Source organism: Halobacillus sp. HZG1 (genome assembly GCF_035818575.1).
Lineage (GTDB): Bacteria > Bacillota > Bacilli > Bacillales > Halobacillaceae > Halobacillus > Halobacillus litoralis.
This window is the reverse complement of record NZ_JAYLVQ010000026.1, coordinates 1-45,420: the sequence shown is the minus strand read 5'-3', so window position 1 is coordinate 45,420 and position 45,420 is coordinate 1. Positions and strand designations below refer to the sequence as shown.

43 protein-coding genes and 2 other annotated features are annotated in these 45,420 nt (G+C 42.7%); of the genes, 39 read left to right on the top strand and 4 right to left on the bottom strand.

From position 1 onward, the window contains the following. Window positions 1–494: 494 nt before the first annotated feature. The 19 genes from hflK to VKA52_RS03785 all read left to right on the top strand — a co-directional run bounded on the left by hflK (window position 495) and on the right by VKA52_RS03785 (window position 19,105). On the top strand, window positions 495–1,451 hold the full coding sequence (gene hflK / locus VKA52_RS03875) for an FtsH protease activity modulator HflK (RefSeq protein WP_160915594.1): 957 nt from the start codon (window positions 495–497) through the stop codon (window positions 1,449–1,451). Continuing rightward, window positions 1,448–2,374 carry a protease modulator HflC gene (gene hflC / locus VKA52_RS03870; RefSeq protein ID WP_326314255.1) on the top strand — a complete coding sequence of 309 codons (927 nt, stop codon included), beginning with the start codon at window positions 1,448–1,450 and terminating at the stop codon, window positions 2,372–2,374. Before hflK ends, hflC begins: the two co-directional genes overlap by 4 nt. A gap of 190 nt (window positions 2,375–2,564) precedes the next feature. Beyond that, a complete protein-coding gene (gene polA / locus VKA52_RS03865; RefSeq protein ID WP_326314254.1) occupies window positions 2,565–5,204 on the top strand; it encodes a DNA polymerase I in 2,640 nt (879 codons plus the stop codon). 15 nt (window positions 5,205–5,219) lie between these two features. Next, window positions 5,220–6,059 (top strand): DNA-formamidopyrimidine glycosylase, encoded by an 840-nt coding sequence (gene mutM / locus VKA52_RS03860; RefSeq protein WP_326314253.1) that lies wholly within the window; start codon window positions 5,220–5,222, stop codon window positions 6,057–6,059. A 47-nt stretch (window positions 6,060–6,106) separates the two neighbouring features. Continuing rightward, a complete protein-coding gene (gene ytaF / locus VKA52_RS03855; protein ID WP_326314252.1) occupies window positions 6,107–6,709 on the top strand; it encodes a sporulation membrane protein YtaF in 603 nt (200 codons plus the stop codon). A gap of 12 nt (window positions 6,710–6,721) precedes the next feature. Beyond that, window positions 6,722–7,321, top strand: a complete 600-nt coding sequence (gene coaE, locus VKA52_RS03850; RefSeq protein ID WP_326314251.1) for a dephospho-CoA kinase — start codon at window positions 6,722–6,724, stop codon at window positions 7,319–7,321. A 133-nt stretch (window positions 7,322–7,454) separates the two neighbouring features. After that, window positions 7,455–8,489, top strand: a complete 1,035-nt coding sequence (locus VKA52_RS03845) for a glyceraldehyde-3-phosphate dehydrogenase (RefSeq protein WP_160915583.1) — start codon at window positions 7,455–7,457, stop codon at window positions 8,487–8,489. Window positions 8,490–8,734: 245 nt separating this feature from the next. Then, window positions 8,735–9,112 carry an adenosylmethionine decarboxylase gene (speD, locus tag VKA52_RS03840; protein ID WP_115824217.1) on the top strand — a complete coding sequence of 126 codons (378 nt, stop codon included), beginning with the start codon at window positions 8,735–8,737 and terminating at the stop codon, window positions 9,110–9,112. Between the two features lie 246 nt (window positions 9,113–9,358). Next, window positions 9,359–9,733, top strand: a complete 375-nt coding sequence (locus VKA52_RS03835; RefSeq protein WP_160915581.1) for a cytosolic protein — start codon at window positions 9,359–9,361, stop codon at window positions 9,731–9,733. A 38-nt stretch (window positions 9,734–9,771) separates the two neighbouring features. Further along, the gene (gene nrdR, locus VKA52_RS03830) at window positions 9,772–10,236 is read left to right on the top strand and encodes a transcriptional regulator NrdR (RefSeq protein WP_160915579.1); all 465 of its coding nucleotides are present in this window, start codon (window positions 9,772–9,774) and stop codon (window positions 10,234–10,236) included. Window positions 10,237–10,369: 133 nt separating this feature from the next. Next, entirely contained in the window at window positions 10,370–11,728 is a 1,359-nt protein-coding gene (locus VKA52_RS03825) for a replication initiation and membrane attachment family protein (RefSeq protein WP_160915577.1), read from the top strand. 16 nt (window positions 11,729–11,744) lie between these two features. Then, window positions 11,745–12,677 (top strand): primosomal protein DnaI, encoded by a 933-nt coding sequence (dnaI, locus tag VKA52_RS03820; RefSeq protein ID WP_206947566.1) that lies wholly within the window; start codon window positions 11,745–11,747, stop codon window positions 12,675–12,677. 178 nt (window positions 12,678–12,855) lie between these two features. Continuing rightward, window positions 12,856–13,674, top strand: a complete 819-nt coding sequence (ytxC, locus tag VKA52_RS03815) for a sporulation protein YtxC (RefSeq protein WP_160915573.1) — start codon at window positions 12,856–12,858, stop codon at window positions 13,672–13,674. A gap of 328 nt (window positions 13,675–14,002) precedes the next feature. After that, a complete protein-coding gene (gene thrS / locus VKA52_RS03810; RefSeq protein WP_326314250.1) occupies window positions 14,003–15,949 on the top strand; it encodes a threonine--tRNA ligase in 1,947 nt (648 codons plus the stop codon). A 796-nt stretch (window positions 15,950–16,745) separates the two neighbouring features. Further along, window positions 16,746–16,869, top strand: a sequence feature (ribosomal protein L20 leader region). Between the two features lie 82 nt (window positions 16,870–16,951). After that, the gene (gene infC / locus VKA52_RS03805) at window positions 16,952–17,455 is read left to right on the top strand and encodes a translation initiation factor IF-3 (protein WP_160915569.1); all 504 of its coding nucleotides are present in this window, start codon (window positions 16,952–16,954) and stop codon (window positions 17,453–17,455) included. 32 nt (window positions 17,456–17,487) lie between these two features. After that, window positions 17,488–17,685, top strand: a complete 198-nt coding sequence (rpmI, locus tag VKA52_RS03800) for a 50S ribosomal protein L35 (RefSeq protein WP_035509568.1) — start codon at window positions 17,488–17,490, stop codon at window positions 17,683–17,685. Between the two features lie 30 nt (window positions 17,686–17,715). Beyond that, the gene (gene rplT / locus VKA52_RS03795; protein WP_089650567.1) at window positions 17,716–18,072 is read left to right on the top strand and encodes a 50S ribosomal protein L20; all 357 of its coding nucleotides are present in this window, start codon (window positions 17,716–17,718) and stop codon (window positions 18,070–18,072) included. A gap of 140 nt (window positions 18,073–18,212) precedes the next feature. Continuing rightward, window positions 18,213–18,494: a DUF1294 domain-containing protein gene (locus VKA52_RS03790; protein ID WP_160915567.1), complete on the top strand. Its 282-nt coding sequence runs from the start codon at window positions 18,213–18,215 to the stop codon at window positions 18,492–18,494. A gap of 38 nt (window positions 18,495–18,532) precedes the next feature. Continuing rightward, on the top strand, window positions 18,533–19,105 hold the full coding sequence (locus VKA52_RS03785; protein ID WP_160915565.1) for a TVP38/TMEM64 family protein: 573 nt from the start codon (window positions 18,533–18,535) through the stop codon (window positions 19,103–19,105). A gap of 9 nt (window positions 19,106–19,114) precedes the next feature. Here the strand turns inward: VKA52_RS03785 and VKA52_RS03780 are convergent, their stop codons facing one another. Then, entirely contained in the window at window positions 19,115–19,540 is a 426-nt protein-coding gene (locus VKA52_RS03780; protein ID WP_160915563.1) for a sigma-w pathway protein ysdB, read from the bottom strand. A gap of 159 nt (window positions 19,541–19,699) precedes the next feature. Here VKA52_RS03780 and VKA52_RS03775 point away from each other — a divergent pair, with 159 nt between their 5' ends. Together VKA52_RS03775 and VKA52_RS03770 are read left to right on the top strand one after the other, a co-directional pair. Next, on the top strand, window positions 19,700–20,182 hold the full coding sequence (locus VKA52_RS03775; RefSeq protein ID WP_326314247.1) for a dUTP diphosphatase: 483 nt from the start codon (window positions 19,700–19,702) through the stop codon (window positions 20,180–20,182). Between the two features lie 84 nt (window positions 20,183–20,266). Beyond that, window positions 20,267–21,352, top strand: a complete 1,086-nt coding sequence (locus VKA52_RS03770) for a M42 family metallopeptidase (protein WP_326314246.1) — start codon at window positions 20,267–20,269, stop codon at window positions 21,350–21,352. A gap of 45 nt (window positions 21,353–21,397) precedes the next feature. Here VKA52_RS03770 and sspI read toward each other — a convergent pair whose 3' ends face one another. After that, window positions 21,398–21,613, bottom strand: a complete 216-nt coding sequence (gene sspI / locus VKA52_RS03765) for a small acid-soluble spore protein SspI (protein ID WP_035509556.1) — start codon at window positions 21,611–21,613, stop codon at window positions 21,398–21,400. 115 nt (window positions 21,614–21,728) lie between these two features. Between sspI and VKA52_RS03760 the strand changes: the two genes are divergently transcribed. The 3 genes from VKA52_RS03760 to pheT all read left to right on the top strand — a co-directional run bounded on the left by VKA52_RS03760 (window position 21,729) and on the right by pheT (window position 26,316). Continuing rightward, window positions 21,729–22,463: a TrmH family RNA methyltransferase gene (locus tag VKA52_RS03760; protein WP_326314245.1), complete on the top strand. Its 735-nt coding sequence runs from the start codon at window positions 21,729–21,731 to the stop codon at window positions 22,461–22,463. 57 nt (window positions 22,464–22,520) lie between these two features. Beyond that, window positions 22,521–22,738: a binding site (T-box leader), on the top strand. A gap of 101 nt (window positions 22,739–22,839) precedes the next feature. After that, on the top strand, window positions 22,840–23,874 hold the full coding sequence (gene pheS / locus VKA52_RS03755) for a phenylalanine--tRNA ligase subunit alpha (protein ID WP_326314244.1): 1,035 nt from the start codon (window positions 22,840–22,842) through the stop codon (window positions 23,872–23,874). Window positions 23,875–23,889: 15 nt separating this feature from the next. Then, entirely contained in the window at window positions 23,890–26,316 is a 2,427-nt protein-coding gene (gene pheT / locus VKA52_RS03750; protein WP_326314243.1) for a phenylalanine--tRNA ligase subunit beta, read from the top strand. 63 nt (window positions 26,317–26,379) lie between these two features. Here pheT and rnhC read toward each other — a convergent pair whose 3' ends face one another. Beyond that, window positions 26,380–27,315, bottom strand: a complete 936-nt coding sequence (gene rnhC, locus VKA52_RS03745) for a ribonuclease HIII (RefSeq protein WP_326314242.1) — start codon at window positions 27,313–27,315, stop codon at window positions 26,380–26,382. A 147-nt stretch (window positions 27,316–27,462) separates the two neighbouring features. Between rnhC and zapA the strand changes: the two genes are divergently transcribed. From zapA to uvrC, 12 genes are all read left to right on the top strand, one after another. Then, window positions 27,463–27,747, top strand: coding sequence for a cell division protein ZapA (gene zapA / locus VKA52_RS03740; protein ID WP_089650576.1), 285 nt, complete (start codon window positions 27,463–27,465; stop codon window positions 27,745–27,747). A gap of 1 nt (window position 27,748) precedes the next feature. Next, window positions 27,749–28,291: a CvpA family protein gene (locus VKA52_RS03735; protein ID WP_146812625.1), complete on the top strand. Its 543-nt coding sequence runs from the start codon at window positions 27,749–27,751 to the stop codon at window positions 28,289–28,291. Between the two features lie 103 nt (window positions 28,292–28,394). Continuing rightward, window positions 28,395–30,116: a DNA polymerase/3'-5' exonuclease PolX gene (gene polX / locus VKA52_RS03730; RefSeq protein ID WP_326314241.1), complete on the top strand. Its 1,722-nt coding sequence runs from the start codon at window positions 28,395–28,397 to the stop codon at window positions 30,114–30,116. Between the two features lie 18 nt (window positions 30,117–30,134). Further along, window positions 30,135–32,480, top strand: a complete 2,346-nt coding sequence (locus tag VKA52_RS03725) for an endonuclease MutS2 (RefSeq protein WP_326314240.1) — start codon at window positions 30,135–30,137, stop codon at window positions 32,478–32,480. Window positions 32,481–32,503: 23 nt separating this feature from the next. Then, entirely contained in the window at window positions 32,504–32,911 is a 408-nt protein-coding gene (locus VKA52_RS03720) for a DUF350 domain-containing protein (RefSeq protein WP_160915545.1), read from the top strand. 620 nt (window positions 32,912–33,531) lie between these two features. Further along, window positions 33,532–35,235, top strand: a complete 1,704-nt coding sequence (locus tag VKA52_RS03715) for a long-chain-fatty-acid--CoA ligase (RefSeq protein ID WP_326314239.1) — start codon at window positions 33,532–33,534, stop codon at window positions 35,233–35,235. Between the two features lie 102 nt (window positions 35,236–35,337). Beyond that, on the top strand, window positions 35,338–35,928 hold the full coding sequence (locus VKA52_RS03710; protein WP_160915542.1) for a TetR/AcrR family transcriptional regulator: 591 nt from the start codon (window positions 35,338–35,340) through the stop codon (window positions 35,926–35,928). A gap of 16 nt (window positions 35,929–35,944) precedes the next feature. Further along, window positions 35,945–36,718 carry an enoyl-CoA hydratase gene (locus VKA52_RS03705; RefSeq protein ID WP_206947553.1) on the top strand — a complete coding sequence of 258 codons (774 nt, stop codon included), beginning with the start codon at window positions 35,945–35,947 and terminating at the stop codon, window positions 36,716–36,718. Window positions 36,719–36,736: 18 nt separating this feature from the next. After that, window positions 36,737–37,510 carry an electron transfer flavoprotein subunit beta/FixA family protein gene (locus VKA52_RS03700; protein ID WP_326314238.1) on the top strand — a complete coding sequence of 258 codons (774 nt, stop codon included), beginning with the start codon at window positions 36,737–36,739 and terminating at the stop codon, window positions 37,508–37,510. Between the two features lie 25 nt (window positions 37,511–37,535). Further along, window positions 37,536–38,516, top strand: coding sequence for an electron transfer flavoprotein subunit alpha/FixB family protein (locus VKA52_RS03695; RefSeq protein WP_160915538.1), 981 nt, complete (start codon window positions 37,536–37,538; stop codon window positions 38,514–38,516). Window positions 38,517–38,625: 109 nt separating this feature from the next. Further along, window positions 38,626–38,964, top strand: coding sequence for a thioredoxin (gene trxA, locus VKA52_RS03690; RefSeq protein ID WP_326314256.1), 339 nt, complete (start codon window positions 38,626–38,628; stop codon window positions 38,962–38,964). A 217-nt stretch (window positions 38,965–39,181) separates the two neighbouring features. After that, a complete protein-coding gene (gene uvrC / locus VKA52_RS03685) occupies window positions 39,182–40,981 on the top strand; it encodes an excinuclease ABC subunit UvrC (protein ID WP_326314237.1) in 1,800 nt (599 codons plus the stop codon). Window positions 40,982–41,006: 25 nt separating this feature from the next. Here the strand turns inward: uvrC and VKA52_RS03680 are convergent, their stop codons facing one another. Beyond that, entirely contained in the window at window positions 41,007–41,441 is a 435-nt protein-coding gene (locus VKA52_RS03680; protein WP_237417539.1) for a YslB family protein, read from the bottom strand. Between the two features lie 291 nt (window positions 41,442–41,732). On the opposite strand from VKA52_RS03680, the gene VKA52_RS03675 reads away from it, so the two are divergent. From VKA52_RS03675 to sdhB, 3 genes are all read left to right on the top strand, one after another. Continuing rightward, entirely contained in the window at window positions 41,733–42,353 is a 621-nt protein-coding gene (locus tag VKA52_RS03675; RefSeq protein WP_160915532.1) for a succinate dehydrogenase cytochrome b558 subunit, read from the top strand. Window positions 42,354–42,415: 62 nt separating this feature from the next. Continuing rightward, the gene (gene sdhA / locus VKA52_RS03670) at window positions 42,416–44,167 is read left to right on the top strand and encodes a succinate dehydrogenase flavoprotein subunit (protein WP_326314236.1); all 1,752 of its coding nucleotides are present in this window, start codon (window positions 42,416–42,418) and stop codon (window positions 44,165–44,167) included. A gap of 14 nt (window positions 44,168–44,181) precedes the next feature. Beyond that, complete coding sequence (sdhB, locus tag VKA52_RS03665) at window positions 44,182–44,946, top strand: succinate dehydrogenase iron-sulfur subunit (protein WP_160915528.1); 765 nt, start codon at window positions 44,182–44,184, stop codon at window positions 44,944–44,946. Window positions 44,947–45,420 lie beyond the last annotated feature (474 nt).

Below are 45,420 nucleotides of genomic sequence, written 5' to 3'. Positions count from 1 at the left end.
CTCGAAACCACTACTGGAAAAATCAGCTTGTGTGGTTATGAGAAGTGAATGATGTAAACTCTATCCCATTGACGTTTAGCAAACGCAAATGCTTGATACAACACACTATACGCCTGCCTAGGGGGGAAGAATTGGAACCTTATTTATGAATAAAGGTGTTCGAATTATCCACTTCCCTCAACCATTCAAACTGACCCTTTCAGAAGTGGTTTCGAGACACTTATAAGGTCAAGGGGCGGAGGGAAACGGTGAGACTCCTATGGGACGTGTGGGACAGGTGAGACCCCGGAAGGCGGAGCCTGAGGAGGCTTACCGCCCGCCCCATGGAAAGCGAATCGTTTCCCGGAGCCCCTAGAACCACACAATTGTCTCGAAACTGAGTCTTCCACTAAAGGGAGCTTTAGGTGAAGAATGAAGCGTAGTTTACTTTTTTGAAACCTTTTTGTTACATAATCGTAATTATATTATCCAGAAAAGGTAAAGGGGAAGTCGATATGAGTCTTAAACAAATTTATAAATGGACGGGCCTGGTGGTAGTGGCTGTGTTGTTGATTATTGCGCTTATCACGACATGGTACACCGTGGATGAATCAGAGCAGGCTGTGGTCCTTACGTTCGGAAAGGCTGAAGATGGCATAACAGAACCGGGGTTGCACTTCAAAATGCCGTGGCCGATTCAAGAAGTAGAAAAAATGTCGAAAGAAACCTTCAGTTTGGATTTTGGTTTCGATGACAGCGGAGAAGAAACGGATAAGGTAACGATGATTACAGGGGATGATATGATTTTACAGGCCGATCTCGTGGTTCAGTGGAAAATCACGGACCCAGCAGCCTACTTGTTTGCCTCTGAGAATCCAGAACAAGTGTTGTTCAATGCCACATCTTCTTCACTTAGAGGTGTTATAGGAAGTAGTGAGATTGATGAGGCTCTAACTTCCGGTAAAGCAGAAATCGAAAATGAGGTACGGGAAGGTCTGGTCAGTCTGGTTGAAGGCTATGAAATTGGTGTTTCTATTATAGATGTGCGCCTTCAGGAGGTCGATCTTCCTAATAAGGATGTGCGATCTGCGTTTACAAAGGTGACAGATGCCAGAGAACAAAAGCAAAGTAAAGTGAATGAAGCTGAAAAATATGCTAACCAGAAACGCGAGGAAGCCCTCGGGGAAAAGGATGCGATCATACAACGATCAGAAGGTGCGAAAGTAGAGAGAATCCAACAGGCTACCGGAGCTGTTGCGAGTTTCAATGCATTGCTTGAAGAATACCAGGGCAACGAAGCGATTACACGTGAGCGTCTGGTCATGGAGACACTTGAGGAAGTGCTTCCAGAGGCTAATGTGTACATTATGAATGATGATGGAAACACGATGAAATACCTGCCTTTAAACCAAGGAACGGTTCAAAATGTAGTACCTGGTTCGACGGAGGACGAGGAGAGTGAGGAATCATGAATGAAGAAATATTCAATGAAAATGAAAAACAAAAGAAAGACCTTAAAAAGTATGTAAAAGCCGGGATCACATTACTTGTCATTATCGGAATTCTTCTTGTAGGTATAAATTCAATCGTCATTGCTAAAGAAGGCGAGTATAAGGTGGTTCGTCAATTTGGAGATGTTGTTAAAATTCACGAAAAACCCGGACTTAAATTCAAAATTCCATTAGTACAAGAAGTTACCACACTCTCTAAAAAGAAAATGGTCTACGATGTAGATGAAAAAGAGATCACCACATTAGATAAAAAGCGGATGATTATCGATAATTATGCGATATGGAGCATCACTGACCCAGAAAACATGATAGCTAACGCCCGTACTGAAATGAATGCAGAAGCGCGAATGGGAGAGTTTATTTTCTCTATTGTGCGTTCGGAGTTAGGAAAGATGAATTTCTCTGAGATCATTAATGAAGAAGAGAGCTCCAGAGGAGTATTGAATGAAGAAATCACGGCCAAAGTTAACGAATATCTGCAAAGAGATAATTACGGTATCGTTGTAGATGACGTGCGGATTAAGCGTTCTGATCTGCCGGAAGCGAATGAAGAAGCAGTCTTTAATCAAATGATTACCGACCGCGAAAAAATTGCTCAACAGTACTTGTCAGAAGGGGAAGCGGATAAGAGTAGAATTCGGGCGGAAGTGGATCGAGAAGTGCAGGAAATGCTGTCCACAGCTCGAGCAAATGCTGAAAAAATCCGGGCAGAAGGTGAACAGGAAGCTGCCCAGATTTATAACAATGCGTTTGCTCAAGATCCAGAATTCTATCAACTTTATCGCACCTTAGAATCCTATAAAAAGACAATCGATGGGGAGACAACTATTATCCTCCCGCAGGATTCCCCTTATGCTGAATTGCTTTTAGGGTATTTTGAATAACAGAAAAGGCGCGCCTTTTTCCTCTCTACTGTAAACATGGTAGAATGGTGAAAAAGGCGTTTTTTATCGAGCATTGGAACTCTAGATTCCATTGAAGAAGCATACATTGATTCATTAAATGAACGAAGACTAAGTGGAAGAAACAGATGAAGATCTCCTTTGAGCATCTTCTAAAATGAGGAGTGAGCCAATGGCAGAGAAAGTTGTATTAATTGATGGAAACAGTATTGCATACCGGGCATTTTTTGCACTGCCCCTGTTGAATAATGATAAAGGGGTTTACACGAACGCCGTTTATGGTTTTACCACCATGTTGTTAAAAATTCTTGAAGAGGATCAACCGGATCATCTGCTTGTTGCATTTGATGCTGGTAAAACCACATTCCGCCATAAAACATACAAGGATTATAAGGGTGGTCGGCAGAAAACTCCTTCTGAACTATCCGAACAGTTTCCCGTCCTCAAGGAGCTTCTGGATGCGTTTGAAGTCAATTATTATCAGCTTAAGAATTATGAAGCGGACGATATCATCGGTACCCTTGCTACGCAAGCGGGAGATAAGGGCTTGGAAGTGAAAGTGATTTCCGGAGACAAGGACCTTCTCCAACTAGTGAATGAGCAGATCACTGTGAGCCTCACAAAGAAAGGGATTACCAATGTTGATACATACACCCCCTCTTTCCTTATGGAAAAGATGGAAGTCCGTCCCGATCAGATCATTGATTTGAAAGCGCTCATGGGAGATAGTTCCGATAATATCCCTGGTGTACCTGGTGTCGGGGAGAAAACAGCGGTAAAACTCTTGAAACAATTTGATACGCTTGAAAACCTCTATGAGCATTTAAATGATGTGAGCGGTAAGAAATTGAAAGAAAAGCTGGAGACGAATAAAGAAGAAGCATTCATGAGTCAACAGCTTGTTACTATCGAGCGCGCAGCTCCGATTGAAATAAGCATTTCTGATATCGGCTATGCCGGTTACCAATCCCAAAAAGTGAGTGAGTTTTTTAAAGATCTCGGCTTCCAATCGTTGCTCTCCCGTGTTCAGGAAGGCGGTGCATCATCTGAGGAAGCTCAAGAACTCCCTGAAATTGATATAGAAGTTGTGGAGGATATTCAATCAGACCTTTTCACTGGAAGAGAGTCGGTCGTTGTTGAAATGCTTTATGATAATTACCATACGGCTCCGGTCGAAGGGATTGCTATTGTAAACGATCAAAGGAAGTTCGTGCTCTCTATGGAGGATGCTAAAAAATCGGACGCTTTCCAAGCATGGGCGGAGAGTGCAGAAAATGAAAAATGGGTGTTCGATGCCAAAAGGACGTGTGTCGCTCTTTTACGTCATGGCATTGAAATGAAAGGAATCACGTTTGATCTATTACTGGCTTCTTATTTAATCAACCCCGCTGAAAATAATCATGATATTCCTGCGATTGGCCACCGATTGGGTGAAACAGCCGTCAAATATGATGAAGAAGTGTATGGAAAAGGCGCAAAAATGAAACGCCCAGATGATGATGATGTGTTCTATGAGCACATCGGCAGAAAAGCAGATCTTCTTTATCACTTGAAAGATGATATGGAAATGAAATTGAAAGAAAACGAACAATATCATTTGTTCAGGGAACTCGAAATGCCTTTAGCGCTTATTCTTGGGCGGATGGAGCACCGCGGAGTTAGTGTGGACGTCCAGAGGTTAAAGAATATGGGAGAAGAACTGGAAGAACGGTTGAATAAGGTCGAGCAGGAAATCTACGACCTTGCAGGAGAAAGTTTTAACTTGAATTCTCCTAAGCAGCTAGGTCCGATATTATTTGAAAAACTAGAGCTTCCGGTGATCAAAAAGACCAAGACGGGTTATTCCACTTCTGCAGACGTTTTAGAGCAGTTGGAGGATCAACATGAGATCATTCCTAAAATTCTTCTTAACCGGCAGCTCAGGAAGCTGAAGTCGACTTATATTGAAGGCCTTCTTAAAGTGGTTCATGAAGAAACAGGGAAGATTCATACACGCTTTAATCAAGCCCTGACACAAACCGGTCGGTTAAGTTCCACAGATCCTAACTTGCAAAATATCCCGATTCGTCTTGAAGAAGGACGTAAAATAAGGCAGGCTTTTATCCCCTCCCAAAAAGAGTGGGTCATGTTTGCCAGTGACTATTCTCAAATTGAACTTCGTGTCCTTGCACATATTGCTCAGGATGAAAAGCTTATGCAGGCATTTAAAGAAGGGGAAGATATCCATACTCAGACTGCAAGTGAAGTTTTTGGTGTATCAAGCAGCGAAGTAACGAGTGAAATGAGAAGACAGGCGAAGGCAGTAAACTTCGGGATCGTTTACGGAATCAGTGATTATGGCCTGTCCCAGAGCCTTGGCATTACGAGAAAAGAAGCACAAGCTTTCATTGATAAATATTTTGAAAGCTATCCTGGAGTCAAGTCTTATATGGACGACACTGTTAGGGAAGCCAAAGAGACAGGGTATGTCTCAACCTTCATGAACCGCAGACGATATCTCCCTGATATCACGAGCCGGAATTTTAATAAGCGAAGCTTTGCCGAGCGAACGGCGATGAATACACCAATTCAAGGAAGCGCCGCAGATATTATCAAAAAAGCGATGATCGACCTCGAAGAAAGACTGGAGGAAGAGAAAATGCAGGCCAAGGTTTTGCTGCAAGTGCATGATGAATTGATCATCGAAGCACCAAAAGAAGAAGTGGAGCAATTAGAAGAAATTGTATCATCTGTCATGGAAAGTACCGTGGATTTAGATGTCCCATTAAAGGTCGATTCTTCCTATGGGGACACATGGTATGATGCAAAGTAAGAGGAGAATGCAACGATGCCAGAGTTACCGGAAGTAGAAACAGTCAGAAAAACATTGAAACACCTCGCCCTAGGAAAAGAGATTGAAAAGGTCTCCATTTTTTGGGGGAACATCATTAAACAACCTCAAGACCCTAAAGAGTTTGAACAGCTACTGGTGGGTCAGACCATTCAGGACATTGATCGGAAAGGGAAGTTTCTGATCTTTCATATGGATGACATTGCCCTTGTTTCACACTTGCGAATGGAAGGGAAATTCGGTGTGTATGAGGGGACGCTCGAAAGGCCGAAGCACACACATGTGATTTTTCATTTTACGGATGGAACAGAACTGCGCTATAACGATGTACGTAAATTCGGTACCATGCATGCTTTTCCTAAAGGCATGGAGCTTGAAAATAAACCGCTTATTCAATTAGGACCTGATCCATTCAATGAAGCATTCACCACGGATTATTTCTATGAGAGACTTAAAAAGACGACTAGAAATATGAAAGCGGTCCTGCTTGACCAATCGATTGTAGCAGGCTTAGGAAATATCTATGTAGACGAAGCCCTCTACAGGGCAGGAATTCACCCTGAAAGAATTGCAAATACACTGACGAACGCGGAAGTTGAAAAGGTTCGAGAAGCCAGTATTTCTGTCATCCTCGAAGCGATTGAACAGGGAGGAACGACGATTCGCTCTTACTTGAACAGTCAGGGAGAGATTGGAATGTTTCAACAGAAGCTTCGTGTGTACGGGAAGCAGGATACGGAATGTATTCAATGTGGTACTCCGATTACAAAGTTGAAAGTGAGCGGCAGGGGAACTCATATTTGTCCTCATTGTCAGCCTTTACACACTACTAGGTAAACCCCCATATACTATCCCACAGCTTAAGTTATGAAGGTGTGGGATAGATGGGAATTGGCATGTTTATTTTTTTGTTCGTTACGGCAGTCAGCATCGATAGTTTTGGAATCGGCTGCGTTTTAGGTTTGAAAAAGGTCGGCCTTACTTTAAGGGGCGTTTTTCTAATTTCGGGTGTCTCTGGAATTGTATTTCTGTTGTCTTCCTATTTTGGACATTTACTGGCAGCAGTAGTGGCTGCAGAAGACGCCGAACGTGTAGGAGCACTTGCGTTAATCGCCATTGGTATCTATTTTTTATGGCAGTTTTTTAGGAAAGAGAAAGATCGTGAAGAAAAGAAAGAACCATGGCTTAATCCAGCGAAAGTATTGAACGATCCTTTAGCTGCAGATGTTGACCACTCTGGTGGCATCCGCGGAAAAGAAGTATGGCTGCTTGGAGCGGCACTATCTCTTGATACTATAGGAGCCGGAATCAGTGGAGCCCTTATTGGAATTCCTGTTTTATTTACAGCAGTTATGATAACCGTAGCCACTTTTTGCATGCTCGGGTGTGGGATTTTAAGCGGATCAAAGCTGAGTGATAAAGCAGAAAGTTTATCCATTCTACCTGGAGTGTTACTTATTATCATTGGACTGATCAAGTTGTCATAAGGAGGTGTCGGGATGACTGTAGTCATCGGATTAACAGGAAGTATTGCAAGTGGAAAAAGTACCGTAGCGAAGATGTTTAAGGATATGGATATTCCTGTTATTGATGCAGATCAAATTTCAAGGGATGTCGTCGAACCTGGAGAACCTGCCTATCAGGAAATTGTATCCACTTTTGGAGAACAGGTGCTTTCAGAAGAGGGCGGCCTGGATCGGAAAAAGCTCGGTAAGATCATTTTTGCCGACGAGACAAAGCGTAAGCAATTGAACGGCATTGTCCACCCTAAAGTAAGGGAGGAGATGATCAGACGGCGCGAACAGTATAAAAATCAACAATATCGAGCGGTCGTCCTTGATATTCCGTTACTGTTTGAAAGCAACTTAACCGATTATGTAGAAAAGATTCTCGTCGTGTACGTGGATGAAGAGACACAGCGAGAGCGTTTGATGGAAAGAGACCAGGCAGGGAGGGAAGATGCTGAAGAGCGGATCCGTGCGCAGATCCCTGTGAAAAAGAAAGCAGAAATGGCGGATGCGGTCATTGATAATACCGGCACAGTTGAAGGAAGTTTACAACAATTAAAAGACATACTTCACGGTTGGGACATCGTATAATATAACACGTCTAAGCAGGCGTGTTATTTTTTGTAGAAAGTTTTCGTTCTTTATGTAAAAGCGCTTGCAATATGTTATACTAATCTAGGAATTACAGAGTAAAAGTATATCATATATAGGGGGCTGGAACAGCATGGGGAAAACAAAGATTGCTATTAATGGTTTGGGAAGAATTGGTCGCATGGTTTTTAGAAAGGCTGTGGCGGATGAATCTATGGAATTGGTTGCCGTTAATGCAAGTTATCCAGCTGAAACAATTGCTCACATGATTAAATACGATAGTGTGCATGGTCGTTTTCAAGGAGAGGTCAATGTCGTTGACGGAGACTTAGTCGTCAATCGAAAAAAAGTGAAGCTGTGTTCAACAAGGAACCCATTGGAACTGCCATGGGATGAACTGGATATTGATATTGTTATTGAGGCAACAGGTAAGTTTAAAACGAAAGAAGAAGCAGGTCTTCACTTGGATTCTGGAGCAAAAAAAGTCATCATTACAGCACCAGGAAAACAAGTGGATGCAACGATTGTAATGGGTGTGAATGAAGAGACTTATATGCCGGGCAGTCACGATGTCATCTCAAATGCTTCCTGCACAACCAACTGTCTTGCCCCTGTAGTAAAAGTGTTGGAGGATGAATTTGGCATTGAAAATGGTTTGATGACAACGGTGCATGCATTCACTAATGACCAGAAGAATTTAGATAATCCACATAAAGATTTACGGAGGGCCCGAGGATGTACGCAGTCGATCATCCCAACATCCACAGGCGCAGCAAAAGCATTAGGAGAAGTAATCCCTTCCCTTCAAGGAAAGTTAAATGGTATGGCTTTGCGTGTACCGACTCCAAATGTATCTCTTGTTGATCTAGTCGTCGATTTAAAAAGGGAAGTTACAGCAGACGAAGTGAATGAAACCTTTGAAAGAATGGCTAAGGGAGAAATGAAAGGCATCTTGGAATACAGTGAAGAGCCACTGGTTTCCGTTGATTATACGACTTCTTCATCTTCGGCAATTATCGATGGGTTATCCACACAAGTCATCGATGACCGTAAAGTTAAAGTACTAGCCTGGTATGATAATGAGTGGGGATATTCCTGCCGCGTGGTGGATCTTGCTAAGTTTGTGGGCAATATGATGAAACAAGAAAAGGAAGCCCGAGTTTCATAATTAACCCGAATCCTTTTGAATCTAAGTCCCCCTGGAAGCAGCAAGAAGAGTTGTACAATATCCAGTAAAATATTTCTTGCAAATTAAGGGTAAACCATATATACTTTCTCTTGAACTTCTGAATTTCATATAAATTCATGTCTACTCAAAGGGTTAGGACCTCTCAGGACTAACTTTCCCCCGTGGTAGTTCATGGCTGTTATTTCAGAGGTATTGAAGTGAATGTACAAAGGGGGATCCTTGATATGGATACAATGGGAAGACACGTAATTGCTGAACTATGGAATTGTAATGAAGAAAAATTGAACGATATGTCGTATATAGAACAAGTTTTTGTAGATGCAGCCCTTAAAGCTGGAGCAGAAGTGCGTGAGGTTGCTTTTCACAAATTCGCGCCTCATGGAGTTAGCGGAGTGGTTATCATTTCCGAATCACACTTGACGATTCATAGCTTTCCAGAGCATGGGTATGCAAGTATTGATGTTTATACTTGCGGAGATCGTATTGATCCTAATGTCGCTGCTCAGTACATCGTCGATGCACTGGAAGCAGGTAAAAATGAAACAGTAGAAGTACCAAGAGGAATGGGGCCTGTAGAAGTACAGCAGTCTCGCGCGCTATAATAGAAAAGGAAGCCACGCAGGATCAACATGCGTGGCTTCCTTTTCTATTTATAGAGCGATATAAATGAGGATGGTGGTTGGAAAATCCTTTTTTAAAAGGGCTCTCAGAAAGAGTGCATCTAGTACCATCATGAGCCCTCTTGAATTTATCAAAGAACCTTAGGTTTCAATAATCGTTTCTTATTTTCATAAGTCATGTTAAAATAAAGGGAGATTATGTCGAATGGAATTGAAGGGGTTAGGTAAGTGAAAGCATTTATTTCCAGGTATTTCAGCAACCATTCCGAAACGAGTGAAGAGCATAAGGATTCTGCGCTTGTCACACACTATTATAAAGCTAAGCATGATGATCTTTTCCGTGCTGTTGAAGGATTGTTTTCAGCGCCTTCAGAAATTGTAGCAAGTTCTAAAGAACGTGGCGAATTGACCGTCAAATATAAAGGGAATAGACGCGCGTTTATAGTGGCGACGGTCATCATGGTCCGCCCTTTTCGAACAGCCGTTGACTTTTCTGTCACTACGGACTCAGGAGGTCCCGTTGATTTTGGACACAGCCGGAATCTAATCGTTCAGCTTTATAAAAAATTGGACAGTCAGTTCACAGCGGTGGATCCTTCCTGAGTACTGCCGAAAAGATGATGATGTGGAGTTGATCATACGTGAAGTGCCCGAATTGCCACTATAAAAGTACAAAAGTCCTTGATTCCAGGCCCATCGAAGAAGGACAGGCGATCAGACGACGCAGAGAGTGTGAACAATGCCAATTCAGGTTCACAACTTTTGAACGGATTGAAGAAGTTCCTCTGATTGTCGTGAAAAAAGAAGGCACAAGAGAAGAGTTCAGTCGTGAAAAACTGATGCGTGGACTGATTCGAGCTTGTGAAAAGAGACCTGTGGCCGCAGAGGAACTGGAACGAGTGACTATGGATATCGAAAAGGAATTAAGGAACCGTGGCGTTTCTGAAGTCATGAGTGAGGATATCGGTGAAATGGTGATGGAGCGTCTGTCTGGCATTGATGAAGTTGCTTATGTTCGTTTTGCTTCCGTATATCGACAGTTCAAGGACATCAATGTTTTCATCGACGAATTAAAAGAATTAATTAAACATGAAGACAATGAATGAGCCTGTTCCGGCTCATTTTCTTTTTCTAGGACCCTACATTTTGAAGGCCTTTTGGTTTCAGTTTTGAAATGAATGGTCTTTTTCTGATTGAAATAGAATGAATAAGCTTTAATGATTGAAGGAGGTGGAGGCGGTGAGTTACTCTATTGGCAAACTTCTCCCAGTGGACGGTTTTAAAATCATACGAAATGGAGAGCTGCCTCGAAGTTTTCATCGTTCCTTGTCACATTTATACCAGCCGATTGTTGGGAGGTTGGCGGTTTCTCTTTATCATGTTCTTATATCGGAATCGGATATGATTGAAGGGGAACAGGTACAGTCTCACCATACATTGATGTCTTACCTTTCTGCTCCCTTGGATAAAATATATGAGGCGAGGGGGAAATTGGAGGCCATCGGATTACTACGGACGTTCCGTTCGATTGATGAAGATCAGCAAGCTGTATACCTTTACTCTGTGCACCCTCCTTTTTCTCCGGAAGAGTTCTTCCTTGATGATATGCTTTCCTTGCTTCTTCATCATGAGTTGGGAAAGGAAAAGTATGAGCGCTTAAAAAGCCGGTTATTGAATACTGGGCAAACACTTGAGGGATTTACTGAAGTAACTGCGACTTTTGATGAAGTATTCCATAATAAAATGATCGAAACGGTCCAAAGAGAAACGGAAACCATTTCAAAGCAGCAAAAGCATCAGCAGGAAACCAGAGGGCCGGTAGCATCGATGGACCGAGTGGACTTTCATTGGTTGAACCATGCATTGAAGAAGCGAATGTATCCATCGGAACAAATATTAACGGGGCGAAACAAGAAGTTGATTGTCCAATTGGCCACGTTATATGACCTTTCCAACACAGAGCTTGAAAAAGCCGTCACCTGGGCCATTGATGAAAATCATTATTTAGTAGAAGAAGAGTTGAAGGCAGCTTGTCATGATTTTATGAAAGAGCAAAAAAATGACAAACAAACAGATTCGGCTCTAGATCGCAGAGAGAAAATGAAAGTAGAAAACACAACAACTCAGGGGTCAAAAGAGGATCAATTCATACAGATGCTTGAAGAAATATCCCCAAGGGAATTACTTGAAGACGTCTCCAATGGTAATCGTGCGTCTGAACAAGACCTGAAAATGATTCGTGACGTGATGACAGAACAAGGAATTGAGCCAGGGGTCATGAATGTACTCGTTCATTATGTCTTGTTAAAAACCGATATGAAATTGTCAAAGGCTTACCTTGAGAAAATTGCCAGTCACTGGGCGAGAAAAAATGTAACGACTGTAAGACAAGCGATGAACCTTGCCAAAGCTGAACATCAGAAATACCAGCAATGGGGAAAGCAGAAGTCTCAGAAGCGTAAAAACCAAAAAGAAGAAGTGATCCCAGCCTGGTTCAAACAAGAAGAAGGAAAGCCGCATGAGAAGAAAGAAGCCGTACAAGTCAATACGGATGACATAGCAGCAAGGATTAAGAAATTGACGAGCAAAGGCAATTAAAAGGGGGGATAGACCAATGGAACCTATTCAACAATCATTAAAAAAGTGGATGCGTAACAATGAACAGTTTCAAAAGCGAATGAACCACATGAAGGCGGAAGTTATGGAATCCACGGAAGTGAAGAAATTGATGCAGGAGCATGAGGAATTAACAGAGGAAGCGATTGAGAAACAGTTGATTAAACTCTATGAATACCGCACTCAATCAAAAAACTGTGAGAAATGTCCGACACGTGAAGAGTGTATCAACATCCTTCCTGGTTATGTCCCACGAGTAGAAGTAGAAGGTTCTGATGTGAAGTTGATTTATGATAAATGTCGCCGTCAACGGAAACATGAACAGCAGGAGGAGCAGAAGTCCCTAGTAAGAAGTCTCCACATGCCGCGGGAAATTCTTGAGGCATCTCTAGAACGGATGGATCTTCAAGATCCTGATCGCGGAGCTGCTGTAGAACGAACCGTGCAATATATTGAAGGTCTGGGTGACGAACTGCCAAGTAAAGGGCTTTACTTTCATGGACCTTTTGGTGTGGGGAAAACTTATTTCCTTGGGGCTATCGCCAACGAACTGAGCTCAAAAAATATCCCTTCCATGGTTATTTACATGCCGGAATTTGTGAGGGAGATTAAAGCTTCAATTAAGGATGACTCCATGAATGAAAAGATTGAAGCTTTTAAAGAAATTCCTGTACTGATGCTTGATGATATTGGGGCGGAATCTCAATCCGCGTGGTTTAGAGATGAAGTCCTCGGCAGTATTCTTCACTATCGTATGATGGAAAGACTTCCGGTTTTCTTTACCTCTAATTACAACTTGAACGAGTTAGAGAAAGTGTTGATGACGAGTAACCGGGGAGATGTAGAACAAGTAAAAGCAAAAAGAATTACAGAGCGGATCCGTCAACTGAGTGAAGGGGTCCACGTCAATGGACGGAACAGACGAGGATAACGATTACAAAACGGAAGACAATAGCATGATTCCCTCTCCTCTCACATAAATATAACAGGGAATAGCCAACTTTATGTCATAGGTGCGCCATCTTTCAATGGCGGATCCTCAGGGAGCTGTCCTGGGGTCTTCCATAGAACATAGAAGTTGAATGAAGTCGGGACGAGGGGGAATTTTGGTGTTTTGCATTCACTTTTCTAATCGTGCGGAAGCGATCCTATTCTATAACGCGATTGTTTCAGAACAAAAACTTTGGATTTTCAAGGAACATACCGATGGCTTTGATGTGAAGTTGATGAATGCTTCATTGAGTGGAACAGCTTATGTGGAGGCGATCCGTGCCTTTTTGCAATTAATCCGCAAAAGGAAATTGCTTGGGTGGATGGAAGGCGTATTGAAACACCGGTACTATTACGAGGATGAACAAGAAATTCAGCGGATGCTTGAAATTGGACAAGACTTCGAAGATAAGCCACCCGCAGGACTTCAACTTCCACCGATCTACCACTATTTACGCGCTTTCATCCAGGATTATCTGGTTGCCAGAAGTCTTGTGGAGTTTGACGAACTCAGTGCTGCCTGCCTGCAGTCCGTTCATGAATCGCTTATTGAATACACAGGAAAGATCATTGATGAATATAAGCAGGAAGAGTCCTATCAATTGATGGTGGATTCCTGGCGTCACCGTGTCCATCATAAAGACACAGGCGTGCAGTTGCTTCATCTGCTTGATGATGGTCGATTAACCTACTACCATGATGAAGGGAACCCCATCAGTGAATCAGAAACCAAATTGTACATGAAGCAATACCCGGATGAATGTATTGCTCACCTTCCGATTGAATGGCCGGTCACAGCTGCGCTTGCTCATGCACCTGATGAGTTGATCATCTATTCAGATGAAACGGGCCATTCAAACTTAGAGTTATTGATGAATATTTTTGAAGAAAAAGCTTCTTGGAGGCCCAAATCACAATTTCCTTTCAAAATGGGTTGATTTCCTTTTCCTAAATGGATATAATAACGTACATATCTAAACAACGGCTTGGAAAAGGACACGAACATAAAGTGACGCAAGACCAGAGAGAGGGGCCATCGGCTGGAAGCTCCTTGTTGACGGCTTTATTGTTTACCACCTTGGAGCTCTGTCTGTGAACAAACGATTAGTAATAGACAGCGTCTGATCCGCGTTAAGGAGAACGAAGCCGCATGGTCTTACTTTGCGGGAATTTGGGTGGAACCACGAGTGATAACGCTCGTCCCTTAGCTTATATGCTGAGGGACGGGCGTTTTTTATATTTATTTTAGATAAAGGAGTGTTAAACATGTCGAATGCGATTCAAATCAAATTTCCAGACGGTAACATAAAGGAGTTTGAAAGAGGTACGACAGGTGAAGAAATCGCACAATCGATTTCCCCTGGCTTAAAGAAACAAGCCTTGGCCATCAAATTGGATGGCGAACCTTATGATTTGAGAAGGCCGATTGAACAAGACGGAGCTGTTGAAATCTTGACATATAAAAATCCTGAAGGTTTGGAAGTGGTGCGCCACTCTTCCGCTCACTTGATGGCTCAGGCGGTCAAACGACTTTATGGCAATGTGAAACTTGGTGTTGGCCCTGTCATTGAAAACGGATTTTATTATGATATCGACATGGAAGAATCCCTTACTCCAGAGGACCTTCCTAAGATTGAAAAAGAAATGCAGCGCATTGTCGATGAGAATTTAGAGATCGAACGCATCGAGCTTTCTCGTGAAGAAGCGATTGAAAAGTACAAGGAGATCGGTGACGATTTAAAACTTGAGCTCATCGAAGCCATCCCTGAAGGGGAGCAAGTGACTATTTATCAGCAGGGAGAATTTTTTGATCTTTGCCGTGGGGTTCATGTTCCGCAGACAAGTAAAATCAAAGTTTTCAAGCTTTTGAGCATTTCTGGTGCCTACTGGCGTGGAGACAGCGATAATCAGATGTTGCAGCGTATTTATGGTACAGCTTTTGAAAAGAAAGCCCATCTCGATGAGTACCTGCAAATGCTTGAAGAAGCAAAAGAAAGAGATCATCGTAAGTTAGGAAAAGAACTCGACATTTTCACAGTCAACCAAAAGGTTGGTCAAGGATTGCCGATGTGGCTTCCAAAAGGAGCGACCATCCGTCGTACAATCGAACGGTATATTGTAGATACAGAGGAACGTCTTGGATATGACCACGTGTACACACCTGTTCTTGGAAGTGTAGATTTATATAAAACAAGTGGACACTGGGATCACTACCAGGATGATATGTTCCCAACAATGGAAATGGACAACGAAGACCTCGTCCTTCGTCCAATGAATTGCCCGCACCATATGATGATCTACAAAAATCAATTGCACAGTTACCGTAACCTTCCTGTGCGTATCGCCGAGCTCGGTATGATGCACCGTTACGAAATGTCCGGCGCACTAGCAGGATTGCAGCGTGTACGCGCGATGACATTGAATGACGCCCACATTTTCGCTCGTCCGGATCAATTGAAAGATGAATTCAAGCGAGTGGTTCGTCTGGTGCAGGAAGTGTATCATGACTTTGGTATCAATGATTACTACTTCCGTCTTTCCTACAGAGACCCTGAAGACAAAGAGAAGTATGTCGACAATGACGCGATGTGGGATAAGGCACAGGCGATGTTGAAAGAAACAATGGAAGATATGAAGCTTGAATATGTAGAAGCAGAAGGGGAAGCGGCCTTCTACGGTCCAAAACTCGATGTTCAAGTGAAGACAGCTCTTGGCAAGGATGAAACATTGTCTACTGTTCAGCTTGACTTCCACTTACCAGAACGCTTCGATCTGACATACGTTGGAGAAGATGGAGAAGATCACCGTCCAGTTGTTATCCATCGAGGAGTCGTGTCTACAATGGAACGCTTTGTTGCCTTCCTTATTGAAGAGTATAAAGGTGTATTCCCGACTTGGCTTGCTCCTGTCCAGGCAAAAATCATCCCTGTCTCCGCAGACGTGCACCTGGATTATGCGAAGAAACTTGAAGATGAGTTACGTGAAGCTGGTGTTCGTGTCGAAGTGGATGAGCGTAATGAGAAGATCGGCTATAAGATCCGTGAAGCTCAAATGCAAAAAATTCCGTTCCAGCTTGTGGTTGGTGACAAAGAAATCGAAGATCATGCGGTCAACGTCCGTCGTTACGGAGAACAAGATTCCGCAACAAAACCACTGGACACATTCAAACAGGAAATTCGCAACGAAATCGATCAAAAGCTTCTACGCAAGTAAAAGAAGAAAACCCGAAAGTCTTTCACAAGACTTTCGGGTTTTTATTTCGCTAAATGGCAGGATTGTTGAAGACTCAGTTTCGAGACTTTTATTGAGTGGATGGGGGCTGCGGGGAATAGCTCGCTTTCCGCGGGAGCGCGGTGAGCCTCCTCGGACTGCGTCCTGTGGGGTCTCACCATGCACTTTTTTCCCGCAGGAGTCTCGCCATTCCCCTCCGCCCCTTAACCAAGGATGGTTCTCGAAACCACTACTTAAAAAACCAGCTTGTATGGTTAAGAGAAGTGAATGATATAATCTCTACCCCATTGACGTTTAGCATACGTAAATGCTTGATACTACGCACTATATGCCCGTCTAGGGGAGAAGAATTGGGAACTTACTAATGAATACAGGTGTTCTAATCATCCGCTTCATTCAACCATTCAAGCTCACCCTTTTAAAAGTGGTTTCGAGACACTTATAAGGTAAAGGGGCGGAGGGAAACGGTGAGACTCCTATGGGACGTGTGGGACAGGTGAGACCCCGGAAGGCGTAGCCTGAGGAGGCTCACCGCCCGCCCCATGGAAAGCGAATCTTTTCCCGGAGCCCCTAGAATCACACAACATCTCGAAACTGAGCCTTCAAGAAAAGGGAGCTTTAGTGGAAGAAGGTGGATTGTGGGGAGTGGCTAAAAAAGCCTTGATTTTTGTGGGTGCATGGCTTATCCTAGTTTAAGTAGTCATGTCGGCGGAGTTTAGTTGTTGACATGCATCATAAGGCATGCTATTATAATTTAGGTAACTGAATGAACGGATCTAGAGACAAGTAGGAGCACCCGCTTCTCACCTGATCGACGCACAGCGCAGTTGGCAGGTCACTTATTCCTTTGATTACTAGGAGTCGTGTGGGTGCAGTATGTGTACCGACACTTTTTTTATTTGCATCAGGAAATCTTGTCGATGACAGATCTCATATAAGTTTTCTAAAATTTGTTGGAGGTGGCTCGATATTAGCAAGGATAACATGAACGTTAATGAAAAAATCCGTGCCCGTGAAGTTCGTCTGATCGACGTGAATGGTGAGCAACTTGGAGTTAAATCACGTAACGAAGCTCTTGATATTGCAGCGAATGCAAATCTTGACCTCGTTATGGTGGCACCAAATGCGAAGCCTCCGGTTTGCCGAGTGATGGACTACGGTAAATATCGTTTCGAGCAGCAGAAGAAAGAAAAAGAAGCTCGTAAGAAACAAACGGTCATCAAAGTCAAGGAAGTTCGTCTCAGCCCTGGGATTGAAGACCATGACTTCAACACGAAGTTACGTAATGCGCGTAAGTTCCTGGAGAAAGGTGACAAAGTGAAAGCATCTGTCCGTTTCCGCGGTCGTGCAATCACTCACAAAGAACTTGGACAAAAAGTACTTGAACGCATGGCGGATGAGTGCAAAGATATTGCCCAAGTAGAGACCAAGCCTAAAATGGAAGGTCGTAGTATGTTCTTAATGCTTGCTCCTCTTAACGAGAAGTAAGTCACTGTATCAAGTAAAAGGAGGAAATTCACATGCCAAAAATGAAAACCCATAAAGGTTCTCAAAAACGCTTCAAAAAGACTGGAACAGGTAAAGTGAAACGTTCCCACGCATTCACAAGCCACTTGTTCGCGAACAAATCTACAAAACAAAAGCGTAAGTTGCGTAAAGATGCACTAGTTTCTGCTGGAGACTACCGCCGCATCAAGCACATGCTTCCAAAAGACTAATAAAGAACGACATAAATAGGAGGGATTACCATGCCACGAGTAAAAGGTGGAACAGTGACACGCCAACGTCGTAACCGTGTCCTTAAACTAGCAAAAGGTTATTATGGTTCAAAACATGCACTATTCAAAACTGCAAAACAACAAGTAATGAAATCAGGTCAGTATGCTTACCGTGACCGTCGCCAGAAAAAACGCGACTTCCGTAAGCTATGGATCGCTCGTATCAACGCTGCAGCGCGTTTGAACGACATTTCTTACAGCCGTCTAATGCACGGTTTGAAGCTTGCAGGTGTTGAAGTTAACCGTAAGATGCTAGCTGATCTTGCTGTCAACGATGAGCAAGGTTTCGCAAGCCTAGCAGAGCAAGCTAAATCTGCTCTTAAGTAATAAAATGACAAAGATAAAGAGCCATTTCCGATCGGTAGGAAATGGCTCTTTTTTATACTCGTAAACTTAGGAATTTATATAGTAGTTATACATTCCTTGGGATTTTTTTCTGTTAATGGTTTGGAGGAGGGAGAGATTTTATGGATGTTGTTATCCTTGTGGGTATATATGGAATTGTCATCAATCTGGTCCTTTTCATTATGATGGGCGTGGATAAACGTCGTTCTAAAAAAGGATCTTGGCGTATTGAAGAAAAGAAATTATGGGGAATAGCTTTAGCAGGAGGAGTCCTTGGGGGATGGTTTGGAATGAGTGTATTCAGGCATAAGACAAAACACACCTCATTCAAATTTGGTTTCCCAATCTTAAGCCTCTTTTATATCGCTGGAGCAGCCTACCTGGTGTATCAGTTCTATCTCTAACTCTCCTGTCATATTATGTAGACAGGGAGGGGGATGAGATGGGCGAAACAACAAGTACCATTTTTGCATGGTTAGAACATCAAGAAGCCTGGGCACCGCTCTTATTCATTGCTATTCATTTGTTACGACCTTTTTTGTTTTTACCCGTTATGCTTGTTTGTATCACGGGTGGGGTTTTATTTGGTCCTATTGCTGGGAGTGCATATTCGGTGGTGGGAACAATGCTCTCGAGTTTATTATTCTATCGCACCATCAGGCTCGTACCTTCCGGCTTGAAAAAATTGGGGTCGTTAAAAGAAAAATGGTTAAAGAGAAATTCTCATTTGACGGTGAAGCAGGTCGCGGTCTTAAGACTTGTACCCTTTATTCATTTTCATTTACTTTCCTATTGCTTATTGGAAATCAGTGCAGATTTTAAAGAATATGCGAAGTCATCATTATTTGCGAATTTACCTTTGGCCGTGGTTTATACGTCTGTCGGACAATGGATTTCCTTGTTTTCCATTCCCATGATGATTCTCTTTTCTGGAGCTTTAATTGGTGTGTCCTTCTTGATACGGAAAAAATACGAAGTTTTTCTATGGAAGGATTTTTTCCAGACGACTTCATAAAGGAAAGCCTCACTCGAAAGAGTGGGGCTTCTTTTCATCGTAATTCTTTAAGGGATGAATGATTAAGCGGTTCATCGGGTATTTCCACTCGATGGAAGCATAAGGATAGCGAATCAATATTTCTTTTTCCATAAAGTAAAGGTCTTCTCTGTCCAGTCCTTGTAACTTTTCTGGATTGTGCACACTCACACTAATGTTAATAACTTCAAACGAATCCTCTGTGGTCCCTAAGTATTTCTCCCCTTCAAAAACATGTCCTTTTAAAGTCATCAAAAAGTTTTCTTTTGTATTTTCCTTGTTATCATGAAAATAAAATTCTTTCTTGTCTCTGGCAAGTTCTAATTTTCTTCTGGGATTGACAATGAATTTATAGGCGGTATAAATAATGAAGGCTATGGCAATCAGTAAAAGCAATCGGAATAATAAGATGATCATTTCTTTCATCTCCCTGTAAACTGTTCTTTTGCTTCCATACGTATGAACGTATCCTTTTGTTTCAAAAAATGATACATTAAATGAGAAATTTTTTAAAGAGAGCATATATAAAATCATCACGTTGAGATGACTAAACAAAAGATGAAGGAGATATTCGTTATGGATTGGAAGAGCTTGTATGACATGCAGCGGAAATTAGATCATTATATAGAAGAACAGCACGAAATTGAAAAAGGACAGATGGTTGATGAAAAAATATTAGCTATGCTTGTTGAGTTAGGAGAGCTTGCTAATGAAACGCGATGCTTTAAATTTTGGAGTACAAAAGGACCTAGTGAGAAAGCTATCATTCTGGAAGAATATGTCGATGGTGTCCACTTCCTTCTTTCTTTAGGTTTGGATTTAGGTTATCGTTATACATCCACTTCCCTTAAGGAATCCGGTTCACAAACAGCAGCTTTTCTTGCTGTCTATTCGTCGATACAACATATGAAAAAAGAAAAGGATGAACAATCCTATGTAAAAGCTTTTTATGATTATTTAGTACTAGGACTGACTCTCGGGATTACGGAGAAAGAATTGATTGAAGCGTACGAAAGGAAAAATGCCATCAACTTCGAGCGTCAAAATGAAGGATACTGATGCAGCAGGAAACTGAATTTTTTGTGAAATCGCTTCAAAAGGTTTATAATATCCATTGGATAGGAAAAGGAGGAATTGTTACATATGGCTAAAAAAGATGAAACATTACAAATGTTGAAAGATCTGACGGACGCTAAAGGCGTTCCTGGTAACGAGCGAGAAGCTCGTGATGTGATGAAGCAATATATCGCTCCATACGCAGATGAAGTGTTTACAGATAATCTGGGAAGCTTGATCGCGAAAAAGGTAGGAAATAAAAAAGGACCAAGTGTTATGGTAGCTGGTCACCTGGATGAGGTAGGCTTCATGGTTACCCGTATTGATGACAATGGATATATTTATTTCCAAACTGTCGGCGGCTGGTGGAGCCAGGTGATGCTTGCTCAGCGTGTGACCATCATGACTCGTCAAGGAGATTTGACAGGTGTGATTGGATCTAAACCACCTCATATCCTGCCTCCGGAGCAACGTAAAAAAGCAGTAGACATTAAGGATATGTTTATTGATATCGGTGCTTCAAGTAGAGAAGAAGCGATGGAATTCGGTGTGAAACCGGGAGACTCTGTCGTACCATATTTCGAATTTACCCAAATGAAAAATGAGAAGATGCTTCTAGCAAAAGCCTGGGACAACCGTATTGGATGTGCGATCGCTATTGAAGTATTGAAACAGTTGAAAGGTGAAAAACACCCGAATATCGTTTATGGTGTTGGAACCGTCCAGGAAGAAGTAGGCCTTCGAGGTGCTCGTACGTCTGCCAATGTAATCAACCCGGATATCGCTTTTGGTGTTGACGTTGGAATCGCTGGCGATACACCTGGGGTATCTGATAAAGATGCTTCAAGCAAAATGGGTGAAGGTCCACAAATCATTCTCTATGACGCTTCTATGATTTCACATAAAGGTCTTCGTGATTTCGTTACAGACACGGCGGATGCCCATGCGATTCCGTACCAATTCGATTCTCTTGCAGGAGGCGGAACGGATTCAGGGGCGATTCACTTAAGTCATGATGGAGTTCCTGCGCTATCCATTACGATTGCAACACGCTACATCCACTCTCATGCAGCGATGCTTCATCGTGATGACTTTGAAAATGCGGTACGTTTGATTGTTGAAGTTATTAAAGGTCTTGATGCAGATAAAGTTCAGGAAATAACATTTAATTAAGTTCAATGACTTAAAAAGCCAACCTTATTCAGGTTGGCTTTTTTATTACTGATTTTGCTTCAATCCCTGTTCTAAAGTATCCAGGATTTCTTGTCTTTCTTGTTCATCAGATTCTTTCCATAACATTTCAAAAAAGACACCAAGGCCAGGAAGCATTTTTTCTTCTCCTTTTTGCAAGGCATCATCGATGGTCGCTTCCAATTGTTCGGCATTATGTCCGCTGACGTTAGAAAGAATGGCTGCTCTTAAATTCAAGTTCATTCTTCATTCAACCTCCTTTTGTACAGAACTTCGAGAATATTCTTCTTTAGTTTGACCAACCATGGTCCTGCTATGTATGATGAATGAGAAATAAACACGCAAATGAGGGACTACTATGTTGACTTCCTTACAAAATACAAAGGTGAAGGAATGGAAAAAACTACATAAACGTAAATATAGAAATCAAACAGGCACTTTTATCGTAGAAGGGCTTCATCTCGTGGAAGAGGTGCTTAAAAGCAATTGGGAGATCGTTGAAATGATCGTGCGTGAAGGAACGGACTTTACAATTCCTGAAGATATTCCTACGGTAATGGTCAATCATTCCGTGTTTCGGGCAATAGCAGAAACGGAATCTCCTCAAGGTATTGCGGCAATTGTCAAACAGAAGGAGACATCTGTAAATCAAGCGGCCTTAACCTTAATGCTGGACTCCGTTCAGGACCCTGGGAATGTAGGTACACTGATCCGGACCGCGGATGCAGCAGGATTTGACCAGGTTATTTTAGGTTCAGGTACAGTCGATGCTTATAATGATAAAGTCATTCGTTCTACCCAAGGGTCGATCTTCCATATTCCTGTCATCACGGGAGAGCTTAAGGACTTTGTCGAATCACTGAAAGAAGAAGGCGTCCAGATTTGGGCTTCTGCTCTGAAAGATGCTTCCCCTTTTCAAGAACTACAAGCCCCTTCTAAAGCTGCTCTTATTGTAGGGAATGAGGGACAGGGTATTCAGGAGAACCTTTTGAATCAAGCGGATCAACGGGTCTATATCCCGATTTATGGACAGGCAGAGTCCTTGAATGTAGGAATTGCAGGTGCTGTTCTTATGTATCATTTAAAGGGATGAGGTTGCATACACAGCCTTCTTTGACTATAATATATTCAGTTGATAAAAATTAAACAATGAAAAGCTTAGAAAGAGCAAAGTAGATGAATGTAAATCGTTTTAGGGAGGAAGCACCTTGGACTGGAAGTGCTTCTAACGTGGCATGTATCGAAATTTCACTCTGGAGCTGGCCAATTAGGCCCGGATAATTTCCGTTATTCTCATCAAAGTGGGCACATGTCTATGTGTCAACAAGGGTGGTACCGCGAAACGACCATACAAGTCTCGTCCCTTTTCAGGGATGGGGCTTTTTTTATTTTCCAGCCGTTTTTCAACCCGAAAAGTTCTGAAACGTAAAAGGAAAATGAGTCGAAACGATTTTAAAGGAGGAATAAGCATGAAGGAACGTTTAGAAGAGCTGCAACAGGAAGCCCTTGCGAAAGTCGAACAGGCGAATTCTGTTCAAGGCCTGAAGGATATAAGAGTCGAGTACTTAGGAAAAAAGGGCCCGATTACGGAAGTTCTGAGAGGGATGGGCAAATTGTCCAAGGAAGAGCGTCCGGTCATTGGGCAATTGGCTAATGATGTGCGGGAAAATATTGCGCAAGCGATTGAGGAGAAGCAAACCTCACTTGAGGATGAAGCCTTAGAAAAGCAGTTGGAAGAAGAAAGCATTGATGTCACTCTTCCTGCCCGCCCTGTAAAAATTGGAGGCCCTCACTTATTGACGAGTATCGTAGAAGAAATTGAAGATCTCTTCATCGGGATGGGCTTTGAAATTAAAGAAGGTCCTGAAGTGGAAACGGATTATTACAACTTTGAAGCACTGAATTTACCGAAAGGCCACCCGGCGCGGGATATGCAGGATTCGTTCTACGTTACGGAAGAGCTTTTGATGCGTACCCACACTTCCCCAGTACAAGCAAGGACTATGGGAGCTAAAGATGGCAGTGAACCCGTGAAGATGATTTGTCCGGGTAAGGTATATCGACGTGACACAGATGATGCGACCCACTCTCATCAGTTCACTCAAATTGAAGGACTATTAGTTGATAAGAACGTGCGAATGAGTGATTTGAAAGGCGTATTGAATGCATTTGCAAAGCAAATGTTCGGAGCGGACCGTGAAATCCGTTTGCGTCCAAGCTTCTTCCCCTTTACAGAACCATCCGTTGAAATGGATATATCCTGTAAAGTTTGTGGAGGAAAAGGCTGTTCCGTATGTAAAGGAACGGGTTGGATCGAAATTCTTGGAGGCGGAATGGTTCATCCTAACGTCCTTGAGATGGCGGGATATGATCCGAAAGAATACTCCGGATTTGCATTCGGTATGGGACCAGAGCGAATCGCGATGTTGAAGTATGGAGTAGATGATATCCGTCACTTCTACACCAATGATATTCGATTCTTAGAACAGTATCACAAGGCTTAAAGGAGGAATGAAACCATGCTTGTATCATTGAATTGGTTGCAAGAATATATTGATGTCAGTCGTTATTCGCCAGAAGAGCTGGCAGAAATTATTACGAAGACCGGAATTGAAGTAGAAAGTGTAGAACCTGTAGCTGAAGAGGTCACAGGCGTTGTCGTTGGGTACGTCCAATCTTGCGAACAGCATCCGAACGCCGATAAATTGAATCTCTGCCAGGTGGACGTTGGTGGAGAAACCCTCCAGATCGTCTGTGGAGCACCGAACGTTGCAGAAGGTCAAAAAGTTCCTGTCGCTACACCTGGGGCGGTCCTTCCTGGCAACTTCAAAATTAAAAAGACCAAACTGCGTGGAGAAGAATCGAACGGTATGATTTGTTCTCTTCAAGAGCTTGGTGTTGATGAAAAAGAGGTCCCGAAAGAATTCGCTGATGGTATTTTTGTATTTCCTGAAGACGTGGAAGTCGGGGCAAATGCCATATCCTTGTTGAACCTTGATGATTTGATCATTGAGCTTGGATTGACACCAAACCGTTCGGATGCTCTAAGCATGGCTGGCGTAGCTTATGAAGTTGCAGCGGCGATTGACGGCGCGTATGAATTGGCTGATGAAAATGTCCAAACTTCTGATGAGAAAACAGCAGATCATGTCTCTGTACTCGTGGAAGATTCGGAAGCGAACCCTTATTATGGAGCTTTCATAATAAAGGATATTCAAGTCGGACCATCTCCACTATGGATGCGAAACCGTTTGACTGCAGCAGGCATCCGTCCAATTAATAATGTCGTGGATATTACAAACTATGTACTTATGGAATATGGACAGCCGCTTCATGCTTTCGATTTTGACCGTTTTGGTTCAAATACCATTGTTACACGTCGTGCAAAAGATGGAGAGAAAATGACGACCCTTGATGACCAGGAGCGTACGCTGAAAAGCGATCACCTCGTCATTACGAATGGGGAAAAAGCTCATGCCATTGCTGGTGTTATGGGTGGGGCTGAGTCTGAAGTGCAAGATGATACGACAACGATCATTTTAGAAGCAGCATTTTTCCATCCATCTGTTGTACGTGAAGCTTCCAAAGATCATGGGCTTCGCAGTGAATCAAGCACACGTTTTGAAAAAGGTGTCGATCCAAACCGCGTAGAACGTGCCGGCCTTAGAGCCTGCGAACTTCTTGCAGAGTATGCAGGAGGTACTGTTTTAGATGGAGTTGTGGCCCATGACGAACTCGACCGATCTGAAAAGCAAGTCACAGTAAACACAAACACCATTAACGAACGACTTGGTACTGAAATTAACAATCAAGATATCGCCGACATTTTCCGTCGCCTTCAATTCAACTATGATCAAAACGGGGATGAGTTCCATGTGTCTGTTCCGACACGCCGTGGGGACATTACCATCTTTGAGGATATGCTTGAAGAAGTGGCGCGCATTTATGGGTACGATAATCTTCCTTATACTCTTCCACAAGGAGCGTCACAAGCAGGAGGCCTGACACTTGAGCAACTGTTGAAACGTAAAGTGAAAGCCTACTTTGAAGGTGCAGGACTTCATGAAACCATCACTTATTCTCTTACTCATAAGGATAAAGCTCAAATGCTTGTTAGTCCTGAAGTGAAGGAAAGATCCGTAAGCCCTGTCGCTTTAGCTATGCCAATGAGTGAAGATCATGGCACACTTCGGTTAAGCATGGTACCTGAGTTGTTGGAATCCCTATCCTATAATGTGGCACGTAAACAGGAAAACCTTGCTTTCTATGAAGTGGGTACTGTGTTTATCAGTGAAGAAGAAAAAGTAACGAAACAGCCGGAAGAAATGCTGCGTGCATCAGGTGCATTGACAGGGGAGTGGCTCTCACACCCGTGGCAGCAGGAGAAAAAATCGGTCGACTTCTTCGTTGCAAAAGGTATATTGGAAGGGCTGAGCGAACAGCTGGATCTTCCTTTCACTTATGAAAAAACGAAGTTGGATCATATGCATCCAGGACGTACGGCGACGGTGTCGGTCAATGGAAAAGTCATCGGTTTCGTTGGGCAGGTACATCCGAAGCTTCAAAAGCAGCTTGGACTGAAAGAAACCTATGTCTTTGATGTAAACCTGGAAGTTCTCATTGAGGAATATAAGAAAGAAGAGAAATTCCAGACCATCCCTCGTCACCCTTCCGTTTCTCGTGACATTGCACTTGTCGTAGATGAGCATGTAACTGCAGGATCGATTGAGGCGACGATTGGTGAGGCAGGAAGTCCGCTAGTGAAGGATGTTCAAGTATTCGACCTTTATCAGGGGGAACATTTGGATGAAGGGAAGAAATCCCTCGCTTTCCGTCTGCTTTATTTAGACCCTCTTCGTACTTTGAAGGATCAAGAAGTGGAAGAGACGCACAACGCTATCCTGGAAGCAGTGAAAAGTCAGCATCAGGCTGAACTTCGTGGATAAATCAAATGATAAACAAAAAGCTCAGAGTTTTTCTTAACTCTGAGCTTTTTTGTATAAGCAGCATTATTTAACGAATTTCTTCGCTTTTTCCGTGGTGGCAAAGTGTACTTTGGCTAATTCCTCCAGTTTTTCTTCGCCGTAGGCTTCAATGATAGCTGCAGCAGCACGATCGACTTTTCCTGAAGCCCCTTTAGGTATCGGAAGGCCTGTATCGAATTCCATCTGATTCATCGCCTTTACAAAAGCTGATCTTGCAATGATGGAAGCTGTTGCGACAGCGATCGAATAACTTTCTGCTTTTGTCATAAAGTAAACATGTTCTTGAAGCTGCTGATTCTCACTTCTCAGGTGTTTTTCGTAAACATGTGGTTCTGAAAACTGGTCGATTAAGATGCCATCTGGTTTTTCAGGAGCAATCTTCTCAAGGAGACGATTCAAGGCTTGATGGTGGAGCATAGTTTTCATTTTCCCCTGGCTCCACCCTTTTCGCTGCCACTGGTTATATTTTTTATTCGGCAGTCTGAGCAGACTATATGGGATTTTCATAGCTACTATGTCTTTCGCCAGGTTGGTAATTTGTGCATCCGAAAGATTTTTTGAATCTTTTACACCGATTGCCTTCAATTGAGAGATTTGTTCTTTTGTGACAAAAGCAGCTGCTACGGTGATGGGGCCGAAATAGTCCCCTGTCCCTGCTTCATCGGAACCAATATGGGAGCTTGCGAAAAGCTGGTCCTCAGGATGAAAGGCATGACGGTTGTTCTTACGTGTCTTTCCATCTCCTGAGGTAGTAGAAGGAACGGTTCCCCATTTTTCAGCTTCTGTCTCTGGTTTCTGACCTTGAAAGAGCACTTTGCCTGATTTGTAGGCTGTAATGGTGCAGTTGGGTGTTTTAGCTGCGAATACCGCTGCTGGCGGACTGTTTTTCAGACTTGAGGTGTAATATTTCTTCATGTTCTCTAGTGTTGACGCAGGTAATTTCAATACAACTTGGGGCATAATGGATTCCTTTCTGTCTAAAATGATAGGATTAGTATAGCAAAATGGATGACAAAAGAGAACATTTGCGAAAAACATCCATATTGGTTTCCTATTTGTCAAGCTTCGTGTTAATATAAAGTTTAGGATTGAGAGAAACTAGGGGGTATGAATGTGTCGCAGTCAGACCAAGAGAAAAAAAGAATTACAGTGGAGATCAACAAACGATCTTACACTATAGTTGGTCATGAAGAGCCCCATCATATCCGTATGGTATCCAGTCTGGTGGATCAAAAAATGCGTGAGATCCATGAAGCGAATCCTAGTCTGGATACGGCAAAGCTCGCCGTTTTGACCGCTGTGAATACGATGAATGAATATATGAAATTAAAGGAAGAATGTACAGAACTTATGAATTATATTGAAAAGAAAGAGAAAGAGGATAGAGGGTAAAATGATTGATTTATTGTTGTTGTTTATTTTGTTTATTGGTGTAATAACGGGGTTGAAAAGAGGTTTTATCCTTCAGCTTTTCCATCTCATTGGATTTATTGTAGCTTTTGTACTCGCTGTTATCTACTATGATGACCTCGCGCCGAAACTGACGTTATGGGTACCCTATCCTGAACTGCCACAAGATTCTTCCTGGGCGATCTTTTTAGAAAATCTGCCTTTGGAACAAGCCTTTTATAACGCTGTTGCTTTTGCGATTATCTTTTTTGGGGCCAAAATCATCTTACATATTATTGCGTCCATGTTGGACTTTGTTTCAGAATTGCCGATCCTGCATTCTTTGAATACGTTGTTAGGTGGAATTTTAGGCTTTATTGAAAATTATGTCATCTTATTCGTGGTGCTGTACATAGCGGCGCTTGTACCTCTGGCTGGGGTGCAAAGTGCTTTGGACGGATCGATACTTGCACAGCTGATCATCGAACACACACCAGTCTTTTCAGAACAATTGAAAACGCTGTGGATTGAACATGTAGCCGGCTGAGTAAGGCGTTAGGATGAAAGTACAGGTAGAGCCGCTATGATTATGATCATGGCGGCTCTTTTTCATCTTGAAAACAGGATAAAACGTGAAGGAGTCGATAAACATGACTATCGATAAGAAACAAGTCATTAAACTATTGGAAAAAATCGCTGTTTACTTAGAGTTGAAAGGGGAGAACCCTTTTAAAATTTCTGCTTACCGTAAGGCTGCGCAAGCTTTAGAGCGTGATGACAGATCATTAAGTGAGATTGATGATTTCACTAAAATGAAAGGAATCGGAAAAGGAACGGCAACGGTCATTGATGAATACTTAGAAAACGAAGAATCAGATACATTAAAACAATTACAGGCAGAAGTTCCTGCCGGCCTAGTCCCATTGCTTGACCTTCCAGGTCTCGGCGGTAAGAAATTGGCGAAGCTTTACCAACAATTAGGTGTGACCGATGCAGAAACATTGAAAGAAGCTCTTGAAGCTGGGAAAGTGGAAGAATTGGACGGTTTCGGGAAAAAGTCTGCCGAAAAGATGTTGAAGGCGATTGAAGAAGCGGGAGCACGTCCAGAACGCCTGCCGATTGCTGTCATGCTTCCACTAGCAGAAAAAATCGAGCATTTTCTTGAACAGGGAAAAACTTTCACCCGGTTCTCAAGAGCGGGAAGTTTAAGGAGAATGCGTGAAACGATTAAAGATATTGATTTCATCATTGCTTCTGAAAATGCTGTTGAAACTCGAGATGAACTACTGGCGTATCCAGATATCAAAGAAGTGATCGCCTCAGGTGAGACGAAAGTTTCTGTGGTCGTTAACGAGGGTTATGATATAGGTATTGATTTCCGTATTGTTGCACCAGAAGAGTTTGCTACGACCTTACACCATTTCACAGGGTCCAAAGATCATAATGTCGCAATGAGACAGCTGGCAAAAGAGAACGATGAAAAAATAAGTGAGTATGGTATTGAAAAAGTGGAAACGGGAGAAGTCCAAACGTTTGAAACGGAAGAAGAATTCTTCCAACACTTTGGTCTTCATTTCATCCCCCCTGAAGTAAGAGAGAATTATGGGGAAGTTGAGAAATTCAAGGAACCTATCGAACTCGTGGAATTGGAGAATATTCGCGGGGATCTTCATATGCACTCGACTTGGAGCGATGGAGCACAGTCCATCAAAGAGATGGCTGAGAGAGCAAAAGCGAAAGGGTATGAGTACATCGCAATCACCGATCACTCGAAATATTTGCGTGTAGCAAATGGATTGAATGAAGAGCGCTTACGCTTGCAAAGAAAAGAGATTGAAAAGGTGAATGCTGAAATGGAAGATTTCCATATCTTTGCCGGCATTGAAATGGACATTCTTCCAGATGGAACCATGGATTTTGATGATGAGTTCCTGAAAGAAATGGATTTTGTCATCGCATCCATTCACTCGAGTTTTCAGCAATCCCAGGATCAAATTATGGAAAGGTTGACCAACGCTCTAGAAAACCCTCATGTTCATATGATTGCTCATCCGACAGGACGTTTAATAGGCCGTCGCGAAGGCTACGACGTGAACCTTGAAGCATTGATTGAAGGGGCGAAGAGAACAGGGACGATTCTTGAACTTAACGCGAATCCTAACCGGTTAGATTTGAGTTGGGAATGGTTAATGAGAGCTCAGGAAGAGGGCTTAAACATTGCTGTTAATACAGATGCTCACAGTTATCCTATGTTAGAGCATATGGAAATAGGAATTGGTGCAGCGCGAAAAGGGTGGCTTAGAAAAGATACAGTCATCAATACGTGGACGAAACAACAGTTGATGGATAAGTTCAACAGCCATAAGGAGTAATAAAGGAGACGGTTACACATGAATCAACGCATCCTTCATGTACTAGAATTTAAAAAAATCATAGAACAATTGAACGAACAAGCGGCTTCTTCCTTGGGGAAAGAAAAAACAGCCGCCTTAAAACCATCTTCTGATCTAGAAGAGGTCCGCCACTTACAATTGGAAACGGATGAGGCTGGCCAAGTCCTTCGTCTGAAAGGTCATGTCCCACTTGGTGGTATATTTGATATCAAACCAAGCTTGAAGCGGACTACCATCGGCGGCACGCTCAGTGCATTAGAATGCCTGGATGTCGCCAGTACCATATATGGAGGTAGACAACTTAAACGTTTCATTGAAGATATGGAAGAACCCGAGATGCCTATTTTGAGAGAGATGGTATCTTCAATCGCCTCATTAAGGGAACTCGAGAGCGATATCAGAAACTGTATCGATGATCATGGAGGGGTTATGGATGGAGCGTCAGAGAAATTGCGATCCATCCGTTCGAAGATCCGGACTTATGAGAGCCGTGTAAGGGACAAAATGGAGTCTTTCACAAAATCTAAGTCAAAAATGCTTTCGGATGCGATTGTTACCATACGAAATGAACGTTATGTTCTCCCTGTAAAGCAGGAATATCGTGGGTCCATAGGCGGCATTGTCCATGATCAATCATCCTCTGGTGCGACATTGTTCATAGAACCGCAAACAGTCGTAGACTTGAATAACCAACTGCAAGAAGCCCGTGTTCAAGAAAAAAATGAGATTGAAAAAATCTTAAAAGAACTTTCTGAGTCGATTGCGGAAAATCATGAACCTTTATATGAAAATGTTCAAGTGTTGGGCCATATGGATTTCATGTTTGCCAGAGCTAAGTTAGGTAAGCAGATGCGAGCAGCCATGCCTAAGATGAATGATGAAGGCCGTATCGATATGAAACAAGCAAGACATCCCCTTATTTCTGAGGATGAAGTCGTTCCGAATGACATCGAAATAGGCACGGATTATACATCGATAGTTATTACCGGACCTAACACTGGAGGAAAAACAGTTACTCTCAAACTTGTAGGCTTGTGCACACTGATGGCACAGTCCGGGTTACAGGTACCTGCTTTGGATGGATGTGAGATGGCTGTATTCAAAGAAGTTTATGCAGACATTGGTGATGAACAGTCCATCGAGCAAAGTTTATCCACTTTTTCTTCTCACATGACCAATATTGTAGACATTTTGGACAAAGTCGATGATCAGTCCCTTGTTTTATTTGATGAACTAGGTGCAGGCACGGACCCGCAAGAAGGAGCAGCTCTTGCGATGTCGATCTTAGATGAGGTAGTCAACCGGAAGGCCCGTGTCATCGCGACGACGCACTATCCGGAATTGAAGGCTTATGGCTATAATCGCCCAGACGTGATTAACGCTTCTGTCGAATTTGATATTCAAACACTTAAACCTACTTACCGCCTGTTGATTGGCGTTCCAGGTCGGAGTAATGCTTTTGAGATTTCCAGGCGTCTCGGCTTAAGAGAATCAGTGATCGAGTCTGCCAAGGGTCATGTCGGTGTAGATTCTCAGAGTGTTGAGAATATGATTGCTTCCCTGGAAGAATCAAAGCGCGGGGCAGAGCAGGATTATGAAGAAGCTGAACGATTGCTTGCAGAAGCGGAAGAACTCCGAAATGAATTGAAACATAAATGGGACCAATTCGAAGATCAGCGTGAAAAGTTGTATGAGAAAGCGGAGCAAAAAGCAGAAAAAGCCATTCGCCAGGCTAGAGAAGAAGCGGAAACGATTGTTGGCGAAATACGGAACATGAAATCACAGGCACAAATGAAAGAGCACGAATGGATTGAAGCGCGCAAGATGTTTGATGAAGCGCAGCCTGAACTTGCAAAGAAGAAACCGAACGCAGCTCCTGCACCTAAAAAAGAGTCGAGAGAATTGAATCCTGGAGATGAAGTGAAGCTACTGACTCTCAACCAGCAAGGAACCATTGTTGAACAGACAGGTAAGAACGAATACCAGGTTCAGGTTGGTGTAATGAAAGTAAAAGCTAAACGAAAAGAACTCGAATTTGTGAAGGCAAAACAACCCTATAAGGAAAAGCCGATGGCGACAGTTAAAGGCAAGAACTTTCATGTGAAAACAGAACTTGATTTACGGGGCGAGCGTTACGAAGATGCGTTGAATCGGCTAGAAAAGTATATTGATGACGCTCTTTTAGCAGGTTACCCACGAGTATCCATTATTCATGGTAAAGGAACGGGAGCTCTTCGCACGGCCGTGCAGAACTTTGCAAAGAACCACCGCAGCATCTCCAGTCATCGGGCAGGAGGCATGAATGAAGGTGGAAGTGGAGTGACCGTATTAGAGTTTCGATAATTCGTTAAAAAGGGAGCGGAGGAATGAGTAATTTTTGGGAATACACGTTAGTGGAAACCGCCGCTCGTTACAGTGTTGTGGTCTTGTGTTTAGTTCTTTTTATGGCGATTTTTGAGATCGTAACTTCTTATAATAATTGGGAAGAAATCAAAAGGGGCAACATTGCTGTAGCGATGGCAACCGGGGGTAAACTATTTGGAATCGCAAACATTTTTCGTTTTTCAATTGAACATAATGACTCGCTCACTCAAACGATGGGCTGGGGCCTGTATGGATTTGCTCTTCTCCTTTGCGGTTATTTCATCTTTGAATTCTTAACCCCATCTTTTAAGATTGATGAGGAAATTGCAAATGACAACCGCGCCGTAGGGTTCATATCCTTAGTCATTTCCATCGGGCTTTCGTATGTAATTGGAGCGAATATCATTTAAGGAGAGAGACAGTGGAAACCTTAGCCAAAATATTAATGGTCGTTGCCGCAGTATTTCTCATCGTCGGCATCCTGTTTTTTATCATATGAATAGAAATGATCACCAAACAAGAAGCCCCCAAGTAAACGGGCTTCTTGTTTTTTGTTCATTTAATAGTAGTTATTAAAGTATATGGCAGGATTGTGGAAGACTCAGTTTCGAGACGTTTGTTGAGTAGATGGGGCTGCGGGGAATAGCTCGCTTTCCGCGGGAGCGCGATGAGCCTCCTCAGGCTGACGCCTTCCGGGGTCTCACCGCCCGCCCCATGGAAAGTGTTCAAATGCGGAATCGTCCTGGTAGACACGACTGGCATAAGCAGAACAGCAACGGAATGTTTTTTATTCCTTTGCTGTTCTGCTTATGACGCGAGTGTCTGGACGATGGAGCTAGACGAACCGTTTCCCGGAGCCTCTAGAATCACACAAACATCTCGAAACCAAGTCTTCAAGAAAAGGGAGCTGATGTGCAAGAAGGTGATTAATTTGCAGGGTAATATTTTCAATTTTTTAAATAATAATTCAAATATGAGCCTTTAGTCGTTATAATAGGAGAGAAGACAATTATTAGGGAGGTCTGTCAAAATGAGTGATTTTCAACGTCCATGGCACAAGTTGTATCCACCAGAAGTCCCTGTCACCATTGATTACAAAGAACAACCACTCCATGATTACCTTAAGGAAAGTGCTGAAACGTACGGAGAAAAGAAAGCGCTTTATTTTATGGGGAAGGAGTTGGATTATAAAGAAATCTATGAACAGGCGGAGGCATTAGCGAGCTATTTGCAAGACTTAGGGTTGGAAAAAGGCGACCGTGTTTCCATCATGCTGCCGAACTGTCCTCAATCCGTCATTTCCTATTATGGGGTTTTGATGGCTGGAGGAATCGTTGTCCAGACGAACCCTCTCTATATGGAAAGGGAATTGGAGTATCAAATGAAGGATTCCGGCGCCAAGATGATTATTTGTCTTGATGTCCTTTATCCGAAGGCTGCCAATATTAAGCCTGATACCCCTCTTGAACACATCATCGTGACAGGTATTAAAGATTACCTTCCTTTCCCAAAAAACAAAATATACCCTTACATCCAAAAACGTCAGTACCAAGTGCTTGTTAAACCGGAGCAATCTACTGACACCCATCTGTGGTCTCATATCTTAAAAAACGCAAGTGGAAATGTAGAAGAGGTAGAAATTGATCCTAAAGAGGACCTGGCATTATTGCAATACACCGGAGGGACGACCGGATTTCCAAAAGGTGTCATGCTTACTCATTACAACTTGATTGTTAACACACAAATGTCTAAGAAATGGTTGTACAAATGCAAAGACGGTGAAGAAACTGTGCTCGCCATTTTGCCGTTCTTCCATGTTTACGGAATGACCTCGGTTATGAACCTGTCTGTCATGATGGGGAACAAAATGATACTTATGCCAAAGTTTGAGCCTGAAGATGTTTTAAAAGTGATCGATAAACAAAAACCCACGTTATTCCCTGGAGCCCCGACGATTTATATCGCATTATTGAACCATCCGAATTTGAAAAAATATGACCTTTCTTCCATTGAAGCTTGTATCAGTGGTTCAGCACCATTACCTGTTGAGGTACAAGAACGTTTTGAAGCTGTAACTGGTGGACGTCTTGTTGAAGGATATGGGTTGACTGAAACCTCTCCAGTTACCCACTCCAACCTTGTATGGGGGCAGCGTATGAGTGGAAGTATCGGAGTGCCATGGCCGGATACAGACGCGAAGATCTACAAGATGGATGCTGATGAAGAGGCTGAGAACGGGGAAATCGGAGAAATTGTCGTGAAAGGTCCTCAAGTGATGAGAGGTTATTGGAACAAACCTGAAGAAACGGCCCAAGTACTCAGTGAAGATGGCTGGTTCCGTACTGGAGATATGGGGTATATGGATGATGCCGGTTACTTCTATATTGTCGATCGGAAAAAAGATATGATTATCGCAGGTGGGTATAACATCTACCCTCGTGAAGTGGAAGAAGTCCTTTATGAGCATTCTGAAATTCAGGAAGCTGTGGTTGTAGGAGTTCCTGATCCATACCGTGGGGAAACCGTAAAAGCTTTTATTGTTAAAAAACAGGGCAGCGAAATTACAGAAGACGAATTAAATGAATACTGCCGTAAAAACATCGCTTCGTACAAAGTCCCAAGATTGTATGAATTCAGAAGCGAGTTACCGAAAACAGCGGTCGGTAAAATCTTAAGGAGGACTTTGATCGATGAAGAAAAGCGTAAGTATGAGGAATCCGAGAGTATTCAATAAACTCCAAAAAGAAAGTTGACAGAATATTTCTTTGCTTGTAGAATAATAAGTGAATGATGATTCATTCATTTTTTCAGTTCGCAATAGCAAGGAGATATACCATTGAAGAAAAATAAACCGAAATTCAAGCAAATCATTGATGCAGCTGTCGAAGTCATTGCTGAAAATGGCTACCACTCTTCTCAAGTTTCTAAGATTGCAAAGAAAGCAGGAGTGGCAGATGGAACCATCTATCTTTATTTTAAAAACAAGGAAGATATCCTTGTATCATTGTTTCAAGAAAAAATGGGGCAATTCATAGAAAAGATTGAGCAGGAAACCACCTCAAAGCAGTCAGCGGAACAAAAACTTTTGACATTAATCCAAACACATTTTGAACAGCTGGCTGCCGATCACCATCTGGCAATTGTGACACAGTTGGAATTGCGCCAATCGAATAAAGAATTGAGGCAAAAAATCAACTATGTATTGAAGCGCTATTTGAACGTTATTGATCAAATTGTCGAAGAAGGTGTCGAAGAGGAGTTGTTCCGCAGTGGCCTGGATCGCCGTCTTGTACGTCAAATGATTTTTGGGACGATGGATGAGACGGTGACAAACTGGGTCATGAACGAGCAACGATATAACATAGAAGAACAGGCTGAAGAAGTCCATAGCTTAATTGTGAATGGATTAGCCCGTCATGATAAGTGAGAAAGGTGATGATGATTTGTCGACTTTAACTTCACAAGTGAAAGGCAATGTAGCAGAAATTACAATTCAGAGCCCGCCAGCAAATGCTCTGTCCAGTTCCATTCTTCAAGACCTTTCCAAGGAACTGGATCAAATCGAAAGCGACCCTTCCATAAAAGCTATCCTTCTTAAAGGGGAAGGACGCTTCTTCTCTGCAGGAGCAGATATCAAAGAATTTACATCTCTCCAAGGAGAAGATGATTACAAAGGATTGGCAGCCAAAGGGCAGCAATTATTCAGCAGGATTGAGAATTTCCACATCCCCGTAATTGCTGCTATTCATGGGGCAGCCCTTGGCGGGGGGCTCGAACTCGCCATGTCCTGCCACATCCGGTACGTAGCCGATGATGCGAAGTTAGGATTGCCTGAATTGAATCTTGGGATAGTCCCTGGCTTTGCAGGCACCCAACGGTTACCAAGGTACGTTGGTACAGCAAAAGCTTATGAAATGATTCTGACAGGTGTTCCGATTAGTGGGGAAGAAGCTGCCCGGTTAGGTCTTGCTAATCAAAGTTTTTCCAGTGAGGAACTTTTTGAGAAAGCCGAAAATTTGGCTCAAACGATCTCAGAGAAAAGCGGGCCGTCCATTCATCATGTCATGAAGTTGATCCCGTATGCTCACACTTCTCAGTTTGAAGCGGGTAACAATGCAGAGGCAGAAGCCTTTGGAGAGGTATTTGGGAATGAAGATGCTAAAGAAGGCATCCAAGCTTTTATTGAAAAAAGAAAACCAGAATTTAAAAATCAATAGTCCAGGAGGTATATAGACATGAATATTTACGTTTTGTTGAAAAGAACATTCGACACAGAGGAAAAAATCTCTGTTAGTAATGGTGTGATTGCTGATGATGGGGCAGAGTACATCATCAACCCATACGATGAGTATGCGGTGGAAGAAGCGATTAACCTTCGTGACGAGCACGGCGGAGAAGTGACTGTCGTGACAATCGGAGAAGAAGAAGCAGAGAAACAGCTTCGCACAGCTCTTGCTATGGGAGCGGATAAAGCAGTTCTGATTAATACAGAAGATGACCTTGAAGAAGGCGATCAATTTACAACGGTTAAGATTCTTGAAGCGTTCTTTGAAGATAAAGAAGTCGACATTATTCTAGGAGGAAACGTAGCCATTGATGAAGCAAGCGGTCAAGTAGGTCCTCGTCTTGCTGAACGTCTGGATATGGCTTGTGTGACGACAATCACGGATATCAAAGTTGATGGTACGACCGTAAATATTGAGCGTGATGTTGAAGGGGATGTCGAAAGGGTTGAAACGACACTTCCTGTCCTGGTGACATGTCAACAAGGCTTGAATGAGCCGAGGTACCCTTCTTTGCCTGGAATCATGAAAGCGAAGAAGAAGCCGCTTGAGGAACTTGAAATTGATGATTTAGATTTGGATGAAGACGACGTAGAACCAAAAACCAAGACGACTGAAATTTTCCTTCCACCTGAAAAAGAAGCAGGGAAAGTACTCGAAGGAGAAGTCGACGATCAAGTAAAAGAACTTGTATCTTTATTAAAAACAGAAGCCAAAGTACTGTAAATAGACAAGGGAAAGGAGAATCTTTATGAGTAAAAAAGTGTTGGTGATCGGGGAAGCTAGAGAAGGATCTCTTCGTAATGTTACATTTGAAGCCATTGCGGCAGCAAATATCGTCAGTGACGGGGGAGAAGTCGTGGGTGTCCTATGTGGAGATGGCGACTTGAAAGAAATGGGCCAGGAAATGGTGTACTATGGAGCATCCAAAGTCATCACTGTTTCAAACCCAGAATTGAAAACGTATACATCTGATGGATACAGCCAAGCCGTCTATCAAGTGATCGAGGATGAATCACCAGAAGGAATAATCATGGGTCATACGGCAATTGGTAAGGACTTGACTCCTAAACTTGCCAGTAAGCTTGAATCCGGACTTATTTCAGATGCTACTGAGGTAGTCGCGGAAGGTGGAGACATTGTTTTCACACGTCCCATCTATTCCGGAAAAGCTTTTGAAAAGAAAATGGTTACAGAGGGACTCGTGTTTGCGACGATTCGTCCAAATAACATTCCACCCCTTACACGAGATGATTCCTTAGCTGGAAACGTATCCGAAAAAGAAGTGCAGATTTCAAATATCCGTACAATTATAAAAGATGTCCTGCGCAAGTCTTCGGATGGTATCGACCTGTCAGAAGCGAAAGTGATCGTCGCCGGTGGTCGTGGTGTGAAGAGTGCGGAAGGTTTTGAACCACTTGAGAAACTCGCTGAGGTTCTTGGTGGTACCGTCGGTGCATCACGCGGAGCCTGTGATGCGGGTTACTGTGACTATTCTTTACAAATCGGTCAAACTGGTAAAGTCGTTACGCCAGACTTATATATTGCATGTGGTATATCCGGGGCGATTCAACACTTAGCCGGAATGTCGAACTCAAAAGTCATTGTGGCGATTAACAAGGATCCGGAAGCGAACATTTTCAATGTTGCTGATTACGGAATCGTTGGTGATTTGTTCGATGTCGTTCCTAAATTAATTGAAGAAATTAAAGAAATGAAAGTCAACGCCTAACCATAAAGCCGAAGCCAAATATTTGGCTTCGGCTTTATTCCATGTTTAAATAAGGTATAAACAAATTGTTAGTCACTAAAAATAGATAGTGATATACTCTTAACAGACTATTAGGTCGAGGAGGAATTATAAAATGGCAATTGTAAAAGCAACTGATCAAAACTTTACTGAAGAAACAGGCCAGGGTCTTGTCCTAGCTGACTTCTGGGCACCATGGTGTGGCCCTTGTAAGATGATTGCACCCGTATTAGAGGAATTGGATGCGGAAATGAGCGATCAAGTAAAAATCGTCAAACTGGATGTTGACGAAAACCAAGAAACAGCTGGTAAATTCGGTGTTATGAGTATCCCGACACTTCTTCTTTTCAAAGATGGTCAAGTCGTGGATCAGGTCATCGGTTTCCAACCGAAAGAAGCCCTTGCTGAATTGATTCAAAAACATTCCTAATGAACGAAATTACTTTGAAAGCCGCGTTGCCAAGCAGCGCGGCTTTCATCATCTTTCAGGATATACTCAGGTTCAAGATCTTAAGCAGCTTCTTGATATTTACTTTCAATAAATCGAGACGTTGCTTAAGTTGGTTTTGTGCGCATTGAGCCTGCATACTTGTTCCATAGTTGTGGTATTTTTTCAATATATAATCTACGTCATGGAGTGAACTTATATGAACTCAACGATAAAAGAAAAGCTGGCTGTACTACCGGACCAGCCCGGTTGCTACCTTATGAAGGATAAAAATGATACCGTTATTTACGTAGGGAAGTCTAAAGTATTAAAAAATAGAGTGCGCTCCTATTTTACCGGGGCACATGACGGTAAAACGCAAAGACTTGTACGTGAAATCATCAACTTTGAATATATTGTGACCAATTCAGAGATTGAAGCTCTAATTTTGGAAATGAATTTAATTAAAAAATATGACCCCAAATACAACGTTTTATTAAAAGACGATAAAACGTATCCCTATCTAAAGGTGACAGCAGAAAGACACCCTCGGCTGATTGTCACAAGAAATGTGAAAAAAGATAAAGGAAAGTATTTTGGTCCCTATCCCAACGTCATTGCAGCAAGAGAAACGAAAAAGCTCCTGGATCGATTGTATCCATTAAGAAAATGTAATACCATGCCCGACCGTGTTTGTCTTTATTACCACATGCATCAGTGCCTGGGCCCATGCGAGTATAAGGTCTCCAAAAAAACCAATGAAGATATTGTTCAAAATATAACGTCTTTTCTAAATGGCGGTCATACAGAAATCAAAAAAGATTTGAAAAAGCGAATGCTTGAAGCGTCTGAAGAACTTGATTTTGAACGTGCCAAAGAATTAAGAGATCAAATTGAACACATTGAATCTGTCATGGAACAGCAGAAGATGACAATGAATGATCAAGTGGACAGAGACATTTTTGGCTACTCCTATGATAAAGGATGGATGTGTGTTCAGGTCTTCTTCGTCCGACAGGGCAAACTCATTGAACGGGATGTTACGCTGTTTCCATTTTTCGACGACCCAGAAGAAACTTTCATCAGCTATATCGGACGCTTTTACCTGCATCAAAACCATCCATATCCTAAACAGGTTCTCGTGCCAGTCGCGACCGACGTGGATGTCTTGGAGGGAGCCTTAGACACAAAAGTTCTTATCCCTATGCGTGGGAGAAAAAAAGAATTGGTCGAGCTTGCCATGAAAAATGCCAAAATATCTCTGGAAGAAAAATTCGCCTTAATCGAACGGGATGAAGAGCGGACTATCAAAGCCGTTGAATCACTAGGAGAGCATCTGCATATTGAAACGCCGCATCGGATCGAAGCTTTTGATAACTCCAATATTCAAGGGGCAGACCCTGTTTCTGCGATGGTTGTTTTCATTGATGGAAAACCGCAGAAGAAAGAGTACAGAAAGTATAAGATCAGGGATGTAGAAGGTCCTGACGACTATGAAACCATGAGAGAAGTGATTCGAAGGAGGTATAAGCGGGTGTTAAAAGAAGATCTGCCCCTTCCAGACTTAATTGTCGTTGATGGAGGAAAAGGTCAAATGACGGCCGCTCTTGATGTACTTGAGAATGAACTGGGAGTGGATGTTCCTCTATGCGGTTTAGCTAAGGACGATAAACACAAAACCAGTGAGTTATTATACGGGGAGCCTCCGAGCCCCATCGATCTTGATCGTCAGTCTCAAGAATTTTATCTAGTCCAGAGGATACAAGATGAAGTACACAGATTCGCTATTTCCTTTCACCGTCAGCTTCGTGGAAAAGGTGCCATTCAATCTGAACTGGATCGTATTCCAGGTGTGGGACAGAAGCGCAGGCGGCTGTTGCTTAGACACTTTAAATCTGTGACAGAGATAAAAAATGCAGATATTGAGGATATTACCAAATTAGGTGTTCCGGAACCTGTAGCTAACACCATTCTTATCCACCTTAATCAAGATAACGTAGAAGAACCAGCTGAAGAATAACAGCTGGTTCTTTTTTTCTCTTTATTTATCCTTTTAACGCTGTAATCTCGACGTAGTTTTCTTTGTGATTTTTCTCTTCAAAACATTCATATGTATGATCATAAATTTGGCAGATGATTTCTGCCATGAAGCCACACTCCATGCGGAAGTCGACCTCGAACATCTTCTGGTTCAGCCGCTTTTCTATCATATGGCCGCTCAAATTGAAAATCAATTCTTTTCTTTTTTCTTTGACTAAGATAAGTTCTCCCCAGCCCATGTACTGGAAAAATTCATAGAGCTCATCCAGGGTACTGATCTCAGTCTGTCTAGCCATGTTTTTCCCCATATAATAAAGGAGGTAGGGGGCATCTTTCCCTAAGAAATCCGGGAGGGTGTAATAACGCATCAGATCAAAACCTGCGCCTGTCCCTACAAGCGATGAAATGTTGCCGGTTGTTAGCTTCGTAGATTCTTTCAAAACGCTCAGTCCTTTCTCTCCTTATTATCACTCGAAAAGAGGTTCGGTGCAATAAAAATTGTTCCTTTTGATTGAAAGGAAATAAATGTGTATTTTTGAGCAAATAATGAACGTGCTTTCTTGACGCTTATACGGGATAGAAGTACAATAAACATGTCACAAATTGTACATTGGTCAGACGAGTAGTAAGGGAAGAGGGGCTTTTCCTATTATTTTTAACGCTAAATTAAAGCGCTTAACTGTCTGAAAAATGTTCATATTCACACTGTTATCATCTTGAGGGGGGTAAATATGGCGGGAACACGCGGATACGTTAATCGAAGACTGCATTCACTTTTGGGAGTCGTCCCAATCGGGATCTTTTTGATCCAACACTTGACTGTGAACTATTTTGCAACACGTGGACCAGAAGCATTTAACGCTGCAGCTCATTTTATGGAGAGCTTGCCATATCGTTATGTACTGGAGATTTTCATTATCTTTTTACCACTGTTGTTCCACTCTATTTACGGAGTGTATATTGCTTTCACAGCGAAAAGTAATTTATCTAACTTCGGTTATTTTAGGAACTGGATGTTCATCTTCCAAAGGATCACTGGAATCATCACACTCATATTCATTGCATGGCATGTATGGGAAACGAGAATTGCTATTGGTTTCGGTTGGGCAGAATTGAACTATTCGTTGATGGAAGGCATCCTTACTGAACCTTTCTTCTTTTGGTTCTACATAGTAGGGGTCGTTTCAACGACTTTCCACTTCTCAAATGGTCTTTGGTCGTTCTTTGTCAGCTGGGGAATCACAGTTTCACCTCGCTCACAGAAGATTATGACCTATGCAAGCATCATCATTTTCCTTGCGATTTCTTATGTTGGTGTTCGTACACTTATTCAATTCGCATATGGCATATAATTAATGAAAATTTCAATCATGAAACGGTAGATTTTTAGTATTCAAGGGAGTGAGCTTCAATCATGACAAACCGTAATATTGTTGTTGTCGGTGGTGGTTTAGCCGGCCTAATGGCAACAATTAAAGCAGCAGAACAAGGGGTTCACGTGGACTTGCTTTCCATTGTTCCTGTTAAGCGTTCTCACTCTGTATGTGCCCAAGGCGGAATTAATGGGGCAGTTAATACGAAAGGGGAAGGCGATTCCCCATGGGAACACTTTGACGATACAGTTTATGGAGGGGATTTCTTAGCGAACCAGCCTCCAGTAAAAGCGATGTGTGATGCAGCACCAGGAATTATTCACTTACTGGATCGTATGGGCGTAATGTTCAACCGTACTCCAGAGGGATTGCTGGACTTCCGTCGCTTTGGTGGAACTCAGCACCACCGTACAGCCTTTGCCGGAGCAACTACCGGACAGCAGCTTCTCTACGCTTTGGATGAGCAGGTGCGACGTCACGAAGTGAATGGTCTGGTAACCAAATATGAAAATTGGGAGTTCTTATCCGCAATCGTTGATGATGATGGTGTAGGACGAGGCATCATTGGTCAGAATCTGAGCGACCATGAAATTAAAGCCTTCCCGGCAGATGCTGTAATCATGGCAACAGGGGGACCAGGAATCATCTTCGGTAAGTCCACCAACTCTGTCATCAACACAGGTTCTGCAGCAGGTGCGCTTTATCAGCAAGGCGTAAACTATGCAAACGGTGAGTTCATTCAAATTCACCCGACAGCGATTCCCGGCGATGACAAACTGCGCCTTATGAGTGAATCAGCTCGAGGTGAAGGTGGACGCGTATGGACATATAAAGATGGAGAGCCTTGGTATTTCTTAGAGGAAAAATATCCGGCTTATGGTAACCTTGTACCGCGTGATATAGCAACACGCGAAATCTTTGATGTTTGTGTCAATCAAAAGCTAGGGATCAATGGGGAGAACATGGTTTACCTTGATCTATCTCATAAAGATCCGAAGGAATTAGACGTCAAGCTTGGCGGAATTATTGAAATCTATGAAAAATTCGTAGGGGACGATCCGAAAAAAGTACCGATGAAGATTTTCCCTGCCGTTCACTATTCCATGGGCGGTATGTGGGTCGACTATGACCAAATGACCAATATCCCGGGAATTTTCGCTGCCGGAGAATGTGATTACACACAACACGGTGGAAACAGACTCGGGGCCAACTCACTGCTTTCTTCCATTTTTGGAGGAATGGTAGCTGGACCGAATGCCGTTAAATATATTGATGGATTGGAAACGCTGGCAGATGATATGACAGCCAAGCTGTTTGAAGAGAAAGTAAAAGAAGAACAGGATAAATTCGAAGCGATTATGAATATGGATGGGGACGAGAATGCTTACCAGATTCATAAAGAGCTCGGAGAATGGATGACGGACAACGTTACAGTTGTTCGGGAAAATGAAAAGCTTCTGAAAACCGATGAAAAAATCGTTGAATTGATGGACCGTTACAAGCGAATCAATATCAATGATACTTCTCGCTGGAGTAACCAGGGAGCTATGTTCACACGACAACTTTGGAACATGCTTCAACTGGCTCGCGTAATTACTCAAGGCGCATACAACCGTAATGAAAGCCGTGGCGCCCACTACAAGCCTGAATTCCCTGAACGTAATGATGAAGAATGGCTGAAGACGACGGTGGCTAGCTTTGATAAGGAAAACAATAAGCCGGTATTCCGTTATGACGAAGTCGATACATCCTTAATCGAGCCTCGTAAACGTGATTACTCGAAAAGTAAATAAAGGAGGTAACGATCATGAGCGAAAATAAAACGATCACGATGATCATTACTCGTCAGGACCACCCTGATGAATCATCTTATGAAGAGAAATTCGAGATACCGTATCGTGAAAATATGAACGTCATCTCTGCGCTTATGGAAATTCGTCGTAACCCTGTCAATGCAGATGGTGAGCCCACGACTCCTGTTTATTGGGATATGGGTTGTCTGGAAGAGGTATGTGGTGCTTGTTCTATGGTGATTAACGGGACGCCTCGTCAATCCTGTACAGCACTCGTTGATCAACTCGAACAGCCGATCCGTTTGGCTCCAATGACGACATTCCCAGTCAACCGTGACCTCGCTGTTGACCGCAGCCGTATGTTTGATTCATTGAAGAAAGTAAAAGCCTGGATTCCAATTGATGGAACATACGATCTTGGTCCAGGACCTAAAATGCCTGAAAGTAAGCGTCAATGGGCTTATGAGCTATCCAAATGTATGACATGTGGAGTATGCTTGGAAGCTTGCCCGAACGTCAATAGCAAATCGGACTTCATTGGACCTGCTCCATTATCTCAGGTTCGTTTATTCAACTCTCATCCTACAGGGGAAATGAACAAGAGTGAACGTTTGCAGACAATTATGGATGAAGAAGGACTCATGGGCTGCGGAAACGCACAAAACTGTGTGCAGTCTTGTCCAAAGGGAATTCCTTTAACGACTTCCATTGCTGCACTTAACCGTGACACAGCTATTGAATCTTTCAAAAGCTTCTTTGGAAGCGACCAACGTGTCTAAAATGAATACGAAAGAAGCCTCCATTTTTCTTGGAGGCTTCTTTTTTTTACGCCAACCTCTAATACTCACCTCTTTCACAAACGCTCCCGATTGTGGAAGACTCAATTTCGAGATGTTCGTGGGATTCTAGGGCTCCGGGAAATGGTTCGCTTTCCATGGGGCGGGCGGTGAGCCTCCTCAGGCTAAGCCTTCCGGGGTCTCACCAGTCCCACACGTCCCATAGGAGTCTCACCGTTTCCCTCCGCCCCTTGACCATATAAGTGTCTCGAAACCACTTCTAAAGGGTCAGCTTGAATGGTTGAGGGAAGTGGATAATTCGAACACGTTTATTCATAATAAGGTTCCAAATCTTCTCCCCTATGCGGGCAAATAGTGCGTTCTATCAAGCATTTGCGTATGCTAAACGTCAATGAGATAGAGTTTAAATCATTCACTTCTCATATCCATACAAGCTGATTTTTAAGTAGTGGTTTC

Excerpts from the sequence above, each read along its gene's own strand:
- VKA52_RS03695 (WP_160915538.1), top strand. The coding sequence starts at position 37,536 with ATGAGTAAAAAAGTGTTGGTGATCGGGGAAGCTAGAGAAGGATCTCTT.
- thrS (WP_326314250.1), top strand. The coding sequence starts at position 14,003 with ATGTCGAATGCGATTCAAATCAAATTTCCAGACGGTAACATAAAGGAG.
- VKA52_RS03780 (WP_160915563.1), bottom strand. The coding sequence starts at position 19,540 with ATGATCATCTTATTATTCCGATTGCTTTTACTGATTGCCATAGCCTTC.
- coaE (WP_326314251.1), top strand. The coding sequence starts at position 6,722 with ATGACTGTAGTCATCGGATTAACAGGAAGTATTGCAAGTGGAAAAAGT.
- rpmI (WP_035509568.1), top strand. The coding sequence starts at position 17,488 with ATGCCAAAAATGAAAACCCATAAAGGTTCTCAAAAACGCTTCAAAAAG.
- infC (WP_160915569.1), top strand. The coding sequence starts at position 16,952 with ATGAACGTTAATGAAAAAATCCGTGCCCGTGAAGTTCGTCTGATCGAC.
- pheT (WP_326314243.1), top strand. The coding sequence starts at position 23,890 with ATGCTTGTATCATTGAATTGGTTGCAAGAATATATTGATGTCAGTCGT.
- VKA52_RS03760 (WP_326314245.1), top strand. The coding sequence starts at position 21,729 with ATGTTGACTTCCTTACAAAATACAAAGGTGAAGGAATGGAAAAAACTA.
- VKA52_RS03845 (WP_160915583.1), top strand. The coding sequence starts at position 7,455 with ATGGGGAAAACAAAGATTGCTATTAATGGTTTGGGAAGAATTGGTCGC.
- VKA52_RS03785 (WP_160915565.1), top strand. The coding sequence starts at position 18,533 with ATGGGCGAAACAACAAGTACCATTTTTGCATGGTTAGAACATCAAGAA.
- VKA52_RS03715 (WP_326314239.1), top strand. The coding sequence starts at position 33,532 with ATGAGTGATTTTCAACGTCCATGGCACAAGTTGTATCCACCAGAAGTC.
- polX (WP_326314241.1), top strand. The coding sequence starts at position 28,395 with ATGACTATCGATAAGAAACAAGTCATTAAACTATTGGAAAAAATCGCT.
- VKA52_RS03700 (WP_326314238.1), top strand. The coding sequence starts at position 36,737 with ATGAATATTTACGTTTTGTTGAAAAGAACATTCGACACAGAGGAAAAA.
- VKA52_RS03735 (WP_146812625.1), top strand. The coding sequence starts at position 27,749 with ATGATTGATTTATTGTTGTTGTTTATTTTGTTTATTGGTGTAATAACG.
- sdhB (WP_160915528.1), top strand. The coding sequence starts at position 44,182 with ATGAGCGAAAATAAAACGATCACGATGATCATTACTCGTCAGGACCAC.
- speD (WP_115824217.1), top strand. The coding sequence starts at position 8,735 with ATGGATACAATGGGAAGACACGTAATTGCTGAACTATGGAATTGTAAT.
- mutM (WP_326314253.1), top strand. The coding sequence starts at position 5,220 with ATGCCAGAGTTACCGGAAGTAGAAACAGTCAGAAAAACATTGAAACAC.
- ytaF (WP_326314252.1), top strand. The coding sequence starts at position 6,107 with ATGGGAATTGGCATGTTTATTTTTTTGTTCGTTACGGCAGTCAGCATC.
- rplT (WP_089650567.1), top strand. The coding sequence starts at position 17,716 with ATGCCACGAGTAAAAGGTGGAACAGTGACACGCCAACGTCGTAACCGT.
- pheS (WP_326314244.1), top strand. The coding sequence starts at position 22,840 with ATGAAGGAACGTTTAGAAGAGCTGCAACAGGAAGCCCTTGCGAAAGTC.
- VKA52_RS03770 (WP_326314246.1), top strand. The coding sequence starts at position 20,267 with ATGGCTAAAAAAGATGAAACATTACAAATGTTGAAAGATCTGACGGAC.
- VKA52_RS03775 (WP_326314247.1), top strand. The coding sequence starts at position 19,700 with ATGGATTGGAAGAGCTTGTATGACATGCAGCGGAAATTAGATCATTAT.
- rnhC (WP_326314242.1), bottom strand. The coding sequence starts at position 27,315 with ATGCCCCAAGTTGTATTGAAATTACCTGCGTCAACACTAGAGAACATG.
- zapA (WP_089650576.1), top strand. The coding sequence starts at position 27,463 with ATGAATGTGTCGCAGTCAGACCAAGAGAAAAAAAGAATTACAGTGGAG.
- VKA52_RS03790 (WP_160915567.1), top strand. The coding sequence starts at position 18,213 with ATGGATGTTGTTATCCTTGTGGGTATATATGGAATTGTCATCAATCTG.
- polA (WP_326314254.1), top strand. The coding sequence starts at position 2,565 with ATGGCAGAGAAAGTTGTATTAATTGATGGAAACAGTATTGCATACCGG.
- VKA52_RS03725 (WP_326314240.1), top strand. The coding sequence starts at position 30,135 with ATGAATCAACGCATCCTTCATGTACTAGAATTTAAAAAAATCATAGAA.
- VKA52_RS03720 (WP_160915545.1), top strand. The coding sequence starts at position 32,504 with ATGAGTAATTTTTGGGAATACACGTTAGTGGAAACCGCCGCTCGTTAC.
- dnaI (WP_206947566.1), top strand. The coding sequence starts at position 11,745 with ATGGAACCTATTCAACAATCATTAAAAAAGTGGATGCGTAACAATGAA.
- sdhA (WP_326314236.1), top strand. The coding sequence starts at position 42,416 with ATGACAAACCGTAATATTGTTGTTGTCGGTGGTGGTTTAGCCGGCCTA.
- hflC (WP_326314255.1), top strand. The coding sequence starts at position 1,448 with ATGAATGAAGAAATATTCAATGAAAATGAAAAACAAAAGAAAGACCTT.
- uvrC (WP_326314237.1), top strand. The coding sequence starts at position 39,182 with ATGAACTCAACGATAAAAGAAAAGCTGGCTGTACTACCGGACCAGCCC.
- sspI (WP_035509556.1), bottom strand. The coding sequence starts at position 21,613 with ATGAACTTGAATTTAAGAGCAGCCATTCTTTCTAACGTCAGCGGACAT.
- hflK (WP_160915594.1), top strand. The coding sequence starts at position 495 with ATGAGTCTTAAACAAATTTATAAATGGACGGGCCTGGTGGTAGTGGCT.
- VKA52_RS03675 (WP_160915532.1), top strand. The coding sequence starts at position 41,733 with ATGGCGGGAACACGCGGATACGTTAATCGAAGACTGCATTCACTTTTG.